This is a genomic window from Spirillospora sp. NPDC048819, from assembly GCF_040650055.1.
In the GTDB taxonomy this organism is placed as follows: domain Bacteria; phylum Actinomycetota; class Actinomycetes; order Streptosporangiales; family Streptosporangiaceae; genus Spirillospora.
Map to the genome: position 1 here is coordinate 55,456 of NZ_JBEZGN010000010.1, position 54,447 is coordinate 109,902.

General features: G+C 71.5%; 58 protein-coding genes (2 of these 58 cut by a window edge). 31 read left to right on the plus strand and 27 right to left on the minus strand.

Going from position 1 to position 54,447, the window contains the following annotated elements:
* Positions 1–357, minus strand: partial view of a hypothetical protein gene (locus AB0C35_RS16230; protein WP_358455842.1) — the 5' end (the start) only. 783 nt of this gene lie to the left of the window's left edge; the window shows 357 of its 1,140 coding nt (coding positions 1–357); it begins with the start codon at positions 355–357; its stop codon lies off the left edge, out of view.
* A gap of 59 nt (positions 358–416) precedes the next feature.
* Positions 417–1,019: a DJ-1/PfpI family protein gene (locus AB0C35_RS16235; RefSeq protein ID WP_358455845.1), complete on the minus strand. Its 603-nt coding sequence runs from the start codon at positions 1,017–1,019 to the stop codon at positions 417–419.
* Between the two features lie 381 nt (positions 1,020–1,400).
* On the opposite strand from AB0C35_RS16235, the gene AB0C35_RS16240 reads away from it, so the two are divergent.
* The gene (locus AB0C35_RS16240) at positions 1,401–1,562 is read left to right on the plus strand and encodes a hypothetical protein (RefSeq protein ID WP_358455847.1); all 162 of its coding nucleotides are present in this window, start codon (positions 1,401–1,403) and stop codon (positions 1,560–1,562) included.
* On the opposite strand, the gene AB0C35_RS16245 is transcribed toward AB0C35_RS16240, so the two are convergent.
* On the minus strand, positions 1,546–2,046 hold the full coding sequence (locus AB0C35_RS16245; RefSeq protein WP_358455849.1) for an ATP-binding protein: 501 nt from the start codon (positions 2,044–2,046) through the stop codon (positions 1,546–1,548). The genes AB0C35_RS16240 and AB0C35_RS16245 overlap by 17 nt on opposite strands.
* A gap of 331 nt (positions 2,047–2,377) precedes the next feature.
* On the opposite strand from AB0C35_RS16245, the gene AB0C35_RS16250 reads away from it, so the two are divergent.
* The 5 genes from AB0C35_RS16250 (at position 2,378) to AB0C35_RS16270 (ending at position 5,706) form a co-directional block, all read left to right on the plus strand.
* On the plus strand, positions 2,378–2,902 hold the full coding sequence (locus AB0C35_RS16250; protein WP_358455852.1) for a hypothetical protein: 525 nt from the start codon (positions 2,378–2,380) through the stop codon (positions 2,900–2,902).
* Positions 2,875–3,774 carry a HAMP domain-containing sensor histidine kinase gene (locus AB0C35_RS16255; protein WP_358455855.1) on the plus strand — a complete coding sequence of 300 codons (900 nt, stop codon included), beginning with the start codon at positions 2,875–2,877 and terminating at the stop codon, positions 3,772–3,774. The genes AB0C35_RS16250 and AB0C35_RS16255 overlap by 28 nt, the downstream gene beginning before the upstream one ends.
* Before the next feature lie 106 nt (positions 3,775–3,880).
* A complete protein-coding gene (locus AB0C35_RS16260; protein WP_358455858.1) occupies positions 3,881–4,747 on the plus strand; it encodes an arylamine N-acetyltransferase in 867 nt (288 codons plus the stop codon).
* 109 nt (positions 4,748–4,856) lie between these two features.
* Positions 4,857–5,408, plus strand: a complete 552-nt coding sequence (locus AB0C35_RS16265; protein WP_358455861.1) for a hemerythrin domain-containing protein — start codon at positions 4,857–4,859, stop codon at positions 5,406–5,408.
* Positions 5,409–5,469: 61 nt separating this feature from the next.
* A complete protein-coding gene (locus AB0C35_RS16270; protein WP_358455864.1) occupies positions 5,470–5,706 on the plus strand; it encodes a hypothetical protein in 237 nt (78 codons plus the stop codon).
* 1 nt (position 5,707) lies between these two features.
* Here AB0C35_RS16270 and AB0C35_RS16275 read toward each other — a convergent pair whose 3' ends face one another.
* The gene (locus AB0C35_RS16275; RefSeq protein WP_358455867.1) at positions 5,708–6,481 is read right to left on the minus strand and encodes an MgtC/SapB family protein; all 774 of its coding nucleotides are present in this window, start codon (positions 6,479–6,481) and stop codon (positions 5,708–5,710) included.
* A 188-nt stretch (positions 6,482–6,669) separates the two neighbouring features.
* The gene (locus tag AB0C35_RS16280; protein WP_358455870.1) at positions 6,670–7,026 is read right to left on the minus strand and encodes a DUF3140 domain-containing protein; all 357 of its coding nucleotides are present in this window, start codon (positions 7,024–7,026) and stop codon (positions 6,670–6,672) included.
* Between the two features lie 150 nt (positions 7,027–7,176).
* Between AB0C35_RS16280 and AB0C35_RS16285 the strand changes: the two genes are divergently transcribed.
* Together AB0C35_RS16285 and AB0C35_RS16290 are read left to right on the plus strand one after the other, a co-directional pair.
* The gene (locus tag AB0C35_RS16285) at positions 7,177–8,010 is read left to right on the plus strand and encodes a phosphoribosylaminoimidazolesuccinocarboxamide synthase (protein WP_358455873.1); all 834 of its coding nucleotides are present in this window, start codon (positions 7,177–7,179) and stop codon (positions 8,008–8,010) included.
* Between the two features lie 9 nt (positions 8,011–8,019).
* The gene (locus AB0C35_RS16290; protein WP_358455876.1) at positions 8,020–8,385 is read left to right on the plus strand and encodes an Mth938-like domain-containing protein; all 366 of its coding nucleotides are present in this window, start codon (positions 8,020–8,022) and stop codon (positions 8,383–8,385) included.
* Positions 8,386–8,416: 31 nt separating this feature from the next.
* Here AB0C35_RS16290 and AB0C35_RS16295 read toward each other — a convergent pair whose 3' ends face one another.
* The 4 genes from AB0C35_RS16295 to AB0C35_RS16310 all read right to left on the minus strand — a co-directional run bounded on the left by AB0C35_RS16295 (position 8,417) and on the right by AB0C35_RS16310 (position 11,114).
* Positions 8,417–8,806, minus strand: coding sequence for a YccF domain-containing protein (locus tag AB0C35_RS16295; protein ID WP_358455879.1), 390 nt, complete (start codon positions 8,804–8,806; stop codon positions 8,417–8,419).
* Between the two features lie 93 nt (positions 8,807–8,899).
* The gene (gene trxA, locus AB0C35_RS16300; protein WP_358455882.1) at positions 8,900–9,214 is read right to left on the minus strand and encodes a thioredoxin; all 315 of its coding nucleotides are present in this window, start codon (positions 9,212–9,214) and stop codon (positions 8,900–8,902) included.
* Positions 9,096–9,635 (minus strand): MerR family transcriptional regulator, encoded by a 540-nt coding sequence (locus AB0C35_RS16305; protein WP_358455885.1) that lies wholly within the window; start codon positions 9,633–9,635, stop codon positions 9,096–9,098. The genes trxA and AB0C35_RS16305 overlap by 119 nt, the downstream gene beginning before the upstream one ends.
* 117 nt (positions 9,636–9,752) lie before the next feature.
* Positions 9,753–11,114: a glycosyl hydrolase family 18 protein gene (locus tag AB0C35_RS16310; RefSeq protein WP_358455888.1), complete on the minus strand. Its 1,362-nt coding sequence runs from the start codon at positions 11,112–11,114 to the stop codon at positions 9,753–9,755.
* Positions 11,115–11,410: 296 nt separating this feature from the next.
* On the opposite strand from AB0C35_RS16310, the gene AB0C35_RS16315 reads away from it, so the two are divergent.
* On the plus strand, positions 11,411–12,355 hold the full coding sequence (locus AB0C35_RS16315) for a DUF5996 family protein (protein ID WP_358455890.1): 945 nt from the start codon (positions 11,411–11,413) through the stop codon (positions 12,353–12,355).
* Between the two features lie 85 nt (positions 12,356–12,440).
* Positions 12,441–12,746: a hypothetical protein gene (locus tag AB0C35_RS16320; RefSeq protein WP_358455893.1), complete on the plus strand. Its 306-nt coding sequence runs from the start codon at positions 12,441–12,443 to the stop codon at positions 12,744–12,746.
* 31 nt (positions 12,747–12,777) lie between these two features.
* On the opposite strand, the gene AB0C35_RS16325 is transcribed toward AB0C35_RS16320, so the two are convergent.
* Positions 12,778–13,803: a nitronate monooxygenase gene (locus tag AB0C35_RS16325; protein WP_358455895.1), complete on the minus strand. Its 1,026-nt coding sequence runs from the start codon at positions 13,801–13,803 to the stop codon at positions 12,778–12,780.
* A 37-nt stretch (positions 13,804–13,840) separates the two neighbouring features.
* On the opposite strand from AB0C35_RS16325, the gene AB0C35_RS16330 reads away from it, so the two are divergent.
* A complete protein-coding gene (locus AB0C35_RS16330) occupies positions 13,841–14,749 on the plus strand; it encodes an NAD(P)-dependent oxidoreductase (RefSeq protein ID WP_358455898.1) in 909 nt (302 codons plus the stop codon).
* Between the two features lie 10 nt (positions 14,750–14,759).
* Here the strand turns inward: AB0C35_RS16330 and AB0C35_RS16335 are convergent, their stop codons facing one another.
* The 3 genes from AB0C35_RS16335 to AB0C35_RS16345 form a co-directional block, all read right to left on the minus strand.
* Complete coding sequence (locus tag AB0C35_RS16335; protein ID WP_358455901.1) at positions 14,760–15,854, minus strand: NAD(P)-dependent alcohol dehydrogenase; 1,095 nt, start codon at positions 15,852–15,854, stop codon at positions 14,760–14,762.
* A gap of 10 nt (positions 15,855–15,864) precedes the next feature.
* On the minus strand, positions 15,865–17,112 hold the full coding sequence (locus AB0C35_RS16340) for a cytochrome P450 (RefSeq protein WP_358455904.1): 1,248 nt from the start codon (positions 17,110–17,112) through the stop codon (positions 15,865–15,867).
* Positions 17,113–17,230: 118 nt separating this feature from the next.
* Entirely contained in the window at positions 17,231–19,066 is a 1,836-nt protein-coding gene (locus AB0C35_RS16345) for an acyl-CoA dehydrogenase family protein (RefSeq protein ID WP_358455907.1), read from the minus strand.
* A gap of 91 nt (positions 19,067–19,157) precedes the next feature.
* On the opposite strand from AB0C35_RS16345, the gene AB0C35_RS16350 reads away from it, so the two are divergent.
* The 3 genes from AB0C35_RS16350 to AB0C35_RS16360 all read left to right on the plus strand — a co-directional run bounded on the left by AB0C35_RS16350 (position 19,158) and on the right by AB0C35_RS16360 (position 21,977).
* Positions 19,158–19,889 (plus strand): PaaX family transcriptional regulator C-terminal domain-containing protein, encoded by a 732-nt coding sequence (locus AB0C35_RS16350; RefSeq protein WP_358455910.1) that lies wholly within the window; start codon positions 19,158–19,160, stop codon positions 19,887–19,889.
* 62 nt (positions 19,890–19,951) lie between these two features.
* Positions 19,952–21,364: a hypothetical protein gene (locus tag AB0C35_RS16355; protein WP_358455913.1), complete on the plus strand. Its 1,413-nt coding sequence runs from the start codon at positions 19,952–19,954 to the stop codon at positions 21,362–21,364.
* The gene (locus AB0C35_RS16360) at positions 21,339–21,977 is read left to right on the plus strand and encodes a pentapeptide repeat-containing protein (protein WP_358455916.1); all 639 of its coding nucleotides are present in this window, start codon (positions 21,339–21,341) and stop codon (positions 21,975–21,977) included. The genes AB0C35_RS16355 and AB0C35_RS16360 overlap by 26 nt, the downstream gene beginning before the upstream one ends.
* 287 nt (positions 21,978–22,264) lie before the next feature.
* Here the strand turns inward: AB0C35_RS16360 and AB0C35_RS16365 are convergent, their stop codons facing one another.
* Complete coding sequence (locus tag AB0C35_RS16365; RefSeq protein ID WP_358455919.1) at positions 22,265–22,933, minus strand: lysophospholipid acyltransferase family protein; 669 nt, start codon at positions 22,931–22,933, stop codon at positions 22,265–22,267.
* Positions 22,934–23,086: 153 nt separating this feature from the next.
* On the opposite strand from AB0C35_RS16365, the gene AB0C35_RS16370 reads away from it, so the two are divergent.
* From AB0C35_RS16370 to cutA, 11 genes are all read left to right on the plus strand, one after another.
* A complete protein-coding gene (locus AB0C35_RS16370; RefSeq protein WP_358455922.1) occupies positions 23,087–24,067 on the plus strand; it encodes a hypothetical protein in 981 nt (326 codons plus the stop codon).
* Positions 24,068–24,153: 86 nt separating this feature from the next.
* Positions 24,154–24,819: a helix-turn-helix domain-containing protein gene (locus tag AB0C35_RS16375; RefSeq protein ID WP_358456278.1), complete on the plus strand. Its 666-nt coding sequence runs from the start codon at positions 24,154–24,156 to the stop codon at positions 24,817–24,819.
* Positions 24,820–24,840: 21 nt separating this feature from the next.
* Complete coding sequence (locus AB0C35_RS16380) at positions 24,841–25,500, plus strand: response regulator transcription factor (RefSeq protein ID WP_358455924.1); 660 nt, start codon at positions 24,841–24,843, stop codon at positions 25,498–25,500.
* A gap of 147 nt (positions 25,501–25,647) precedes the next feature.
* On the plus strand, positions 25,648–28,317 hold the full coding sequence (locus tag AB0C35_RS16385; protein ID WP_358455927.1) for an AAA family ATPase: 2,670 nt from the start codon (positions 25,648–25,650) through the stop codon (positions 28,315–28,317).
* A gap of 267 nt (positions 28,318–28,584) precedes the next feature.
* Complete coding sequence (locus AB0C35_RS16390; protein ID WP_358455929.1) at positions 28,585–30,477, plus strand: histidine kinase; 1,893 nt, start codon at positions 28,585–28,587, stop codon at positions 30,475–30,477.
* A gap of 10 nt (positions 30,478–30,487) precedes the next feature.
* Complete coding sequence (locus AB0C35_RS16395; protein WP_358455932.1) at positions 30,488–31,405, plus strand: ferritin-like domain-containing protein; 918 nt, start codon at positions 30,488–30,490, stop codon at positions 31,403–31,405.
* 19 nt (positions 31,406–31,424) lie between these two features.
* Complete coding sequence (locus AB0C35_RS16400) at positions 31,425–33,716, plus strand: HAD-IB family hydrolase (protein WP_358455934.1); 2,292 nt, start codon at positions 31,425–31,427, stop codon at positions 33,714–33,716.
* Positions 33,713–34,972: a zinc-binding dehydrogenase gene (locus tag AB0C35_RS16405; RefSeq protein WP_358455937.1), complete on the plus strand. Its 1,260-nt coding sequence runs from the start codon at positions 33,713–33,715 to the stop codon at positions 34,970–34,972. The genes AB0C35_RS16400 and AB0C35_RS16405 overlap by 4 nt, the downstream gene beginning before the upstream one ends.
* The gene (locus AB0C35_RS16410) at positions 34,969–36,546 is read left to right on the plus strand and encodes a lactate racemase domain-containing protein (RefSeq protein WP_358455939.1); all 1,578 of its coding nucleotides are present in this window, start codon (positions 34,969–34,971) and stop codon (positions 36,544–36,546) included. The genes AB0C35_RS16405 and AB0C35_RS16410 overlap by 4 nt, the downstream gene beginning before the upstream one ends.
* Positions 36,543–37,466 carry a lysophospholipid acyltransferase family protein gene (locus AB0C35_RS16415; RefSeq protein WP_358455942.1) on the plus strand — a complete coding sequence of 308 codons (924 nt, stop codon included), beginning with the start codon at positions 36,543–36,545 and terminating at the stop codon, positions 37,464–37,466. Before AB0C35_RS16410 ends, AB0C35_RS16415 begins: the two co-directional genes overlap by 4 nt.
* Positions 37,467–37,555: 89 nt before the next feature.
* The gene (gene cutA / locus AB0C35_RS16420; RefSeq protein ID WP_358455945.1) at positions 37,556–37,888 is read left to right on the plus strand and encodes a divalent-cation tolerance protein CutA; all 333 of its coding nucleotides are present in this window, start codon (positions 37,556–37,558) and stop codon (positions 37,886–37,888) included.
* Here cutA and AB0C35_RS16425 read toward each other — a convergent pair.
* Positions 37,860–39,107: a helix-turn-helix transcriptional regulator gene (locus tag AB0C35_RS16425; RefSeq protein ID WP_358455948.1), complete on the minus strand. Its 1,248-nt coding sequence runs from the start codon at positions 39,105–39,107 to the stop codon at positions 37,860–37,862. The two genes, cutA and AB0C35_RS16425, sit on opposite strands and share 29 nt — an antisense overlap.
* A gap of 119 nt (positions 39,108–39,226) precedes the next feature.
* Here AB0C35_RS16425 and AB0C35_RS16430 point away from each other — a divergent pair, with 119 nt between their 5' ends.
* From AB0C35_RS16430 to AB0C35_RS16440, 3 genes are read left to right on the plus strand one after another with little or no spacing between them, the layout of a single operon-like run.
* Complete coding sequence (locus tag AB0C35_RS16430; RefSeq protein WP_358455950.1) at positions 39,227–39,976, plus strand: hypothetical protein; 750 nt, start codon at positions 39,227–39,229, stop codon at positions 39,974–39,976.
* Complete coding sequence (locus tag AB0C35_RS16435) at positions 39,966–40,922, plus strand: aminoglycoside phosphotransferase family protein (protein ID WP_358455953.1); 957 nt, start codon at positions 39,966–39,968, stop codon at positions 40,920–40,922. Before AB0C35_RS16430 ends, AB0C35_RS16435 begins: the two co-directional genes overlap by 11 nt.
* A complete protein-coding gene (locus AB0C35_RS16440; RefSeq protein WP_358455955.1) occupies positions 40,907–41,362 on the plus strand; it encodes a hypothetical protein in 456 nt (151 codons plus the stop codon). The genes AB0C35_RS16435 and AB0C35_RS16440 overlap by 16 nt, the downstream gene beginning before the upstream one ends.
* Positions 41,363–41,462: 100 nt before the next feature.
* On the opposite strand, the gene AB0C35_RS16445 is transcribed toward AB0C35_RS16440, so the two are convergent.
* Together AB0C35_RS16445 and AB0C35_RS16450 are read right to left on the minus strand one after the other, a co-directional pair.
* The gene (locus tag AB0C35_RS16445) at positions 41,463–41,657 is read right to left on the minus strand and encodes a DUF397 domain-containing protein (protein WP_358455957.1); all 195 of its coding nucleotides are present in this window, start codon (positions 41,655–41,657) and stop codon (positions 41,463–41,465) included.
* Positions 41,654–42,466 (minus strand): helix-turn-helix transcriptional regulator, encoded by an 813-nt coding sequence (locus AB0C35_RS16450; RefSeq protein WP_358455960.1) that lies wholly within the window; start codon positions 42,464–42,466, stop codon positions 41,654–41,656. Before AB0C35_RS16450 ends, AB0C35_RS16445 begins: the two co-directional genes overlap by 4 nt.
* A gap of 103 nt (positions 42,467–42,569) precedes the next feature.
* Here AB0C35_RS16450 and AB0C35_RS16455 point away from each other — a divergent pair, with 103 nt between their 5' ends.
* On the plus strand, positions 42,570–42,995 hold the full coding sequence (locus AB0C35_RS16455; protein ID WP_358455963.1) for an ATP-binding protein: 426 nt from the start codon (positions 42,570–42,572) through the stop codon (positions 42,993–42,995).
* Between the two features lie 52 nt (positions 42,996–43,047).
* Here AB0C35_RS16455 and AB0C35_RS16460 read toward each other — a convergent pair whose 3' ends face one another.
* The 5 genes from AB0C35_RS16460 to AB0C35_RS16480 all read right to left on the minus strand — a co-directional run bounded on the left by AB0C35_RS16460 (position 43,048) and on the right by AB0C35_RS16480 (position 46,381).
* Positions 43,048–43,782, minus strand: coding sequence for a LarC family nickel insertion protein (locus tag AB0C35_RS16460; RefSeq protein WP_358455965.1), 735 nt, complete (start codon positions 43,780–43,782; stop codon positions 43,048–43,050).
* Positions 43,779–44,399: a nickel pincer cofactor biosynthesis protein LarB gene (larB, locus tag AB0C35_RS16465; RefSeq protein WP_358455967.1), complete on the minus strand. Its 621-nt coding sequence runs from the start codon at positions 44,397–44,399 to the stop codon at positions 43,779–43,781. The genes AB0C35_RS16460 and larB overlap by 4 nt, the downstream gene beginning before the upstream one ends.
* Positions 44,396–45,064, minus strand: coding sequence for an AIR carboxylase family protein (locus AB0C35_RS16470; protein WP_358455970.1), 669 nt, complete (start codon positions 45,062–45,064; stop codon positions 44,396–44,398). The genes larB and AB0C35_RS16470 overlap by 4 nt, the downstream gene beginning before the upstream one ends.
* Positions 45,061–45,918 carry an ATP-dependent sacrificial sulfur transferase LarE gene (gene larE, locus AB0C35_RS16475; RefSeq protein WP_358455972.1) on the minus strand — a complete coding sequence of 286 codons (858 nt, stop codon included), beginning with the start codon at positions 45,916–45,918 and terminating at the stop codon, positions 45,061–45,063. Before larE ends, AB0C35_RS16470 begins: the two co-directional genes overlap by 4 nt.
* Positions 45,919–46,087: 169 nt before the next feature.
* Positions 46,088–46,381: a hypothetical protein gene (locus AB0C35_RS16480; RefSeq protein WP_358455975.1), complete on the minus strand. Its 294-nt coding sequence runs from the start codon at positions 46,379–46,381 to the stop codon at positions 46,088–46,090.
* Positions 46,382–46,566: 185 nt separating this feature from the next.
* Here AB0C35_RS16480 and AB0C35_RS16485 point away from each other — a divergent pair, with 185 nt between their 5' ends.
* On the plus strand, positions 46,567–48,000 hold the full coding sequence (locus tag AB0C35_RS16485) for an acyltransferase (protein WP_358455978.1): 1,434 nt from the start codon (positions 46,567–46,569) through the stop codon (positions 47,998–48,000).
* Positions 48,001–48,097: 97 nt separating this feature from the next.
* Here the strand turns inward: AB0C35_RS16485 and AB0C35_RS16490 are convergent, their stop codons facing one another.
* From AB0C35_RS16490 to AB0C35_RS16500, 3 genes are all read right to left on the minus strand, one after another.
* Entirely contained in the window at positions 48,098–48,256 is a 159-nt protein-coding gene (locus tag AB0C35_RS16490; RefSeq protein ID WP_358455979.1) for a hypothetical protein, read from the minus strand.
* A 76-nt stretch (positions 48,257–48,332) separates the two neighbouring features.
* A complete protein-coding gene (locus AB0C35_RS16495; RefSeq protein ID WP_358455982.1) occupies positions 48,333–49,523 on the minus strand; it encodes an MFS transporter in 1,191 nt (396 codons plus the stop codon).
* Positions 49,524–49,556: 33 nt separating this feature from the next.
* Positions 49,557–50,486 carry an EamA family transporter gene (locus AB0C35_RS16500; protein ID WP_358455984.1) on the minus strand — a complete coding sequence of 310 codons (930 nt, stop codon included), beginning with the start codon at positions 50,484–50,486 and terminating at the stop codon, positions 49,557–49,559.
* Positions 50,487–50,589: 103 nt separating this feature from the next.
* Between AB0C35_RS16500 and AB0C35_RS16505 the strand changes: the two genes are divergently transcribed.
* The gene (locus tag AB0C35_RS16505) at positions 50,590–51,093 is read left to right on the plus strand and encodes a MarR family transcriptional regulator (RefSeq protein WP_358455987.1); all 504 of its coding nucleotides are present in this window, start codon (positions 50,590–50,592) and stop codon (positions 51,091–51,093) included.
* A gap of 61 nt (positions 51,094–51,154) precedes the next feature.
* On the opposite strand, the gene AB0C35_RS16510 is transcribed toward AB0C35_RS16505, so the two are convergent.
* Both AB0C35_RS16510 and AB0C35_RS16515 read right to left on the minus strand, forming a co-directional pair.
* Positions 51,155–52,150, minus strand: coding sequence for a ribonucleotide-diphosphate reductase subunit beta (locus AB0C35_RS16510; RefSeq protein WP_358455989.1), 996 nt, complete (start codon positions 52,148–52,150; stop codon positions 51,155–51,157).
* Between the two features lie 38 nt (positions 52,151–52,188).
* Positions 52,189–54,447, minus strand: partial view of a ribonucleoside-diphosphate reductase subunit alpha gene (locus AB0C35_RS16515; RefSeq protein ID WP_358455991.1) — the 3' portion only. It continues 93 nt past the right edge of the window; only the last 2,259 of its 2,352 coding nucleotides appear in the window; its start codon lies beyond the right edge, outside the window; its stop codon occupies positions 52,189–52,191.

A 54,447-nucleotide genomic window follows, 5' to 3' on the forward strand; every position in this document is an offset into this window, starting at 1 on the left:
CCGCGCCTCGCCCAGCGTGCGTTCGAGGCTGCGGCGGCTCCGCAGCGCGCCGACCTGCTGGAGGTACTCGTCCAGGCACCGCCGCAGGACGGCGGGGTCGAGGTCGCACGACGCCCACCCGCCGACGTCCCGCACGTGGACGGTCGCCCCGTCGAAGTCGAGCCGGTGGTAGCGGTAGAGCTCCTGCCACGGCTCGAACCGGTCACCGCGCAGCCGTCCCTGGGCGCGGACGATCGCCGGGATGTCCTCGCCCAGGTCGTTGAGGAGGAAGTCGCGCAGCGGGGCGTGCAGGGGATCGGTCTCCACCGCCACCCGCACCCCGTCGCTGCGGAACCGCACCGGGAGCGATATCGCCACCCGGGTGATTATGCCGATAAGCGAAGATCATCACCGGTTTGGCGGAATGTTCGTTCCGATCACACCGGTTCGTCGGCAAGGTACGGCGGGGCGGGCTCGTACTGGATGTAACGACGTACCGACCGTGCGTGGTCACGACCGTGGATGCGCCCGATCAGCCAGAGAGCCATGTCGATGCCCGCCGAGACGCCCTGGCTCGTTACGAGATTGCCGTCCACGACGTAGCGCGCGTCCCGGACGACGGTCACGTCACCGCGCGCCTCCAGGGTGTCCTCCGATGCCCAGTGGGTCGCGACCCTCCGGCCCTTGGCGGGACCTGCGGCGTGCAGCAGAAGCGAGCCGGTGCACACGCTCGTCACCCAATCGGCCTGCTCGGCGACCTTCGCTATCCATCCCGTGACAGACGAGTTGGACAGTTGCGTCTCCCTAGCACCGCGTCCACCGGGAACTAGAAGCACATCCAGCTTCGGGTGGTCGTCCAAGACGTGGTCCGGCACGACCCGCAGCCCCTTGGCACAGCGCACAGGCTCTGGCCGCTCGGCGACCAGTACCGCCTTGTCGTCTTCCTCGCGCAGCATCGCCGATGCCGTGAACACCTCCCACGGACCGACGAAGTCCAGTTCCTCCGCGTCCTCGAAGACCAGCAACCCGTACGTCGTCATGCGTACTCCCCCTGCCTCTGCAACGGTCTCCGTGACCGGACCCCGGCGGTCGTGTGCCGACGCGCATTCCCCAGGTTCCTCGCGACCGGGTCATGGCGTCAACGTCGCCCGCCCCACGCCGGCACGCCATCGGCGGTCACCATTCATCCGCCGGAATTAATGGTTGACACCATCGAAGAGCTGTGGCTAACTCTTACCCATGAAGCTTTGATACTTCTCCGGTTGAGCCGCCCGCCGGCAACGTCCCCGGGCCCGCTCCCGTCACTCGGCACCACCGTCGCACCCGCATCACACCGGCTGTGACCTGTGCCACCTTGCCGCACATCCCTTTTCGTCGGCCTTTCACGGCCGAATTCAAACGTGCCCGGAGGTCATCACTTCATGCGTGCCATAAACAACCCCGAAGCCAATCCCTTCACCAAGTCCAAGAAGAAGGGCAAGCGGAAGAACCCCGACTTCAGGTCGGCGAATTTCGCGAACAACGCCGGCAACCGGCGCAACGCCCGGCAGATGCCCACCCGGCAGCTCAACCGGGGCCGCTGAGCGGCGCCCGACCCCGGCTCCGGCCCCGGCCCTCGGCGGCCGGGGCCGGGAACTCCGCCCACACCACCGTCCGGGCGCCCTCGACCCGGAACCCCCAGCGGGACGCGAGCGCCTCCACGATCCGCATCCCCCGCCCGGTCTCCGCGCCCACCTCTTCCTTGACGTGCGGCCTTCCCCCCGCCGCCCCGTCATCGGTGACCTCCAGCCGGTACACCCCGCCCCCGGCCGACAGGACGAGCGTCACCTCCCCGCCCTCCAGGCCCGACGCGGTGTGCGTGATCGCGTTCGCGACCGTCTCGCTCGCCACCGTGACCATGTCCTCCAGCAGCATGTCGCCAGGCAGCGTGTCGTCCGGTACCGGGCCGTCCGGTCCGGGGCGGCCGCCCGCGACCTCGCGGACGAAACCCCTGGCGCACCCGACGGACCGCCGCACCCCCGGCAGCGTGATCTCACCGAGCACCACGCGGCCCCGCGCCTCGCCCACAGCCTCGCCTCCCCGTCGCCGGGAACGGCCGGCCGCGAGGCCCGCTTTTCCGACGCCGCCCCGACCAGCGGCTCGCAACCCGTCCTCGACGCCCACCGAGACGGCTCCCTTCGCGTCCGGAAAGTCGCCCCGTCACCCTCGCTGTACGGCCCGGAACCCGGCTACCGTTCACGTCCCGCCGAACGTTTCCCCAGATCGCGACGCCCGGCCACGGCGCGGACGGCGCGTCCGCCACGCCGGGTGCCGCAGGGCCCGGTGAGACATATCGCCTACCCTGGGCTAAGGATGGTCACTCCGTGTATCCGGCCGTCCGGGATTCGGGGGATCGGCTGTGACTACGGAGAGGCGGGAACAGGTCGGCCGTGGGACGGCCCGCCTGCTCTTCTCGGTGCGGGGGCGGGCGACGGTCGTCACCGTGGCGGTGTCGGCGCTGATCCTCAGCCTGGTGTTCGTCCTGCTGATGGTGCTCGCGCGGGACTGGACGGAGAACAAGGTCTGGCAGACGTCGGAGAGCACCGTCCAGCGGATCGTGTACGACATCGTCCAGGAGAAGGACGGCCAGATCCTCGACCGCCGGCCGGGCGAGACGTCCATGGTGCAGATCGTGAGCCCGGAGGGCCGGGTCCTGGAGGCCACCCCCGCGCTCCGCGGGCGCCCTGCCCTCGGCAGGCCGGAGATGGCGCAGGGCAAGCTGCTCATCGACGGCAGAAGATGCCCGGACTTCCTGGACGAGTGCGTGTGGGTCTTCGGCCTGCGGGTGCGGGACTCGCGGTGGGGGCCGGGCGTGATGGTCATCGCGGCGACGCCGCTGCCGAGCCTGCTGAAGGTGTGGGTGCTGCCGCTGTCATCGCGCTGATCGCGGCGGGGCTCCTCGTCCTGATCGCCTGGTGGACGTGGTACACGATCGGGCGGGTGTTCGTCCCGGTCGACCAGATCCGGGCGGGGATGGCGGCGTTCACCGCCAGGGGCCTCGGCCACCGGGTGCCCGTCCCGCAGACGGGCGGCGAGATCCAGTCGCTCGCCGAGACCGTGAACACCACGCTCGAACAGCTGGAGGAGGCGAGGGTCCGGGAGCGCCGCTTCGTCTCGGACGCCTCGCACGATCTGCGGAACCCGATCGCCGGGCTGCAGATGCAGTTGGAAGGCGCGTTGGAGGAGCCGGACGACTGGGACTGGAAACCGATGGTCCGCTCCGCGCTGCGGGACGCGCAGCGGCTGAACGACATCGTCATCGACCTGCTGGAGCTGTCCAGGCTCGACTCCCGCTCGCCGGTCCCGGTGGAGGTGATCGACCTCGCCGACCTCGCCCGCCGTGAGGTCGAGCGTCGCCACTCCCGCGTCCCGATCGGGACGCACCTGGAGCGCGACGTGACCGTCCGGGCGAACCCGGTGCGGCTGAACCGGGTACTCAACAACCTGCTGAGCAACTCCGAACGGCACGCCGAGTCGGGCATCGAGGTGACCGTCGCACGGGACGGCGCCGACGCCGTCCTCGAAGTACTGGACGACGGAGCCGGCGTCCCGGAGGAGTCACGGGAGCGGGTCTTCGAACGGTTCGCCCGGCTTTCGGCCTCGCGCACCCGCGACCCGGAGGGCACCGGCCTCGGCCTGCCCATCGCCCGCGAGATCGCCGAGACCTACGGCGGCTCCCTCGGCATCGCCGACAGCCCCCGCGGCGCCCGCTTCGTCCTCCGCCTGCCGCTCGCCGCCCGGAGCACCGCCACGTAGCCGTGCGCCTGAAGGGCCGCTGGAAGCCACCCGGGACGAACGGGAGGATTCAGGCGTATTCCGGTGTTGGCACCGGCATGAGCGCTGCCCGAGGCGAGAGGAAATCATGACCGAGGATCTCGGATACGGGTGGCAGGGCGACCTCATCGACCTGCCCGCCTATCTGAAGCGGATCGGCCACGACGGCGACCTGGCCCCCACGGACGCGACGCTGCGCGCCCTGCACCGCGCCCACACCACGACCATCCCGTTCGAGAACCTGGAGATCATGCTCGGCCGGCCGGTCGAGCTGTCCCTGGACGCCGTCCAGGCGAAGCTCGTGGAACGTCCGCGCGGCGGCTACTGCTTCGAGCACAACCGGCTGTTCGCGGCGGTCCTGGAGAGGCTGGGATACGAGGTCACCGCGCTGTCCGGGCGGGTGACGCTGGGGGCGCGCGGCACCCGCCCGCCCACGCACGCGCTGCTGCACGTCCGTCCGCCGGGCGGGTCGCGCGACGAGCCCGCCTGGCTGTGCGACGTCGGTTTCGGCGCCGGGCCGCTGGAGCCGCTGCGGCTCCGCGACGGCGAGGAGGTCGAGCAGGACGGCTGGGGCTTCCGGCTCCGCAAAGGACGAACCGTCACGACGTGGAGCCCGAGCACGCTCGGCTGGGAACTGCACCAGCGCGGCCCGGACGGATGGGTCCAGCGCCACGCGTTCGCCATGAACGAGACGTTCCGCATCGACTTCGACGTGCTCAACCACTACGTCTCGACCAGCCCGCGTTCGCCGTTCACGACCCGTCCGTTCACGCAGAAGTTCTCGTCCGACGTCCACCACGTGCTGGACGGGACGACCATGACCACCACCCGCCCGGACGGCACGACCGAGACCCGCGCGTTCACCCCCGAGGAACTGCCCGAGGCCCTGGCGACCTACTTCGACATCGTGCTGGACGCCGAGGACGTACCCCGCCTCATCGCGTTCCTGCGCTGAACGCCCCGCCACGGGACAGGGCGAGAAGGCCCGTGCCGATGGTTGAAGCCTGCCCTCCGGGTACCGCCAGCCAGGGGACCCCCCGGCTAGGACCACTAGGAGGATGACCATGGCACACCATGACGAGAACGTCGTCGACCTGCTGCTTTCACAGCACGACGAGATCCGCGGCCTCGCGGCGACCGTGGAGAAGAGCACCGGCGAGACCCGCAGGACCGCGTTCGACCGGCTCCGCGAACTGCTCGCCGTCCACGAGACCGCGGAGGAAGAGGTCGTCCACCCGTTCGCCCGCCGCAGCATCGACGACGGCTCCCACATCGTGGACGAGCGGCTGGAGGAGGAGAACGAGGCCAAGGGCGTCCTGTCGCGGCTGGAGAAGCTCGACCCCGACTCGGTGGACTTCGAGGAGTTGTTCTCCGACTTCCACAAGGACCTGGAGGCGCACGCCTCGCACGAGGAGAAGGAAGAGTTCCCGCGCCTGCGCCGCGAGGCCACCGACGAGCAGATGCGCGGCATGGCCAAGGCCGTCCGCGCCGCCGAGGCGGTCGCCCCGACGCACCCCCACCAGGGCGTCGAGTCGCCCGCCAAGAACATCATGACCGGTCCCATTGCGGCCGTCGCCGACCGCGTCCGCGACGCCATCGGCAAGCGCCGCCACTGAACACGACCGCGGCGGCCCGCCCGGGAGCGGGCCGCCCGGCCGCCACGACGAAGGAGGGGCGATGAGCGAAACCGGAAACCACTGGCCTGAAGACCACGGGCCCGAAGACCGCGGGCGCAAGAACGACCAGGACAAACCGCTCGCCGACCGCCGCGCCGAAGCGAACGCCCCCCAGGAGGAGGACCACGACTTCGGGGACGAGCACACCCCCGGCCCCACCGACCCGCCGATCGCCGAGGCCGAGACCCCCGGCGGCGAGGACGAGGGCTACAGCTCCCAGACGGAGATCCCCAAGTAGGTCACTCGCGGTCGTCGCCGAGGTCGGAGCCGACCGTGACCCCGACGATGTCCGGCAGCTCGCTCAGGCTGGCGATGAGGTCCGGGGCCGACCCGGTGCCCTCCAGGACCAGCGTCACCGCCGCGATCCCGGGACGGCGCCGATCCTCCTCCCGCCGGTCCCGGCGCTCATCCCGCCCCCGGTCGGAGTCGTCCGGCAGGTACTCCCGCTCGACGTTGACCTCGCTCACCACGAAACCGCGCTGGGTGCACTCCATGAGGGCCCGCCGCAGCGCGCCCCGGCCGTCCCGGTAGACCAGACGGATCCGCACCCTGTCCGCCGGACGGAACCGGTCCAGCGGCAGCCTCTTCGTCAGCGCGCTCAACCCGTACACGACGAGGAAGTGCATGGCCGTGACCGCCACCGCCAGGACGGGCAGCCCGCCGCCGGCCGCCATGCCGACCGCGGCCGTCACCCACACGACCGCCGCCGTCGTCAGGCCGCGCACCGCGTCCCGCCGGACGAAGATCAGCCCGCCGCCGATGAACCCGATACCGGACACGATCTGCGCCGCCACCCGCGACGGGTCGAGCGACGCCACCCCCGGCACGTCCTGAAACCCGTACTTGCTGACCAGCATGAACAGCGCCGCGCCGACGCCCACGAGGGTGTGGGTCCGCAGCCCGGCGCTCTTGTTGCGCAGCCCGCGCTCCAGGCCGATAGCCGCCGACAGCACCATGGCCAGGAGCAACTGCCCGATCTCCACGATCCCCTGACCCGGAGAAAGCTCGATCACCTTCTGCCCCTACCCTCCCGCCACGTCCCGCAAGCCGCCGCACACGAAGGCCGTCCCGGGCGCCCCCGGGACGGCCTCCGCTCTCCCCCTGGTCAGCCGGGATGCGGCGGCTGCTGGTCGGACGGGGTTCCGCCGCCCTCACCGCCGCCGATCTCGGGCTGCTGCGGGTTCGGCATGGTCCACGCCTCCTATGCGCTGGACGGGTCGGGACGAAGCGGATCGTGCCCCACGCTCATGAGCGCGTGACGCCACTCCTCCTCCCGTTCCGCATTCGGCGGACGGTTCTCCAGCCGGTCCTCCACGTAGTCCACGACCTCCTGCATCACCTCGGCGTCGCCCTCGGTCAGGTCGACCTTCCGCTTGCGCAGCACGTCCACCACGCGGGCGCCGAGTTCGGACACCCCCGGGCTCGGACCCGCCGGGAAGGCCTCCTCCCCCGAGGCGTCGGTGAGCAGCCACGTCCGCAGCTCGTCGGAGGTCATGTTGACGAGCCGGTGGAAGTCCTCCCAGGCCAGCTCCGCCTCAGCCGGAATGCGATCGTTCATCGGTAGCTCCCTGTCGGCCGTTCACGCCCGCCCTACCCGCGTCCCGCCGCCCCATTCACCTCGCCGCGGGCGCCCCGGGCCTTTTGTGCCAGACTCCTGCGGGCAGGACCTCCGAGGTCGGCCGGACGGATCGCGAGCAGAGGGAGCACCATGGAACTCGTCCACTCGGGCAAGGTCAGGGACGTCTATGCGGACGGGGACGAACTGATCCTCGTCGCGTCCGACCGGGTGAGCGTGTACGACGTCGTCCTGCCGACGCGGATCCCCGACAAGGGGAAGATCCTCACGCGGCTCTCCCTCTGGTGGTTCGAGCAGCTCGCCGACATCATCCCGAACCACATCGTGTCCGCGGCCGACGTGCCGGACGAGTGGGAGGGACGCGCCGTCCGCTGCCGCCGCCTCACCATGCTCCCCGTCGAGTGGATCGCCCGCGGCTACCTCGCCGGCCTGGGCCTCAAGGAGTACGAGAAGAGCGGCACGGTCTCCGGGATCCCGCTGCCGGACGGCCTGGTCGAGGCGTCCCGGCTGCCCGAGCCGATCTTCACCCCGACCACCAAGGCCACCGAGGGCCACGACGAGTTCATCACCTACGACGACGTCGTGAACGAGATCGGCGACGACACCGCCACCCGCCTCCGCGACGTCACGCTGGAGATCTACAGGCGCGGCGCCGCCATCGCCGCCGAACGCGGCATCATCATCGCCGACACCAAACTGGAGTTCGGACGCGCCGCCGACGGCACCCTCACCCTCGGCGACGAGGTCCTGACCTCCGACTCCTCACGTTTCTGGCCGGCCGACCAGTGGAAGCCCGGCCGCCCCCAGCACGCGTTGGACAAGCAGTTCGTCCGCGACTGGAGCAGCACCCTCGACTGGGACCGCACCCCACCCGGCCCCGCCATCCCCCAGGAAGTGGTGGACGCCACCCGCGCCCGCTACATCGACGTCTACGAACGCCTAACCGGCACCCCCTGGACCTCCTGAGGAGCCCCAATGGCCGCATCCCCACAGATCACCCACATCTCATGGGGCCGGATGGAGGTCGAGGGCCTCGCCCCCGGGAAGGACTTCAAGCTGTATCCGGGCGGCGGCCGTCCCTGGGACTGGTCCGAGCACGGCACCCGCCACTCCCCGGGGATCCAGCCGGCCGACGTCCAGGAACTCCTCGACCACGGCAGCATGGTGATCGTGCTCAGCCGCGGCATGGAGCTGCGCCTGCAGACCATGCCCGAGACCTTGAGTCTCCTCGAAGCCAACGGAATCGAAGTGCACATACAGGAGACGACCGCGGCCGTAACGCTCTACAACACCCTCGCCCAGACCACTGCCGTCGGCGGCCTCTTCCACTCGACCTGCTGATGCCCGCCCACTCCCGTCGAGGACGGGGGCCTTAGAAGGTTGAGCGGTCGGTGGTGGGGACGATTTCGCGGCCCAGGGGGACCAGCGAGACCGGGATCAGCTTGAAGTTGGCGATGCCGAACGGGATGCCGATGATCGTGACGCAGAGCACGACGCCGGTGACCAGGTGGCCGAGGGCGAGCCACCATCCGGCGACGATGATCCAGATGACGTTTCCGACGACCGAGCCCGCGCCAGCGTCCCTTCTCGGGACGGTCGTCCGGCCGAAGGGCCACAGCGCGAACCCGGCGATGCGGAACGAGGCGATGCCGAACGGGATCGTGATGATGAGGATGCAGCAGATGATCCCGGCGATCACATAGCTCACCGCCAGCCAGAACCCCGCCAGCACCAGCCACAGGACGTTCAACAGCGTGCGCACAGAAGCCTCCCGACGGCAGCATAGATCGTTTCCCCGGCGGACGTACGCCGGACGAGCCGTCGGTGGGCCAAGCGGCCTGGTGGTGGCCTTGGGTCAGAAAAGGCCGTCGAGGTCGGCGAGGAGGCGGCGTTTGGGCTTCGCGCCGACGATCTGCCGGACGACTTCGCCGTCGCGGTAGAGGTTGAGGGTGGGGAAGCCCATGACGCCGTACCGCGCCACGATCTCCGGGTGGTCGTCGCCGTTGAGCTTGGCCACCGTCAGCCGGTCGCCGTGCTCCGCCTCGATCTCCTCAAGGATCGGCGCGATCATTTTGCAGGGGGGACACCAGTCCGCCCAGAATTCGACCAGTACCGGGGTGCCGGCGCGGAGAACCCGCTCGTCGAAGTTCTCTGTCGTGAGGGTGAGCATTCGTCGCCTCCGGGAAGTCCGCTGACGGGGCGGAAGGGTCCTTGGAAAGGACGCAGCCTGGGCAAGCGCTGGGCGCGGCCACGCGCGCCAACTCGCCGGCCACTTCGGCGCGCCGCCTGATGAGGGTGCGGATCTCGGCGTCGATCTCGGTGAGCTTGCGCTGGTAGACCGCGACCGATTCCGGGCACGCGGCGCCGTCCTCGTGTCCCGCGCGCAGGCAGTCGACGAACGGGCGGGTGTCGTCCAGTGTGAAACCGGACGCGAGCAGCGAGCGGATCTCCTTGACGAGCCGCACGTCCGTCTCCTCGTACTGCCGGTAGCCGTTGGCGGCGCGGCGCGCCGGCAGCAGCCCCTGCTCCTCGTAGTAGCGCAGCGTGCGCGTGCTCACCCCCGCCCGCGCCGCCAGTTCCCCGATCCGCATCCGGGCCCCTCCTCGCCTTGTGGCCGGTTCCGACGCTATCCCTTGACACCGGCGTGAAGGTCAAGCCCGGTTCGCGGGACGGGCCCGGCGGGAAGCCGCCGGGCCCGTCCCGGAACGTCAGCGGCCCTGGAGGGCGCGGACGTTGTCGCCGAACGTCCAGCCCTTCGACCCGTCCCAGTTGATGGACCAGGTCATCAGGCCCTTCAACTGGCCGTTGTAGTGGTTCCAGGCTTGGGCGACCAGGCCCGTCGACATGTGTCCGCCGCCGGCGCCCGGTTGCGCGGGCAGGCCCGGCACCTGCTTGTCGTAGGGCACCCGGATGGTGGTGCCCTGGATGACGAGGCCGTTGTTCAGGCAGTCGGTCTGCGCGACGAAGCCCTCGACCGTCCCGGCGGAGTAGGAGTCGCCGGAGCAGCCGTACATGCTGCCGTTGTAGTACTGCATGTTGAGCCACCACAGCCGGCCGTTGTCCGCGTACTTCTTGACGATCGGGAGGTAGGCGCCCCAGATCGAGCCGTAGACGACGCTGCCGCCGGTGACGTAGGCGGTCTCGGGCGCCATCGTCAGCCCGAAGTTGGACGGCATCCGCGCGAGCACGCCGTCGATGATGCGGATCAGGTTTGCCTGCGACGCGGACAGCTGATTGATGTCACCGCTGCCCGTCAGGCCCGTCTCAATGTCGATGTCGATGCCGTCGAAGTTGTACCTCTTCAGGATCGGCACGACCGTCTCGACGAACCGGTCCGCGACGGCGGTGGAGCTGAGGTCGATGCCCGCGGTCGCGCCGCCGATCGACATCAGGATGGTGGCGCCGGCCGCCTTGGCGGCGCACATCTCCGCCGGGGTGGCGACCTTCACCGTCCTGTCCATGCCGTCCTCCCACAGGACGGTGCCGTCCGAGCGGATGACGGGGAACGCCGCGTTGATCACGTTGTAGCCGTGCTGCCTGATGACCGGGTTGTCGATCGGCGTCCAGCCGAACGGGGGGTGGACGCCGTTGGACGCACCGTCCCAGTTCTCCCAGTAGCCCTGCAGCACCTTGCCGGCGGGCTTCGACTTCACCGGGCAGGTCTCGTCGCCGGTGGGCGGCGTCGTCGGCGGGGTGGTCGGGGGCGTCGTGGGCGGTGTAGTCGGGGGCGTCGTGGGGGGTTCGGAGCCGTCGCAGGCGCCCAGGTCGCGCCACAGGGTCGGGGTGGCCGCCGGGTTCCAGCCGGTGCCCGGGTACGCGGTGTGGGCGACGATGGCCTCGTAGCCTCGGCCGCTGTAGGCGACCTCGTCACCGACCGCGTAGCTGTTGCCCTCCGCCCAGGCGGGGAAGGTGCAGGCGACCAGCGACGCGGGCTGGGCGGACGACGGCGCGCTGAACACGACCAGCGCGCCGAGCGACAGGACGACCGCCAGGACGGCCGAGGTCACGGCGGCGACGGCCGCGGACCACCGCCCCTGCTTGACGTGCACGCGCTTGTGCTTCAGTTTCACGGGACTCCTCAGCAGAACGGGACACAGAGGAGCCGGCGCAGAGCCATACAAGTCCCGCGAACGGGACTCTCCCAGGCGCAAGGCGCATAACCGGCGTGGACGCCAGTAGCAGAGTAACCGCGGCACCCCGTCACGGGAAGCCCACCGTGACCGGCCCCGGGCCCGCGCGGGGTGGCAAAGCTGACGACCTGCTGATTCCGTGGCAATTCGTTACGTCCGCGGTGTCTACCGATGTCACGGACTGGGCAATGTCCCAGGACGACGGCAATGTCGATCTTGACGGGGGAGGCAGCGCGATGACCGAGCAGAAGGCGCGGACCGGCACCTGGCCGCGGCTGCGCGTCGCGGACTGGACGGACACCCGCGACACACTGCACATGTGGACGCAGATCGTCGGCAAGGTCCGGCTGGCGCACGCGCCTCTGCTCAACCACTGGTGGCAGGTCGCGCTGTACGTCAGCCCGCGCGGGTTCACCACTTCCGCGGTCCCGTACGGGGACGGGGCCTTCGACATCGAGTTCGACTTCATCGACCACGTGCTGCGCATCCGCAGCAGCGACGGCCCGTCCCGCCAAGTGGCCTTGGAACCGAAATCAGTGGCCGACTTCTATGGCGAGACCATGGGCGCCTTGGACGACCTGGGGATCACGGCGCGGTTCCAGCCTCGTCCCAACGAGGTGGAACCGTCCATCCCGTTCGCCGAAGACCACCACCACGCCTCCTACGACGCCGAGGCCGCGCACCTGTTCTGGCGGCAACTTCTGCAGGCCGACCGGGTCATGGGCGAGTTCCGGTCCCGGTTCGTCGGCAAGGTCAGCCCGGTGCACCTGTTCTGGGGTGCGATGGACCTGGCCTGCACGCGGTTCTCCGGACGGCCCGCACCGCCCCATCCGGGCGGCGCGCCCAACTGCGGGGACTGGGTGATGGTGGAGGGCTACTCGCGCGAGCTGTCCAGTTGCGGGTTCTGGCCGGGCGGCCACGAGGAGGGCGCCTTCTACGCCTACGCCTATCCCGAGCCGTCCGGCTTCGCCGACTACCCGGTGCTCCCGGACGGCGCGTACTACAGCCGCCAGAACGGCCAGTTCCTGCTGCCGTACGAGGCCGTGGCGGACGCCGGCGACCCGGACGCCGCGCTGATGGAGTTCCTCGACTCGACCTACGCGGCGGCCGCGACGCTCGGTGACTGGGACCGCGAGGCCTTGGAGGACGACCCGCACCGCTGGGCGGGCCACCGCTGGTAGCACCGGCGGCCGGGCCTCAGCGCGGGATAAGGGTGGCGACGAGCTGAGCGGCCTGGCCCCCGCCGATCTCGCGGCGCTGAACCGGATGCGCGATCTTGTGGGGCGGCCGCATGGGACGCTCGGCCGGGTCAACGGTTACCTGCGGGGTGCGCTGCGGCGGCTGTACCGGCAGCGGAACATCGTCCTGCACGGCGGCTCGACCAGGTCGGTGGCGCTGCGCGCGTCACTGCGCACCGCCGGTCCGCTGGTCGGTGCCGCGTTGGACCGAATCGCGCACGGATACGTGTCCGGTGACGTACCACCGCTCGACCTCGCCGGCCGCGCCCAGCTCGCATTGAGGATCGTCGAAGACCCCGATGGCTGGCGCCTTCACGAGCTGCTGGAAGCCTGACGAAGCCCCGGCCTTCTTGGTGATCTGTGTTCTAGCGTCCGGTGAGGTGGGTGACGAGCTGGGCGGCGGGGAGGTCGGTGGCCGACCGGTAGGACTCGCCGGCCCAGAGGTTGACGCCGTCCGGGTCGCCCTGGGCGATGGACGCCTTGCGCAGGGGTGAGGTCACGTAGTGGACGTCGGGGTAGGCGGCCGGTGCGTGCGCCGAGTGTTCGGTGAGGAACCGGTTGACGAGGCCGCGGGCGGGACGTCCGCTGAACGCCCGGGTCATCGCGGTGGAGGTGAAGCGGGGGTCGGCCAGCGCCGCCTTGTGGACGGGGTTCGCGCCGCTCTCCGGGCAGCGGACGAATGCCGTTCCGAGCTGGGCGGCGACGGCGCCGAGGTCCAGGATTCCGGCGACGTCGGAGGCGGTGGCGAGGCCGCCGGCGGCGATCAGCGGCTGCGCGGTGATGGCCCGGACGTCCCGGAGCAGGGTTCGCAGCGGCACGGGCTCACCGGCGGTGTTGGTGAACGAGCCGCGGTGCCCGCCGGCCTCGGATCCCTGGAGGCAGAGCGCGTCGGCGGCGGACGCCCGGCGGGCTTCGCCGGCGGTGGTCACGGTGACGATGACGACGGTGCCGCGCTTCTGGAAGGCGTCGATGACGTCCGGGCCGGGGCAGCCGAAGGTGAAGCTCACGTAGGGCGGCGGGTCGTCCAGCAGGTCGGCGACCTTGGCGTCGTAGCCGTCGTCGCGGGCGGACGGGGTGCCCGGGGAGACGCCGAGGCGTTCGGCTTCGGGGGCGAGGCGGTCGCGGTAGGCGGTGACGGCCGCCGGGTCGATCTCGTCCAGCGACGGCATGAAGACGTTCATGCCGAACGGGCGGGAGGTGAGCCGCCGTGTCGCGGTGATGTCCGCGCGCATGGCCTCGACGGTCTTGTAGCCGGCGGCGAGGAAGCCGAGGCCGCCCGCGTCCGATACCGCGGCGGCCAGCTCCGGAGTCGAGGGTCCGCCCGCCATCGGCGCCTGGACGATCGGGATTTCCGGCCACACGATGCTCATCCTCGTCTCCGCATGCGCCATGATCGGCACGATAGCCCGGTGGACGGAAGGGGGCGGCATGCGGGTGCTGCTGCACTACGACATGGACCACGAAGAGTCCGGCCTGGACATCGTGAGCTGTTCGGAGCAGGACGACGAGCGGTTCGCGGAGCTGCTGCCGGACACCGAGGTCATCTGGCACGTGCTGCGTCCCCTCACGGCCGCCGACATGGACCGTGCGCCGAAGCTGAGGCTGATCCAGAAGCTCGGTACCGGGGTCAACACGATCGATCTGGACGCCGCCCGGGAACGCGGGGTCGCGGTGGCCAACATGCCCGGTCAGAACGCGCAGGCCGTCGCGGAGACGAGCCTGCTGCTGGCGCTGGCGACGCTGCGGAGGATCGTCCCGTTCGACGCGCGGACGCGCCGCGGTGAGGGCTGGCCCGCCGACCGTTCCCTGGTCGGCGGTGAGCTTGCGGGACGGACGGTCGGGCTCCTCGGCGGCGGCCAGATCGCGAACCTGCTGCGGGGGATGCTGGAGGCGATCGGCGCGACCGTCCTCTACACGTCCCGGAGCCCGCGCCCCGGCGACCCCGCCTGGCGGGAGCTGGACGACCTGCTGAGGTCGAGCGACATCGTGTCGGTGCACGTCCCGCTGACCGACGAGACCCACCATCTGCTGGACGCGGAGCGGCTGGCGCTGCTGCCGGCGGGCGCGATCGTGGTGAACACGGCGCGCGGCGCGGTCATCGACGAGGCGGCGCTGGTGTCGGCGCTGAAGTCGGGGCATCTGGGCGGCGCCGGGCTCGACGTCTTCGAGGAGGAGCCGGTGGGCGCCGGCAACCCGCTGCTCGCCCTCGGCAACGTCGTCGTGATGCCGCACGTGGCGTGGCTGACCGGCGAGACATGGGACCGGTACTTCGCGGTCGCGGCGGAGAACTGCCGCCGCCTCGTCCGAGGCGACGGCCTCCTCCACCGCGTCGTCTAGGGAGCGTCGTTCAGGGGACGAGCACCGGCTTGACGACCTTGCCGGACTGGGCGTCCGCCTCCGCCTGGTTGATCTGGTCGAGCGGGTAGGACGTGATCAGCCGGTCGAACGGGAACCGGCCCTGCCGCCACAGCTCGATCATCTTCGGGATGAAGGTCTGCGGGACGGCGTCGCCCTCGATGATGCCCTTGACCGTCCGGCCCATCAGCAGGAGGTTCGCGTCCAGTGTGTACTCGGCGGCGCCGACGCCGACGAGGCCGCAGACGCCGGTGGTGCGCAGCGACGCGACGGCCGTCGCGACGACCTCGGGGACGGCGGTGGTGTCGAACGAGTACTGGACGCCCTCGCCGCCGGAGATCGCCCGGATCTGCCCGGCGATGTCGTCGTCCGCGCCGTTCAGCACGTGGGTGGCGCCCAGTTCGCGGGCCAGGTCGAGCCGCGACTCGTGCAGGTCGACGGCGACGATCGTGGTGGCGCCCGCGACGCGCGCGGCCATCACGGCGGACAGGCCGACCGCGCCCGCCCCGAACACCGCGATGGAGTCTCCGGCGCCGACGCCGAGCGAGATCAGCACGGACGCGGCGCCGGTCTGGACGCCGCAGCCGAGCGGCCCGAGCTGTTCGAGCGGCACGTCCCGGGTCACCGGCACGACGTTGCGGACGGTCCCGAGCGCGTGGCTCGCGAACGACGACTGCCCGAACCAGCGGGTGTGGACGGCCTCGCCGTCGCCGGTCGTCGCGCGCGGCGTCCCGTCCAGCGGCACGGCGAGCATGTTGAGCGCCATCATCTGCGGGCAGGCGCCGGGGAACGCGCCGCGGCAGTTGTCGCACACCCCGCACGAGTCGAACGACATGACCACGTGGTCGCCTTCGGTGAACCCGGTGACGCCCGGGCCGGCGGCCTCGACGACGCCGGAGCCCTCGTGGCCGAGGACGACGGGCTTGGCGACCAGGTCTCCCGGTATCCGCCCGAGCAGGTCGGTGTGGCACATGCCGGCGCCCGCGATCCGCACGAGGACCTCGCCGGGCCCGGGATCGGCCAGGTCGAGCGATTCGATCGTGTAGGGGGCGTCTGCGGCGCGCAGCACCGCGGCGTTGATCTGCACCAAGGCTTCCTTAATCCAGGGAGTAGCGGACCGGCAGGCGCTTGAGGCCGCCGACGAACGTGGTGGCGGTGTTCTCCGGCGCCCCGGCGAGCCCGATCGAGCCGAGGCGCGGCAGCAGTTCCTCGAAGAACGCGCGGACCTCGATGCGGGCCAGCGCCGCACCCAGGCAGTAGTGGACGCCGAACCCGAACGCCAGGTGCTTGTTCGGGTCCCGTCCGGCGTCGAAGCGGAACGGGTCGTCGAAGACGTCCTCGTCCCGGTTCGCGGACGGGTACGACAGCAGCACCGCGTCGCCTTCGCGGATCGTGACGCCGCGCAGGTCGTAGTCCTCGGCGGCGGTGCGCATGAACTCCTTGACGGGCGTGACCCAGCGGATCATCTCGTCCACGGCGAACGGCATCAGCTCGGGCTTCTCGCGGAGCCGGTCGAGCTGGTCCTGGTTCTCGATGAGGGCGTGCAGGCCACCGGAGATCGTCGCGCTGGTCGTGTCGTGCCCGGCGGTCGCGACGATGACGTAGTAGGAGGCGGTGTCGAAGTCGTTCAGCGGCTCGCCGTCGATGCGTGCGTTCGCGATCGCGGACGCGAGGTCGTCCGTGGGGTTCTTGCGGCGCGCCTCCGTCAGCTCCTGGAAGTAGGCGAAGAAGTCGAGGAGGACCTGGAGCTTCTCCTCGTTGGACGCGCCGCGCTGGAACTCGTCGTCATCGCCGCCGAACAGCTCCTGCGTGAGCTTCAGCATGCGGTCGAAGTCGCTCTCGGGCAGGCCGAGCAGCGACAGGATCACATACAGCGGGAAATGGACGGCGACCTCCTGCGCGAAGTCGCATTCGCCGCCGAGGTCGACCATCCGGTCGACGTACCGCTTCGCCAGCTCCTTCACGCGCGGTTCGAGGGCCCGCATGGCGCGCGGCCGGAACCAGTCGGCGCCGATCGCCCGGATGACCCGGTGGTCGGGGTCGTCCATGTGGATCAGCGTGCGCAGCGCGATCCCCTGCTCCGCCCGCTCCCGGTTCAATTGATCGAACTCGGCGGTCGCGAGCAGCGGGCGCGGCGCGTTGAGGAACAGCTGATGGTTGCGCTCGACTTCGAGGACGTCCTCGTGCTTCGTGATCGCCCAGAACGGGTTGTAGCCGGGCGCGTCCACGAAATGCACCGGCGATTCGCGGCGCAGCAGCGCGAGCGACTCGTGCAGGCGGCGGTCGTCGGCGTAGGCCTTCGGGTCGGCGAGGGCGAGGCCCGCCTCGTTCACGGTCAGCGTCATTGCTCGACTCCTCCGTCACGCGCTTCTGGCAACGGGGCACGCGCTCAGGGCGACGGGCCGTCCCCAGAAACCTACGGGGCCGAATCTCGTTCGGTCAACGCTTCCCGCCGCGCGCCGCCTACTCGCGACCGTCGATGAACGCGCCGTCCGACAGGTCCTTGAAGCGTTCGAGATCCTCGGCCGGGGCGTCGATCCCGCGCAGCGGACCGGCGTCGGCGAGGCGGCTGCGAGCGTAGAGCCGCGCGACGAGCGCCTTGCGGTCGCCGCCGGAGTCCGCGCGCTCCCACCCGGCCTGCTCCAGCAGCAGCGCCGCCGCGTACACGTCGGCCATGTACTGGGCCAGCGGGTAGAGCCTCGCCTCTGCGACGGTCCTGTCCAGCCCGCGCCACTTCTCGATGGCCTGCCGCAGGTGCCCGATGCGCTCACCGACCAGATCGGCGGTGGCGTCGTCGCCCTCGGGGGCCCGCCGGACGGCCTCGGTGAGCCGGTCGAGGAACGGCTCGTGCGCGTCCTGCCGCTCGACGGCCCGGCGCACGTCCAGGCACAGGATGTTGTCGCCGCCCTCCCAGATCGGGTTGACCTGCGCGTCCCGGAGGATCCGCGCCACCGGCCACTGCTCGATGTAGCCGTTCCCGCCGTGCACCTCGATGGCGTCGCTCGCGGCCGTCACGCCCAGCCTCGCCGCCCTCAGCTTGATCAGCGCCGCGCCGATCCGCAGCCGCGGACGTCCCAGATACCCGTCGAACACGAGCGCCTGGACGGCCTCGGTCTCCACGATCAGCTCGGCGAGCTTGCGCCGCATCAGCGGCTGCTCGGCCAGCGGGGCACCGAACGCCTCCCGCGCCCGCGCATAGCAGAGCGACTCGACCAGCGCCCTCCGCGCGCACCCCAGGCCCATCATCGAGATGCCGAGGCGGGCGCCGTTCGTCAGCTCCATCATCCGGGCGAGGCCCTTGCCGTCGCCGCCCGCGCCGGCGCTCGACGACGGGGCCAGCAGGAACGCCTCCGCGTCGGTGAACTCGATCTCCCCCGACGCCACCGACCGCGTGCCGAGCTTGTCCTTGAGCCGCCGGATCCGGACCCCGTTGCGCGACCCGTCCCGCCGCTCCTTGAGGACGAGGAACGGCGCGATCCCCCGCACTCCGTCGGCGGCGCCCTCGGGCTTGGCCAGCACCACGAACGCCGAACCGTTCGCATTGGACGCGAACCACTTGAACCCGTTGAGCCGCCACGCGTCCCCCGCTGTGTCTTCTGCGCCTGCGAGCTCTCGGCCTGAACGGCGGCGGCCTTCGTCCCTCAGTCCACCCCCGTCTCTGGACGCCGTCGACTCCAGCGCGCCCAGGTCGGAGCCGCCCGAACGCTCGGTGAGCATCTGCGCGGCCTCACCGGACATCTCCCCGGCCGCGAACAGTTCCCGCACCCGCGCCTTCACGTCCTCGGGCGCGAACATCTCCGTCAGGCCCACGACCATGTCGCCGCCGGTGCCCAGCGCGCACGCCATGCCGATGTCGGCCTGATCCAGCAGGTAGCTCCAGGCCACGCCCATCGGCGCGGGGTCGACGCCGTTCCGCTTCGCCTCCGCGACGAAGTCGGGCCGCGTGAAGGACGTCGCCACGATGTCGTTCCGCGCCGCCTCGAACGACGGCGGCATGACGACCTCGCTGACGTCGCGCCCCCACCGGTCGTACTTCTCCAGCCGCGGCGGGTTCCGGTCGGTCTCCTCGGCCCGCTCCGCGACCGGCCCGCCCATGAGCGCGCCCATCCCCCGCAGCCTCGGCTCGGCCCAGCCGAACCCGTCCCCCAGATGCCGGCGCATCAGGAACCGCAGCGTGGGGTCGCAGTCGTACCAGTTGAGGCCCGCGGCCCCCTGATACCGCTCCGTCGCGTACCGGCGGGCCTTCTCCGCGCCGCCGAACGGGAGCCGGTCGAACGGCTCGATCAGATAGGACGCCATACCCCGGACATTACACTTCTTCATCACACGATGGAAGACTGTAATCTCGGCCGAGCGGCCCCCGCCGGCCCCGGTAAGGTCGCAACCAGACATGGACAACCTGGAGATCCGCCCGCTCACCGCGCGTTCGGTGGTGCTGAGCACCCTGCTGGGCGTCCACCCGCCCCGGCTCCCCGCCCGCTACCTCGTCCGCGTCGGCGACCTGTTCGGCATCGCCGAGGGGACGATCCGGGTCGCGCTCTCCCGCATGGTGGCCTCGGGCGACCTCGTCCAGTCCGGCGGCACCTACGCCCTCACCGAACGCCTCCTCGAACGCCAGGCCCGCCAGGACGAGAGCCGCCTCCCCCCGACCGTCCCCTGGGACGGCACCTGGGAGATCGCCGTCATCACCGCCGAACGCCGTCCCGCCGCCGACCGCGCCGCCCTCCGCCAGGCCATGTCCGCGCTCCGCCTCGCCGAACTCCGCGAAGGCACCTGGCTGCGCCCCGCCAACCTGACCCGCCCCCGCCCCGGCACCGTCGTCCGCCAGTGCACCTTCCTCTCCGGCCGCCCCGAAGAGGACCCCGCCGCCCTGGCCGCCACCCTCTGGGACCTCGAAACCTGGGCGGCCAAGGCACGCACCCTCCACACCGCCCTGACCGAGGCCACCACGATCGCCGAACGCTTCACCCTCGCCGCCGCCGTCCTGCGCCACCTCCTGAACGACCCGCTCCTCCCCCCGCCCCTCCTCCCACCCGACTGGCCGGGCCCAGACCTCCGCACCCACTACGAGGCCTTCGAAACCGACTTCGAACACCTCCTCACCAACCACGTCCTCACCTAACACTGGCCCCACCCGCCCACGACCCCTAATCTGACACCCTGTCGGACGAAGGGTCGACAGCGATGACGCGGGCAGAACAGGCAGCCGCGCTCTTACAGCGCGTCAAACAGTTGGCCGAAGAGCACGGCCCGGCCCTCAAACGCGCCCACACGCTCCTCGTCAACGGTGCCCTGGTCGGCCCCGCCGCCGACCGCCTCCACCAGACCCTGGTCCGCGAGCACAACGACGTCCGCTCCGCCTTCTACACGGCGTTCGATGCCGTCCAGCGCCTCGCGGCCGAGGCCGGCCCGCCCCGCGTCCGCGAGCCGTACATTCCAGGCCCGCCCCGCGCTCTCCCAAGCTCACCCGCAATACGCAGCGGCTCCCCAGAAGAACTCGACCGCCTCAGCGCGGAACTGACCTACGCCGCCAACACGTGGGACGACTCCGCCCAGGCCTTGTCCGAGATCCTCGCCAACCTCGCCCTGGGCACCGCCCCCGCCACCACCATCGCGCGCGCCGCGAGCCAACTCGCACACCAGCGAGCCCAAGTCCGCCGAAGCCGCGACGAACTCCTCAAGACCGCCGAACAGAACGCCGCCCGGCCTTCCGACACCGGCGGCTTCTTCGACGACGGCTGGAACGCCTACGCTCACCACTACCTCCCCGGCCTGGGAGAGGGCCTCAAGGACCTCGGTCTCAGCGCCCTTGCCGGCAACCCCGTCACCGCCCCGGTCTACATCGCCGCCAACCCCGGGAGTTGGCTGCAACGAGGCCCCGTCGGCCAGGCCAGGGGCCTGATCGAAGGAGTCCGGCACCCCGTCGCCTTCGCCAAGGCGGTCGTCAACTGGGAGGAATGGAAACGCGACCCGGCCCGCGCCTTCGGCGAGGCGGTCCCCACCATTGTCATCACCGCCGCCACGCTGGGCACGGGCGCAGGCTCCGGCGCCGCCGCCCGCATGGCGGGAGGCGTCCGCCGCATCGGCACGAAGAAGCCCGTCGAACCGGTGGGTCCGCGTCCGGCGCTCACAGCCGCGGAGAAACAGACGCTCGAAAAGCACCTGAACGACCTGAAGGCGCAGCATCCGGAGAAGTATGCCGAGGCGGCAAAGGATCCGGATCACAACTTCAAGGCCACCAAGGGCTCCCGGGACGAGGCCAGAATTTCCCTGGATCTCATGAAGAAGGGCATATTCGACGAAAACTATACGAGACCGAGCGGCCCGCAGCAGGGAGACTTCATCGACAAGGGAATTCACTGGGACATCAAGGGCATCCATTCAGACTGGCCACCGCACGTCCCGGCGCACGTCCGATCCAGGCCCTTCCCGAACGCGTACAATGAGGCGGACTTCCGACGCACCGTGCGCAAGCAGCTCGAGATGGGAAGAGGCGTCATCCTCGACACGAGGAACGCCGACCAGAGCGCCATCACAGAAATGAAGCGCATCGTCGATGAGGAGGGGTGGGGTGACAGAATCATCTGGTACCCGTGAGGACCCGTGGGAACCTCGGACGTGGCCGGGCGACGCCGAGGCGGCCGCCTCCCTTCGAGAGTGGCTCGAAAACCCGGGTTCCACCCTCTACGCGCTGGACATGGACTTCCGCGGAGCGGACCTCGGCGGCGGAGACTTCACCGAGTCCTGGTTGAGCGGGTCGGATTTCTCGGACGCCGACCTGCGCGGCGCCATCCTGTGGCGGGCTCATTGCGAAGAGGCAAGGTTCACCGGAGCAAACCTTCAAGGCATCGACCTGATCAAGGCGCACCTGCGAAAGGCCGATTTCTCTGGCGCCTGTATGGCCGGCGCACGCCTCGGGCGGGCGGAATGCATAAGAACATCGTTCAGCAACGCCGATCTCAGGCGCGCGGACATTGGCGACGCCATGTTCATCGGCGGCCTGCTGGACGGCGCCGACCTGCGCGACTCGGCGGTGGCGCAAACAGCTTTCGACGGCACCGTTATCACGGACGCAAAAGTGGCCGGCATGCGTGGAACCGTGATCGGGAGCGTCATGATCGTCGAGAACGGCGAGGAAACCAGGCTCGACGGAACTCGGCTGGAGCAGTGGTTCAGGCGAAATGGCGCAGAAGTCTCCGTGCTGAACTGACCGTCGTCCCGGCCGGGCCCAACCACGTCCTCGCGTGAGCCCCTCCGGTACCTCCTGTGCGGGTGAGGCACTCTGGGGGTCTTGAAGCGACCAAGGGGCGATGTGCGCGTGCGTGAGGGGGAGCTGGTACTTCGGCCGGACCTCCGGGCGGGCTGGTCGTCCTGGCCTTCATGGCGGTGGCCACCGTCTGCATTGTCGCCGCGATCCTCATCGGCGACGCCCTGGCGGTGTTCGCCCCGGTCGTGGGCGCGACGGCGTCCTGACCCTCCGCACCGGAATCCCTGGGGTCACTCCTCGTCGGCGCGGGGGTTGTAGGTGCCGACCCGTTCGCGGTCTGAGAGTTTGCAGATGGCGTCCATGACCTCGTCGGTGATGACGCGGCGGGCCCGGCCGGGCGGGAGGTCGCGGTAGCGGGTGAAGTCCATCGGCTCCCCGATGCGGATCGTGGGACGGACGCTGAGCCGCGGGCGCCACGTGCCGAGCGGGATGATGCGGTCGGTCTCCCCGATGGCCACCGGGATGACCTTGGCGCCGGAGGCCATGGCCAGCCAGGCGACGCCCGTGCGGCCCCGGTAGATGCGGCCGTCCGGGGAACGGCTGCCCTCCGGGTAGATGGCGACGCCGCCGCCCGCGTCCAGGACGGTCGCGATCTGCTCCAGCGCGCGGACGGCGGCACGGGTGGGGCCCCGCCTCACCGGGACGTTCCCCAGCGCGAAGAGGCCCCACCGGATCAGCCGTCCGAACCGGCCGGGCAGTTCGAAGTACTCCGACCTCGCCAGGTAGACGAGGCGGCGGTGGACGACCGGCGACAGGGCGAAGCTGTCGGCGAACGACAGGTGGTTGCTCGCCAGGATGAACGGGCCCTCGGCCGGGATGTTGGCCTTGCCCTCCACTTTGGGGCGCAGCAGAAGCAGCAGCACGGTCCCGGCCGTGCGCGAGAAGACGCTGTAGATCACGCGGCCTCCTGCAAGTCGGTAGCGAGACCGAATCTAAGAAGCCTCCGGCCCAGGCGAATCCGCCATGTGACGGGCGTCATGCGTCCGGGCTCTGGAAACTAATCGAACGAGCGATTATTTTTGCCTTGGAAGACGACGAGCCAGGAGGCAGAGATGCATGAGAGAGGTAAGCCCATCGCCGTGATGGTGGTGGTGGCGCTGCTGGGGATGGTGTTCGCCGGGTCCTTCCTGGGTGCCCTGCACCATCTGGAGCCGCACGGGGTTCCCGTCGCGGTGGTCGGCCAGGAGAACGCGGTGGACCGGCTCGGCACGATGATGGACAAGCGCGCGGACGGCGCGTTCGACCTCACCGCGTACGGGAGCGAAGAGGAGGCCCGCGGGGCGCTGCTCGACCGGGACGTGGACGCGGTCTTCGTGCCCGGGCAGGGCGGGGCCGCACTGGTCATCGCGGGCGCGAACGGGAAGATCGAGAACGCGGTGCTGACGCAGGCGTTCCACGGGGTCGGGCAGGCCACCGGGCAGCCGGTCACGGTCGAGGACGTCGCGCCGCTGCCGGCCGACGACGGCAACGGGGTGTCGTCGATCTTCTTCGTGATCACGACGGTCATCCCCGCGGTGATCCTGGCGGTCGCGCTCGCGTTCGCGGTGCCGGCGGCCGGCGCCGGGCAGCGGATCGGGCTGCTGGCCGCGGGCTCGGTCGTGCTGGGCGGGGTCAACGCCTGGGTCGCCGCGGGGCTGACCGGCGCGCTCGTCGGGGCGCCCTGGGCGCTGTGGGGCCTCGGCAGCCTGCTGGTGTTCGCGGTGAGCGCGTTCACGGCCGGGGCGCTGCGCGTCGGGGGCCCGCCCGCGGCCGGGCTGACCGTGCTGCTGTTCGTGCCGATCGGCGTCCCGGCGAGCGGCGGTCCGATCGGGCCGCTGTTCATTCCCGAGTGGTACGCGGCGTTCGGCGAGTGGCTGCCGGTGTCGGCCGCGATCAACGCGGTGCGCAACACCGTCTACTTCGACGGCAGCGCGCTCGGCGGGCCGCTGCTCGTGCTCACGCTGTGGGTGGTGGCCGGGCTCGCGCTCGTCCTGGTGCCCAAGAAGGTGCGGGAGCGCAGCCACGCGGCCGCCCCGGAACCGGCGGCCTCGTGAAGAACCATCAGGGACGGGTCCACCGGGACGTCCGGTGGACCCGTCGGGCACGCTTCTCCCATGAGACGAGGAGGTAAACGGTGTCGATGAAGTCGGGGGGCCCGGTGCGCCGGCGTCCCGGACGCCCGCCCAAGACGCAGGCCGGGGACACCAAGTCGGCCCTGGTCGAGGCGGCGCTGCGGCTCTTCGCGCAGAAGGGGTACGCGGGCACCTCGATCCGCGCGATCGCCCGGGAGGTCGGGCTCAGCGAGAGCGTGCTCTACGCACATTTCGCCAGCAAGCAGGACATCTTCGAGGCGGCCGTGGCCCAGCTCGGGCCGCAGGGCCTGGTGGCCGGGCGGGAGAGCCTGGACCCCGAGCTGGTCGACGGCGACCCTGCCGCCGCCATCCGCGCGCTGGTCGCGCACGTCCTCGACGCCTGGGACTCGCCGAGCGGACGGCTGTTCATCAGCCTGATGGTCCGGGACGGGCTCGTCCACAGCGCCGACATGGGCCACACGATCACGCAGTCGATGTCGGAGATGGCGCCGCTCTTCCAGCACTGGATCGACACCGGCCTGATCCCGCCCGATCTCGGCCGTCCCGCCGATCTGGCCTGGGCGCTGTTCGGGCCCATCGGCCAAGCGCGGTTACTGTGGTTGCACGCCGATGCGGCGCCCGACCAACGGCAGGAGGCCAGGGAAAGGGCGCTGCGACACACCGAACTGTTCATCAGGGCGGTCTTCCGCGAGCGGAAGTCCCCGGACGGGTGACCGTAGAGGACGTGATCAGCGATGGCGAGCCTGGACGGTGACTTCTCCCGGGGACCGGTGGAGACGGTGCCCGGGGCGATCCGGATCCTGCTGGCCGAGGACGTCGCGCTCCTGCGCGGCGCGCTGACCGGCCTGCTGGACCTGGAGCCCGACCTTGAGGTCGTGGCGGAGATCGAGACCGGCGACGCGATCGTCCAGGCGGCGCTGCGGCACAGGCCGGACGTGGCGGTCCTGGACGTCGACCTGCCCGGCGTGGACGGCGTCACCGCGGCCGCGGAGCTTCACGAGAAGCTGCCGGAGTGCCGGGTGCTCATCCTGACCGGGCTCGGACGCCCCGGCGATCTGCGGCGGGCGCTGGACGCGCACGCGAACGGCTTCGTCCTCAAGGACGTGCCTCCCGCGGAGCTGGCCGCGGCGATCCGCCGGGTCGCGGCGGGCGAGCAGGTGGTCGACCCGCAGCTCGCGCTGGTGGCGCTGCGGCAGCCCGAGAGCCCGCTGACGCCCCGGGAGGCGCAGGTGCTGCGGCTGGCGGCCGAGGGCGCGGACGTGGACGACATCGCGCTGGCGCTCAGCCTGACGGTCGGCACCGTCCGCAACTATCTGGCGAGCTGCATCACCAAGCTGAACGCGCGCAACCGGATCGACGCGGTGCGCATCGCGGGCGAGTTCGGCTGGGTCTGAGGCCCACCGGATGTGGCCGGATGTGGCCGTGCCCGGTGGGTGTGGCGCCCATGTGAGAAACGCATGGCCGCACCCCCGGGCGATTCACATGCGGATCGGTGAACGGCGCACTGGGCAGGGCGAATGCGCGATGACACGCTCCAAAGCATGGGGCACTCGCTGTACGGGCGCGCGGCCGAGGTCGCCGAGATCGACCGTCTCGTGGGACGTGCGCGGGACGGTGCGGGCGGCGGCGTCCTGGTTCTGCGCGGTGAGGCCGGGATAGGGAAGACCGCGCTGCTCGACCGCGCCGAGGCGGGCGCGAAGGGGATGCGCGTCCTGCGCGGCGGCGGGATCGAGGGGGAGGCCGACGTTCCGTTCGCGGCCCTGCATCTGCTGCTCGGCGACGCCGCGTTCGAGGATCTGCCCGCTCCGCAGGCGGAGGCGCTGAAGGCCGCGCTCGGGCTCGCCCGGCCGCGGCCGCAGGAGCGGCTTCTCGTCGGGCTGGCGCTGCTGACGCTGCTCGGCGGCCCGGCGGCGGACACGCCGGTGCTGTGCCTGGTCGACGATGCGCAGTGGCTCGACCGGGAGTCGGCGGACGCGCTGCTGTTCGCCGCCCGCCGGGTCGCCGCCCGCGACGTCGTCTTCCTCATCGCGGTGCGGGACGACACAGGCGCGTGGCCCCGGACGGGCCTCCCCGAACTCCGCCTGACCGGCCTCGGCGCCGACGACGCGCGGCTCCTGCTGGACGAGCGGGCGCCGCGCATCCCGGCGGAGCGGCGTGACCGCGTCGTCGGGCAGGCGCGCGGCAACCCCCTCGCCCTGATCGAGTTCGCCGCCGCCGGGTCGGGGCGGCTCGCCCACGTCCCGGCGGAGTTCGAACGGGCCGTCCGCGACCTGCCCGAACCGGCCCGGGTGCTCCTGGCCATCGTGGCCGCCGACGACACCGGTGAGCCGGGTGTGGCGGTCCAGGCGGCGCGGCGGCTGGGCGTGCCGTTCGACGCGCTGGAACCGGCGGAGGACGCGGGGCTGGTGGACGTGACCCGCACCGAGATCGGTTTCCGGCATCCGCTGGCCCGCGCCGCCGCGTACCAGGGCGTCCCGGTCACCCGGCGGATCGCCGTCCACCACGCGCTCGCCGAGGTGCACGCGCGGGCGGGCGACGCGGGCCGGCGGGTCCGGCATCTGGCCGCCGCCGCGCTCGGGACCGACGACACGGTCGCCGCGCAGCTGGAGTCGGCGGCGGGCGACATCCGGGACCGGGGCGGCCCGTCCGTCGCGGCCTTCGCCTACGAGCGCGCCGCCCGCCTCGCCGGGGAACCGGAGGTGCGCGCCCGGCGGCTGGTGGCGGCGGCGGAGGCGGAACTGGCCGGCGGACGCCCCGAACGCGCCCGGACGCTCGCCGACGAGGCCGCCCGGGCGGACCGCACCGAGGAGACGCGGGCGCGCGTCGACCTCGTGCGGGCCGGGATCGAGCTGGAGCACGGCACGCCGCAGGCCGCCGGGCGGCTGCTGCTGGACCGGGCCCGGAGCTGCGACGATCCGGAGATCCGCGCGCGGATGCTCGAAGAGGCCGTGTTCCACGCCTGGTCCTGCGGCGACCGGGAGACGGCCGTCGAGGCGAGGGGCCTGCACACCGGCGCGTCGGTCCTGGGCCGGGCGCTGTCGGCGCTGCTGGACGACGACGTCGCGTCCGCCCGGAAGCTCCTCGGCGACGCGGGCGGCGAGCCCGACGAGCGGCTGCGGCTGCTCGGCGCCGAGGCCGCCCTGCTGGTCGGCGACGACGCGGCCGCCACCGAGATGTCGGCGCAGCTCGCCGCCCGGTGCCGCGAACGGGGGCTGCTCGCCCTCGTGCCGCGCGCGCTCGCCGTCCAGGCGTGGGCTCGGCTCTTCCACGGCGCGCACGACGACGCCCGGACGCTGACCTGCGAAGCGCTGGAGATCGCGGAGGACGCGGGGCAGCGCCGGCAGGCCGCCGCGCTGCGGTCCGTCCGGGCGCGGCAGGCGGCGATCGAGGGGGACGAGGTCCGCTGCCGCGCGCTGGCCGCCGACGGGCGGGTCGGTGACGCGCTCGGCCTGCTCGCCCTCGGTCTGGGCCGTCCCGACGACGCGTTCGAACATCTCCAGGACGCGCATCCCGGCTCGGCGGCGCACGCCCCGCCGGTGATCCTCGCGCTCGCCGACACGGTGGAGGCCGCCGTCGCGTCGGGCCGTCCCGACGCGGGCCGCGAGCCGATGGAGCGGCTGGCGGCGTTCGCCCGCGACGCCGGGCAGCCGTGGGCGGACGGTGTCGCCTCACGCTGCCGGGCACTCCTCACGACCGCGCAGCCCGCGACCATGGGTTCGACGACCACGCAGCCCGCAACCACGGGGGACGGCGAGGTCGAGCGGCATTTCGCGCTCGCGCTCGCGTCCCACCGGCGGGGCGGGCGGCCGTTCGAACGCGCGCGGACGGAGCTGCTGTACGGGGAGTGGCTGCGCCGGTCGCGGCGCCGCGCGCAGGCGCGGGCGCGGCTCAGCGCGGCACTGGAGATCTTCGAGCGGCTGGGCGCGGTCCCGTGGGCGGAGCGGGCCCGCGGGGAGCTGCGCGCCGCCGGGCAGGGCGTGCGGGCGGACGGGGACGACCTGCCGGGGCGGCTGACCGCGCAGGAGATGCAGGTCGTCCGGCTGGCGATGACGGGCGCGACGAACCGGCAGATCGCGGCGCGGCTGCGGCTGAGCCACCGCACGGTCGCCTACCACCTGTACAAGGCGTTCCCGAAGCTCGGTGTCGCGTCCCGCGCCGAGCTGCACCGGTACGTCCCGGCCGCCGAAACCGGCGCGGACCGCCCCGCCTGACACGCCCCGCCGACACGCCGGGCCTGACACGCCGGCCGGCACCGCCTGACGGCCCCTGGCGTCCCCGCCACAAAAATATTCAGTCGCTTATTTCTCTTGATCGTACGGCCCCGGCGTTTCATCATCCGAAGAGACGGCGTTGGGGGGCCGGTGGACGTGGCGCGACGGGACGGATCCGCTCGGCGACGAGACAAGCCGGCGGGGCCACCACCTGCTTCAGGGGGCCTCGCGGGCCGGACGCCCCTGTTCGCACGCGTCATCACCGGCATGTACCTGGTGCTGATGCTGCAGACCCGGCTGCTGAAGCAGGCCGAGACCGGCCCGTCGCACATGCTGGTGTCCGCCACCATCGTGATCACCGGCATCTTCGGGGTGCAGTGGCTGCTGGTCCTGTACGGCCCGCGCTCGCAGCAGCCCCGCCGGTGGGTGATCGTGACGCATCTGGTGGTGCAGTCTGCGCTGGCGCTGCTGCCGCTGCTGGTGTTCGGCACGCACTGGTATCCCATCGTGGGCGGATTCCTCGCAGGCGCGATGCTGCTTCTGCTGCGTCCGCCGCTGTCGTGGTTCATGGTGGGGCTCGTCGCGGCGGCGGAGGGCCTGCTGCGGTACTCCCAGGGCTGGTCACCGCAGGACGTGTCGTTCTGCGTGATGGCGACGATGAACGTCGGGCTGTCGATGTACGCGCTCACGCGGCTGTCCGGGTTCGTCCGGGAACTGCACTCCACCCGGGCGCAGTTCGCGGCGGCCGCGGCGGCGCGGGAGCGGCTGGAGGCGGCGGGCAGCCTTCGCGCGGTGCTGGGCGCGGCGCTCACGCGGGTCGAGATGGTGAGCCGGCGCGCCCGTGAGCGGCTGCCGCTCGACTCGGCCGCGGCCCGCGCCGACCTGGAGGAGGTGGCCCGCACCGCGCGGCGGGCGGCGACGGACGTCCGGTCGATCGTCGGCGCGCTGCAGGGCCCGTCCCCCAGGCGCCACCGTCCGGGACGCGTGACGCAGTCGCGCCTGGCCTGGACGATCCTGGTGTTCGTGACCGTCGGCTTCGGCTGGCAGCAGGTCATGTACGTCCACACGGGGACGGACGGTTCGTGGCGGGCGACCGGCGCGGCGGCGGCCGTCGCGATCGCGATCTCGGTGCTGCAGCTCCGGCACTCCTCGACCGTGCTGCGCGGGCGGCGTCCGAGGGCCGGGGCGTGGACGCTGTCCGCGCAGGTCCTGCTGATCTTCGTGCCGTACGCGCTGCTCGGCCCGGAGTGGGCGACGATGGCGTGCCTGGCGACCGGGTCGGTGCTGCTGGTGTCGCGCGGGCGGTGGGCGTGGATCCTGTTCTCGCTGACCATCGCCCTGTGGTGCGTCCCGGCGCTGTGGGCCTCATACGGGACGCTGTTCTACCTCTACACGTGCGCGGTCTCGGTGCAGATCGGCGTCGTCGTGTACGCGCTGTACCGGCTCCCGCAACTGGCCCGGGAGGTCGATGTCGCCCGGGAGCGGCTGGCGCGGATGGCGGCGCTGCACGAGCGGCTGCGCATCTCCCGGGACGTCCACGATCTGCTCGGCCTCGGGCTGTCGACGATCACGGTCAAGGCGGAGCTGGCGCGGCGGCTGGTCACCACCGATCCGGTACGGGCGGCGGCCGAGCTGGGCGAGCTCGCCGACCTCGCCGAACGGTCGCGGGCGGACGCCCGCGCGGTCGCCGAGGAGGACAGGGCCCTGTCGCTGCGGGACGAGGCGGTGTCGGCCCGTGCCGCGCTGACCGCCGCGGGCGCCGAGGTCCGCCTGAAGCTGCCCGGCCCGCGGGACCTGCCGCCGTCCTCCCCGGTGGACGGTGCGCTGGCCGCCGTGCTGCGCGAATCCGTCACCAACGTCCTGCGGCACGCACATCCGGAGCGCTGCGACATCACGGTCACCGTCCAGCAGGGGATCGTGCGGCTCACGGTCGGCAACGACGGCGTCATCCCGCCGTCGTACACCGGGTCCGACCCCGGCACGGGCAAGGGCCTGTCGAACCTGACGGTCCGGACCGGCGCGCTCGGCGGCTCCCTCTCAGCCGGAACGGACGGAAAGGGCGGGTTCACGCTCGTCGCGGAGATCCCCCTCAACGCGGGCGGGGGGACGGTGGAAGAGCCCCGTCACATGACGGATTCGCCGCTTCCCTTCCGTGCCTAGCGTTCCGGGCATGACGCTGGATTTCGACCTTGACCGCTATGTGCGCAACTCCAAGGCGGTCGATTTGTCAGGCGTGGCGTGGGACGACATCGCGTCCTACCCCGTTTCGGGCGAAGAGGCCCGCTGCCTGACCTTCATGATGGACATCGAGACGCACACGGTGATGTACGCGCGGGACCTGCTCGCCACGCGGGCGGCGTTCGACCCGGAGATCACGGCTTTCATGAGCTGCTGGATCTACGAGGAGTTCTGGCACGGTGAGGCGTTCTCCCGGTTCCTGGGCGAGGCGGGTTTCACGCTGGCGCCGGACCGGGAGAAGGTGCACGCCGGGTCGCCGTATCCGACGAAGACGGCCCGCAACGAGCGGATCCGCCGCGCGCTCGGCCGCGGCGTCTACACCGGCCACCTCGTCTCGATGCTCGGCTCGGCGCTCACCAAGGAGTTCATCGCCATCCAGATGACGTGGGGCGCGATGAACGAGCTCAGCGCCATCAACAGCTACCAGGCGATGATCGAGAAGACCGAGAACCCGGTGCTGCGCGACATCCTGCGGCGCATCATCAAGGACGAGCGCCGCCATTTCGCGTTCTACCGGGCACAGGCGCGGCTCCGGCTGGAGCGGAGCGCGCGGGCGCGGCGCCTCGCACGGTGGGCCATGGAACGGCTGTGGGCCCCGGTGGGGACGGGCCTGCGCCCGCAGGAGGAGAGCGACTTCTCCCTCGTGTGGCTGTTCGGCGACGGCGAGGGGCTCGACCGGATGCGCCGCATCGACGCCACCATCGCCGGGCTGCCCGGATTCGCCGACGCGACCCTCGCGGAGGACGCGAGGCGCCGCTCGCTGGAGCGCCTGCCGCCCCACCGCATTCCCCAACTGGCCTCCGACTGGGCGCTTGCCCATGCCGGCGTACACAGGGAGCACGCAGCATGAGCGATCACAAGGAGCCGGCATGATCAATGGCCTGGCCGGGCGAACCGTTCTGCTCACCGGTGTCACCGGGTTCATCGGGCAGGCACTCCTGGAGCGCCTGCTGTCCGGATATCCCGACACCCGGATCGTCGCGCTGCTGCGGGGGCGGCCCGGCGTCACCGCGGACCAGCGGCTCGACGAAGTGCTCGCGAAACCGGTGTTCGCGCCGTGGCGGGAGCGGACCGGCGAGGACGCCGCCCGCGAGATCGTGCGGGAACGGGTCCGGGTCGTCGCGGCCGACATCACCGAGTCCGTGCCGGAGCTGCCGGACGACGTGGACGTGGTCATCCACGGCGCGTCCATCGTGTCGTTCGACCCGCCGATCGACGAGGCGTTCGCGACCAACGTCGTCGGCACGATCAACCTGTACGAGTCCGCGAAGCGCGCCGGGGAGCGGTCCGGGAAGTCCCCGCACATCGTGCACGTCTCCACCGCCTACGTCGCGGGGTCCCGCAAGGGCGTCGTCCCGGAGACCACCCTGGACCACGCCGTCGACTGGGCCACCGAACTGGAGTACGCCGTCGACGCGCGCCGGTCCGTCGAACGCCACTCCCGGCGGCCCGAGGTCCTCGGGCGGCTGCGCGCCGCCGCGCTCGGCGAGCAGGGCAAGGCCGGCCCGACCGCCGTCGCCGCCGACACCGAGCGCCGCCGCCGCGAAGAGGTCGACAGCCGGCTGACCGACTACGGGCGGGAACGGGCCCGCAGCCTCGGCTGGCCGGACGTGTACACCTTCACCAAGGCCCTCGGGGAACGCGCCGCCGAGGACACGGCCGCCGGCCTGCCGCTGTCGATCGTCCGGCCCGCGATCGTGGAGAGCGCGCTGCGGCACCCGTACCCCGGCTGGATCGACGGGTTCAAGATGGCCGACCCGCTGATCCTCGCCTACGGGCAGGGGATGCTGCGGGCGCTCGCCGGCATCCCGGACGGGATCGTCGACATCATCCCGGTCGACCTGGTGGTGAACGCGCTGCTCGGCGCCGCCGCGGCCGTCCCGGAGCCGGGCAGCCCCGCCTACTACCACGTCGGGTCCGGCGCCCGGAACCCGCTGACGCTGCAGCGGCTGGTCGAGCTCGTCCAGGGCTACTTCACCGAGCATCCGCTGCCCGGCAACGACGGGCGCGGCGCGATCCGTCCCCGCGAGGTGGCGCTGCTCAGCGACGGCCGCGCCGAGAAGATGCTCGGCACCGCGGAACGCGCGATGGACATCGCCGAACGGGCCCTGCTGATGCTGCCCAGCGGCGACCGCACCCGCGGCTGGCAGCGCAACCTGTACAAGCAGGGCCGCGAGGTGCGGATGCTGCGCCGCTACCGCGACCTGTACGGGGCCTACGGCGCCGCCGAGGTCGTGTACGCCGACTCCGGCACCGTCGCGCTCGACCGCTCGCTGCCGGACGGCGAGGGCTGCGACTCGGCGGTCATCGACTGGGCGCACTACCTCGGCGAGGTGCACTGCCCCGCCGTGACGGCCGCGTTCCGCCTCGCGCCGCCGCACCATCCGGAGCCGCGCCCGGCGCTGACGTCGGGACGCCCGGCCCCGCCCGCGGTGCGGTTCGAGGAGCGGCGCGACGTCGCGGCCGTGTTCGACCTCGACGGCACGATCGTCGCGTCCGACGTGGTGGAGGCGCACCTGTGGGCGCGGCTGCTGGACGTGCCCGTCCGGTCCTGGGCGGGGACGCTGCTGCCCGTCCTGCGGGCCGCGCCCCGCTACCTGCGCACCGAGCACCGCGACCGCGGCGAGTTCCTGCGCGAGTTCGTCCGCCGCTACGAGGGCGCGAACGAGGCGCAGCTGCGGGCGCTGGCGCGGCAGCGGCTCGGGGACGTGCTGCTGCGGCGGGCCTGGCCGCAGGCGATCCGCCGGATCCGCGGGCACCGCGCCGCCGGGCACCGCACGGTGCTGCTCACCGGGACCGTGGACGTCTTCGTCGAGCCGCTCCGCACCCTCTTCGACGACGTGCTCGCCGCCGAACTCCGCGTCGTCGACGGGCACTACACGGGGCATTTCGAACGGCCCCCGCTCATCGGGGAGGCGCGCGCCGCGTGGCTGCGGGCGTGGGCCCGCGACGAGGGCGTCGACCTGGCCGGGAGCTGGGCGTACGGGGACCACTACTCCGACCGGCCCGTCCTGGAGCAGGTCGGCAACCCCGTCGCCGTCAACCCCGACCCCCGGCTGTACCGGCACGCCAAACGGCAGCGCTGGTCGATCGCGGACTGGGACGGCGACTCCGGAGCCGTCTCCACCCTCCTCGACGCCGCTTTGGAGGAGGCCCGATGATTCTGGCGTTGGAATACCATCGCTCACCCGCCCGGTATCTCGCGGCGGCGCGGCTGCCCGGGCGGCTCCGCCCGGCGGCCGTCCCCTCCCTCGCGCCGCTGCGGCTGTCGCACCGGCAGCCGCCCGGCAAGCCCGGACCCGGCTGGGTGCGGCTGCGGACCGTCCTGTCGGGGATCTGCGGGTCCGACCTGGCGATGGCGGCGGGGAAGGTGTCCCCGTACCTGGGGCCGCTGACGTCGATGCCGTTCGTCCCGGGCCACGAGGTCGTCGCCGAACTCCTCGACGACGCCGGCGACATGCCCGCCGGGACGCGCGTGGTCATCGACCCGGTGCTGCCGTGCCGGGCGCGCGGAACCGGCCCGTGCGAACCCTGCGCGAGCGGCCACGCGAACAGATGCGACCACGTCAACGCCGGGCGGATCTCGTCGGGGCTGCAGACGGGGTTCTGCGCCGACACGGGCGGCGGCTGGTCCGAACGCCTCGTCGCGCACACCAGCCAGCTGCACCGGGTGCCGGAGTCGCTGCCGTCCGAACGGGCCGTGCTGTCGGAGCCGCTCGCGTGCGCGGTGCGGTCCGTCCGCCGCATCGACGTCCCGCGCGGCACGTCGATCGTCGTGGTCGGCGCCGGGACGGTCGGGCTGCTGACCGTCCTCGCGCTCCGCGAACTGACGCCCGCCGGGCCGATCACCGTCATCGCCCGGCACGCGGGTCAGCGGCGGCGGGCGCGGGCGCTCGGCGCGACGGAGACGATCGACCCGTCGGCGGCGCTGCGCGGGCTGCGGCGCATCACCGGCGGCTCCCTCGTCCGCCCCGAACTCGGCCCCGGGTACCTGCTCGGCGGCGCCGACATCGTCGTCGAATGCACCGGCGGCGAGGGCCTCGACACCGCGCTGCGCCTCGTCCGGGCGGGCGGGACGGTGCTGCTGTCCGGCATGCCGTCCAAGCCGACGGACCTGACGCCCGCCTGGTTCCGGGAACTGAACATCGTCGGCTCCTACGCCAGCCGCGGCGCGGACGACTTCCAGGCCGCGATCGACCTGGCCTCCCACGACGCCCTCGACGGCTTCGTCGACAGCGTCTACCCCCTCACCCGCTGGCGGGACGCGCTGTCGCACGCGCTCTCCGCCGGCCGCTCGGGCAGCGTCAAGATCGCGTTCGCCCCGCAGAACGGCGCGGGACCGCAGAACGGCGCCGCGGCCGCCGCGCTGAACGGCGACAGCACCGACCATCTCGATCGCGAAGGAGCCGTTGAATGAGCAGACCGGGACTCGTGCTGGAGGTGGACGAGCGGACGCCCCCGATCCTGGTGCACGAGGGAGAGGGGTTCCGGCTGGAGCGGTTCCCGCTCGGCACCCGCGTGATCTACCCGCCGGACTCCCTGCCCGGCCTCCGCGACGTGACCGGCCGGATCCGGGACGCGCTGCTGCACCCGCTCGGCAGCGAGCCGCTGCCCGAGCTGCTGCACTCCGGCATGCGGCTGACGATCGTGTTCGACGACCTGTCGCTGCCGCTGCCGCCGATGCGGGCGCCCGACGTCCGGCAGCGGGTGATCGAGCAGGTGCTGGAGATGGCCGCGTCCGCCGGCGTGGACGACGTCGAGCTGATCGCCGGGAACGCCCTGCACCGCCGGATGACGCCCGCGGAGATCAAGCACATCGTCGGCGAGCGCGTGTTCGACTCGTTCTGGCCGGACAAGCTCCGCAACCACGACGCCGAAGACCCCGAGGACCTCAAGTCGCTCGGGCAGACCCGGCACGGCGAGGACGTCGAGATCAACCGGCGGGCCGCCGAGAGCGACCTCATCGTGTACGTGAACATCAACCTGGTGGCGATGAACGGCGGCGCGAAGTCCGTCGCGGTCGGGCTCGCCTCGTACAAGAGCCTGCGCCACCACCACAACGTCCACACGCTGCGGCACTCCCGCTCGTTCAACGACCCGCCGAACTCGGCGATGCACCACTCCTATGACCGGATGCACGCGCTGCTGTCGGAGTCGGTGCGGGTCTTCCACGTCGAGTGCACCCTCAACAACGACCAGTTCCCGTCGCCGTTCGAGTTCCTGAACAAGCGCGAGTGGGAGTGGACGCTGAAGGACCAGGCGAAGTTCCTCGCCGCCAAACGCGCCAACGACGTGGCCCCGGCCGGGGCGCGGCACCGCGTGTGGCAGGGGATGCGGGCGCCGTACGGGGTCACCGGCGTGACCGCGGGCGCCACCGACGTCGTCCACGAGCGGACCCTCGCCGCCGTCCACCGCCAGCAGCTCACCGAGGTGCACGGCCAGTCGGACGTGCTGATGCTGGGCCTGCCGTACCTGTGCCCCTACAACGTCAACTCGGTGATGAACCCGATCCTCGTGTACAGCCTGGGGCTCGGCTACTACTTCAACATGTACCGGAACAAGCCGCTGGTACGCGAGGGCGGCGCCCTCATCATGTACCACCCGATGAAGTCGGAGTTCCATCCGCTGCACCACCCCTCCTACATCGACTTCTACGAGGAGGTGCTGACGCAGACGACGGACCCCGCGACGATCGAGACGAAGTTCGAGGAGCAGTACGCCACCGACCCCTGGTACGTCCACCTGTACCGGAACTCGTACGCCTACCACGGCGTCCACCCGTTCTACATGTGGTACTGGGGTGCGCACGCCCGCGCCCACCTGGGCGACGTCATCTGCGTGGGCGCCGACCGGCGGGTCGCGGCCCGGCTCGGGTTCCGCGCGGCCAGCACCCTCGCCGACGCCCTGGAGATGGCGGGCGAGACCGTCGGCCGCAGCCCCAGCCTCACGTACCTGCACACACCACCGATGACGTTGGCGGACGTCCGATGAGCGGGGGCCGGATGAAGCTGGTGGAGGAGATCCGGCTGCTGCGCCGCGGACGCGACTGGCGCGGCCGCGCCCCCGCACCGCGATCCGCGCAGCCGTGGTCGGAGGGGCCGCGGACGCGGCCGTTTCCCACCGAATGGGCGCGGACGCCCCTCGCCGCGGCCGCCCGCACGGTCGCGTTCGACGGCGTGCTCAGAACCGTCACGTGGAGCCAGACCAGACCCGAGATCCACGGCCTGGACCTCCTCGAAGGGCTGAAGGGCCCGGCCGTGTTCGTCGCCAACCATGCCAGCCACCTCGACACGCCGCTCATCCTCGGGTCGCTGCCCGTCGAGGTGCGCCGCCGCGTCGCGGTCGCGGCGGCGGCCGACTACTTCTTCGACGCCCGCTGGCGGGCCGTCGCCACCGCCCTCACCTTCAACGCGTTCCCGATCGAGCGGCGCGGCGTCGAACGGTCCCTCGACCTCGCGTCCGAACTCATCCAGGACGGGTGGAGCCTGCTCATCTACCCGGAGGGGACCCGGTCGCCGGACGGCTGGGCCCGCCGGTTCCGGATGGGCGCCGCGCTGATGTGCCGCGAGCACGGCATACCGGCCGTGCCGCTGGTGCTGCGCGGCACGTACCAGGCGATGCCGCGCGGCGGGTTCTGGCCGAAGCGCGGCCGCCCGGTCGTGTCCGTGCGGTACGGCCGGCCGCTCACCCCCGAACCGGACGAGTCGACGGGCACGTTCAACGGCCGCCTGGAGGACGAGGTCGGCCGCCTGTGGGTCGAGCACGACGAGGGCTGGTGGGCGTCCCTGCACTCCCCCGACCGCCGCCGCGCCCCGCGCGGGCCGGAGGCGTCGGAGTGGCGCCGCAAGTGGGAGTCCACGCGGCCGAGGCCGCCGTCGACCCGCCACCACCGCATCTGGCGCCGCCGCTGAAGGCCGACTCCGGGAGCAGGTGAGTACGCCATGGCCCTCAGAGGCGTGAGTGGCTGTGCAAATGAGGCGTGAGTCGTATGGTGCGCTACATGACAGAATCTCGAGCGCTGCTGGTGTTCACCGCTGCGCCTGACCGCGAGGCGGGGATGAAGTTGCTCAAGTCGGCCGTCGCGGCCCACCTCGCTGCGTCCGGCCAGGTCGTGGGCCCGGCCGGGACCGCCTTCTGGCATCTCGGTGAACTCGGTACGGGCGAGGAATGGCAGTTGACCCTGCGCACCACGAGCGAGCGCTACGCCGAGTTGGAGGCGCACCTGCTGGAGCATCATCCGTGGGATAACCCGGAGATCATGTATTTGACCGTCGGGGGCGGATCACAGGCTTGTCTGGAGTGGCTCAAGCGGGAGACGCGCACATCGTCCTAGCTTGCTCCAGCACGTCGGCCACGGCGGGTTCGGTCGCGTGCCGACGTAGCCGTACGGCCACCGCCCGGATTCGCTCGCGAGGGCGAGGGGAGGCGACGTCGGAGCCGAGGGCGATCGCGTGAGACAGCGTGCGTGCAGCCCGGTCCACTTCGCGGGCGTCGACGTGAGCATCGGCCAGCCATGACAGGTAGAGGCTCTCGTCGCGGGCGTGGGTGTCGTCGAATCGAGCCATGGCCCATTCCAATGCGGGAACCGCTCGGTCGGGCCGACGCAAGATCGCCCAACACCGGCCGGTCATGATCTGCAATTCCACGCCGTCCACCCAGCGCGCCCAGTCGGGGGCGTCGTCATTGTTCCCGGCGAGGGCTTCTCGAGCGGTGTCGAGTGCAATCTCGACTTGTCGAGTCTGGGCGCGCCCGGCCATGGCATGGGCCCAGGCCGCGCGCTCGTGCAGGAGCGCCTTCACCGCCCCGGGCGTCCGCGGGTCCGCGAGTCGGCAGGCCGCATCGGCCTCCGCCGTACCGCGCTGCCCAGCCGTGACGCGCTGGTATGACATGAGTGCCAGGGCGTTCCCCATCAGTGCGGTGTTGCAGGTCTCCGCCGCCGCAGTCATGCTGTCGCGAAACAGCGATCGGGCGGCTGGCATCTGGCCGCCGTCCAGTGCCGCCCATCCAGCCTGCTGTGCCTGCTCGGCCAGGATGTTCAGCAATCCTCGTCCGGTGGCCTCGGTGTAGGTGGCGGCGTCCAGCAGATCCCGGGTCGCCGCCAACTCCGAGGCATATACGCGGTAGGTGTCGGCGCCGCCCAGCACGTCATCCAAACGCCTGAGCCGTGCCGTTCGGCGTTGCAACCGCTCCAGGACGTCCACCCCTACCCGGGGTCGGGGCGCATCCCATGGGGTGACCGCCAGCCCAAAGGCCGCCGTGACTCCCAAGAATTGCCTGCGTTCCACGGGATCATCCTCCACATCGGCCGAGTCGAAGAGCTGGCACCGGGGGATGCCGAGCGACTCGGCGAGCGCCCGCTGGTAGCGACGTCCAACTCCGGCGCGGCCGCGTTCCCAGCGCTTGACGTAGTCGATGATCGTGGCGATGTCCGTGGTCAGCTCATCCGCCATGACCCCAGCGATGCGTTCAGCGAGGTCCCGTTGCGTCCAGCCTCGCGCCTGACGTTCGGCTTTCAGCCGCGCACCGACTTTGACCTTTTCCGATGGCGTCATGTGTGCACCTGACGTGTCGTCGTGCACCCATGATGCCCCCCAGGCGCCCCCCATTGTGCCCCTGCCGCTCCCGGTCTCGCTGGGATTCGCTATCGGTGACCGACTCAAAGGAGGAGCCGATGACCGTCACACCGCTGGCCCCCTCAATGATCGAGGTGGAGTTCCCAATACCCTTCCACCCCGGCTGGGACAAGATCACCGGCGTCACCGTGACCGGCAGGAACATGCGAATCGACATCGACGCATACTTCTTTCGGTACGAGAACCCGTCCTGGCTGGTGTGCGACTGGGCCGGGGTGCGGGACGAGCTGCTGAACGCCACCGAGACCCAGGACACCGCGGTCGAGCAGCTGGCCCTCAACTACGTCAAGACCCACGGCCGGACCACCGACGACCCCGCCGAGGTGCTCGCCATCGCCTGGGAGGCCACCGCCTATCTGTTCCGGGACGAGCACCTGTCCGAGCCCGGCCTCATCAAGCTCGGTGTCCAGGCCCGGCACCTGCGGATGCTTCGCGAGGTCGGCACCCTGATGGCCCTCAACCGGGTCGAGCTGAGCGGGAAGGTCAGCAACGTCGGGCCCGCCTGGATGTTCCCGATCGCCTGCAAGGTCATCTTCGGCCTGACCGAGGCCGAAGCCCAGCTCGTGGACGAGCTCTACCACGGGACGTGGTTCGACGAGCGGCGCCGGGTGGAGGCGGTCAAGGCCAACGCCGCTCTGGGCGGCAAGCTCGTCCACGGCTGCCAGTCCCAGGTGGACATGCGCGGCGGTGCGGTCGTGCCGTTCGGCGTGGACCTCGCCGAGTTCCGGCGCGAGCTGCGACACTTCGGTGATGACTGGATCGAGCAGGTCGAAGCCTGTGGCCGGTAACTACACCGGACTGGAGGGGGCGGACCCGCTGTCCGCCCCCTCCCAGGTCCTTTCCGCGCTTGTGCTATCTGCGGGCATCGCCGCCCGGCCCGTCGCCCGCGAGCCGCTCCGCGTCTGGGAACTATCGGCGGTCGAACGCATCCATTTGGACAACGGAGCGACCGTCGTCCTGAAGACCGCCGACCCGCCGTTCACACGCGAAGCCGAGGTCATCGAGCACGCCGCCCGGCATGGCGCGCCAGTCCTCGCGCTCCTGGCCGTCAACCATGACCCCCTCGGCCGTTTGGCGATGCTCATGGAAGACCTCGGCGAGATGCCCGAGGAAGACGCGCCTCTGGACGTCGGAGCACAAGCCGCCGTCCGCGTCCACGCCTGCCCGCCGATGAACGGGCTGCCGCTGCTGGACGCCGCCGCCCTAGCCGCACTCCCTGGCCAGGCCCTCACCTCCGTCCAGCAACTACGGGACGCCGACCGCTGGACGACCGCCACCGATGTCCAAGCCCTGCTGGAACAACTCGCCGAACTCGGGGAGCAGCGCGCCCGGGGAGCCGATATCCCGCCGTTTGGGCTGTGTCACAGCGAATTCCACCCCACCTCCCTGCACACCGGCCCACGGGGTGTGACGGTCCTGGACTGGGCGCGGGCCTTCAACGGGCCCGGCCTGCTGGACCTGGCGTCCTGGGAGGACACCCCCAAACCCCTCGACATCCAAGCCCTCGCCGCAATGATCCGCGCCTACGTCGCCGCAGGCGGAACCGACAGCGCCCTGGCAGATCGGGGCGGCTTGCCGGCCGAGGGGTGGGCGGGCGGCTGGCACCGAGTCTGGATCAGCGAGTGGTACCTGGAGCAAAGCGTCCGCTGGATCCCCGACGCCGCCCGCGACACCGCCACGCAGCGGACCGTGCGGCGGCACCTGCAAGAGGCGGTGCGATGCCTGACCGGTTGACCAACGTCCACCCCTACGAACGGCTCACCCTGCCCAACGGGAGCCAGGCCGACATCGACCTGGAGATGATCCCGCTGATGCGGGCGCTGTGGGCGATGGGCCTGAAGACCGTAGCGAGCTGCCAGAATCTCGGCGAGTCCATTACCGCCGAACCCGAGGGGGCCGGGCAAGGACGCCGCCACGCCGCCTACCTCACCGGCCAGGCATGGCTGAGAATGCCCACCCAGGACGCCCAGACCATGCTCGGCCACCTGGCCCAAAGCCCGGTCTTCGCCGATCGGTTCGGACGCTGGACACACCCCGACGCATGGGAGAACTACGTCTACCTCCTGCCCGGCCGGGATGATGACGGCGTCGTCCAACTGTCCTCATGCGCGCAGATTCATTTCCCCGCGCCGCAGATCCTTGAAGTAGTAGACGCCCTGCCCCCCGTTCCCTAGCTCGTGCACAAGCGCCCCGGCGCCTTCCTCATGTGGCGCCCGGGGCGTGCCGCGTCCTGATCGGCGACTGAGGGCCACGCCACAAGTCCGGCCGTGTTCATCAGGCCCGGTCGAACGCCCCTTCCTTGATCGCCTGCAACAGGCTCCCGAACTGGACCCGGTTCACGACAAGCCGCCCGCAGTCCGGACTCTTGGAGTCTCTGACTCCGACTCCCTCGGGCAACACGGCCACCTCGACACATGCCTCATCGGTCGCGCTTCCGCTGCGGGTGCTCTTGCGCCAGTGGATCGTCATGAGAAACCTTCCATGATCTCAACGACCAGGGCGCGGGAAGCGTCCTCGCTCAACGCCTTCGCCCCGATCATCTCGAAATCTACGGCGAGCTCCCGCACTTCAACAGGATCTTGGACCAATCGCCCACCATGGAACGCGCCGATGTAGGCGACGTCAGACTCGCGGCTCATGACCTGGAACGGCCCGTTGAGGCCGATATGCGCGCCAACCTTGCGGGGGACGATGCGGGTGATCACATCTGATCGCTCCCCCAGATCAAGAAGATGCTGGAGCTGCGCTTTCATCACATCGAAGCCACCCACTGGACGATCTATCGCGTCCTCATCCAGCAGGACCAGCAGGACGGGCGGATTCGGGCGCTCGAAGATCGCGTCCTGCCGAGCGAGGCGCGCCGCCAGCGCACGGTCGACGTCTTTGACGCCCGCCACGGTAAGGAACGCTCGGGCGTAGTCATCTGTCTGCAATGGGACGGGTATGACCTGCCCCTGGTAGATCCGGATGATTTCGGCCTTCGATTCGTACTCGGTGTACTGCCGGAACCAATCCGGATCATGGGATGTGTTCGCGAAGAAGATCAGCAACTCGAACATATGCGGGGTGTTGTACCGCGCATCGAGCTTCCTGGCCTGGTCATCGCCGAGCTTGAGCCTGCCCGCCTCGATGTTGGAAACAGTCGAACGAGCAGCGTTAATGATCTCGCCACACTGGGCCAGTGAGAGACCGTGTTTCTCGCGCTCAAAGCGCAGGGCATATGCCAGAAAGTGCCAGAGCGAGATCTTGGGGTCGAGGGGATCTCTGACGCGGGCCACGCAACCTCCCGTGTTTCCGGTTTTCGGAGATACACAAGAAGATAGCTCCAGTTGCCCAATCCTTGGAGGAGAAACAAAGAAACAGCACCCGAGAGGCTCGACCATGATCGCAACCCCCGACTGCCTGCTGATCCCCATGCTGGCGTCAAAGGCTGCCCCCGGCCTGGCTCGCACGCTGACGCGATCGCGACTCAGCAAATGGGGTTATGTGCATATTTTGGACGATGCATTCCTGATCGCCTCGGAATTGATCACCAACGCCGTGGTGGCCACGCCCGGCAAGGAGATCCGCTACCAGTGCAGCCGAGACGCGCACGGCGTCCTCATCGCCGTGTGGGACGGGAGCCCGACCCGCCCCCGAGTGTGCCCCCAGATCGACATGACGCTCAACACGCTCGATGTCTCCGAAGACCACTGGGACGACAACGGCGGCCGGGGCCTCCCGATCATCGCGGCCCTCGCCACCAAGTGCGGCCACACCCCCGACCCAACCGGCGGCAAGTGGGTCTGGGCCACCCTCAAAACCTGATCTCACCGCACCGGCCAGGACGGAGAGCAGGCGATGTCACGGGCCTGGTGAGTCAACTTGGGGGGACTTCGCCGAGGACGACCTGGGTCACGTTGGGGAAGTCGCCGAAGATCTTCGTCCCCGCACCGAACCCGTTCCCGGTGACGGTCATCGCGGGCATCGGGCCGAACGCGTCGGCGAGGGTGACCAGCAGCGCCGTACCGGTCGGGGTGGCCATCTCGGCGTCGATGTCGTGTCCCTGGATGGGCGCGCGGGCGCGGGCCAGCAGCTCGACGACCGCCGGGCCCGGGTTAGGTATCAGGCCATGTCGGCACCGGATGAATCCCCGCCCGACGGGGACCGGCGCGGCCCGCACCTCGTCCACACCGAGCGTCTCCAGGGCGGCGCACGTCCCGACGATGTCGACGATCGCGTCGTGGCCGCCGACCTCGTGGAAGTGCACGTCCTCCGGGGGCGTTCCGTGCACCGCCCCCTCGGCTTCGGCGAGCGTCCGGAACACCGCGAGCGCCCGGTCCCGGACCCGGCCCGGCAGGGGCGCGGCCCCGACGAGGTCTTCGATGACGGCGTGCGTCCGGGACACAGCGTCGTCCTCGACGCCGACGACCGCGCGGGTGGCGGCGAGCCCGCGCCGCGACACCTGCTCGGTGTCCAGGGACCAGCCGGGGACGTCCAGGCCCTTGAGCATGGCGCGCACCTCGTCCAGGTCGGCGCCCGCGTCGAGCAGCGAACCGAGGGCCATGTCGCCGGCGACCCCGGCGAAGCAGTTGAAATAGGCGACCGTCTTCACGTCAGCAACCTCCGCGCTAGCACTGCGGCCCCGAGGCCGTCGTCGATTCCGGTGACGGCCAGGCCCGGTGCGCCCGAGGTCAGCAGTGCCGCCAGGGCCGCGAGTCCGCCTTCGGAACTGCCGTAGCCGACGCTGGTCGGCACCGCCACCACCGGGCGGGACGACAACCGCGCCACCACCGAGGGCAGCGCGCCGTCCATGCCCGCGACGACGATGAGGAGCCGCGCCAGGTCGAGTTCGTCCCGCACGGCGAGCAGGCGGTGCAGCCCCGCCACGCCGACGTCGGCCGTCAGCGTGGCGGGCAGGCCGAACGTGGTCGCCGCGACCATCGCCTCCTCCGCCACCGGCAGGTCGGCCGTCCCCGCCGACACGACCGCGACCGGCAGCGGCGTCCGGGAACAGGGTCGGGAACGCGGGCGGGTCAGCACCACCAGCCCGGACCGCCGATGGTGGACGGCGTCGGGCGCGGCCTCGCGCGCCGCCTCGTACTGATCCCGCGACGCCCGCCGCAGGAACGCGGCCTCGGCATCGCGGGCGAGCAGTTCCTTGACGCGCTCGCGCACCTGGTCCGGGTCGAGGTCACCGGCGTCGGCGGCGGCGACGATCGGACGGCTCACACGTCCCCCCGCGTGTTGTGGAGGTGGGCGGCGTATCCGGCGCCGTACCCGTTGTCGATGTTGACCACGACGACGCCGGGCGAACAGGCGTTCAACGCGGACAGCAGCGCCGCCCGCCCCGGCAGCTCGCCGCTCGCCGACGTCGGAAGCGCGATGACCATGCGGCCGACCAGTCCGGACACGAGTGTCGGCAGGGCCCCACCCGTCCCGTCGGCGACGATGAACACCTCGGGTCCGTCCTGCTCGCGAAGCCACTCGGGCAAGGCGGCGGGGTCGTGCACGGGCGCGTCGTAGCGCCGCATCACCCGGCTCCCCATCGCCTCCGCGACCAGCGCCGCCTCCTCGGCGGCGGGCTCGTCCTCGGGCCGCCCGCACACGACCTCGACCCGTCCTGTGCCGCGCCGCGCGACCGGAGACAGCACGGCCAGCCGGGCCCGCTCGTGCACCACCGTCCCGGCGAACGCCGTCCGCAGCGCCAGCAGGGTCTCGGCCGACGCGCGGGTCGCGAGCACATTCGTCGCACCCGCCCGCATCAGGCTTTCGGCGATCGCGACGACCTCCGGCGTCGTCTTGCCCTCGCAGAACACCGCCTCCGGATGGCCGCGTCGCCGCCCCCGTCCGATGTCTACCCGCGCGAAGCCCAGCTCATCGACCTCGGCGGTCATGTGGCGGCCGCCCGCACGCGGGGAAGGCCGAGCACGGCGTTGTGGCTGCCCTGCCGGTACGGTTCGAGATCCAGCGTCACGTAGCGGAAACCGGCGTCCTTCAGCAGGGCGACGATCTCGGACGCCCGCTCGGCCGCACGCCCGATGTCCGGTGCCTCCACCTCGATCCGCGCCAGGTCGCCGCCCTGGTCGCGAACCCGGAACCGTCCGCCGAACCCGGCCCGCCGCAGCGCGTCCTCGGCGTCCTCGACCCGCCGCAGCGCCTCCCGCGTGACCGGCACCCCGTAGGCGAGACGCGACGACAGGCACGCCGAGGCCGGCTTGTCGGACGTGGGCAGCCCCAGCCCGCGAGCGGCCATCCGGACGTCGGCCTTGCTGAGCCCCGCGTCCACCATGGGGAACCGCGCCCCCATCCGGCGGGCGGCGCTCTGACCGGGCCGGTGGTCGCCGAGGTCGTCGGTGTTCACACCGAGCAGGACGGGCCAGTCCCCCGCCTCCGCGGCCACCGCGTTCAGGACCGAGACCAGGGCCTCCTTGCAGAACCGGCAGCGGTCGCCGCGGTTGGCCGCGTACCGCTCGTCGTCCATCTCGTCGGTCGTCACCACCCGGTGCCGCATCCCCAGCCGCGCGGCCTGCGCGCGCGCGTCCGCCAGCTCGGTCCGAGCCAGTGACGGCGAGTCGGCGGTCACCGCGACGGCCCGCTCCCCCAGCTCCCGATGCGCGAGGTAGGCCAGCAGCGAACTGTCCACACCGCCCGAGTAGGCGACCACGGCGCCCGGCAGCGAGGCCAGCGCCCTACGCAGGGCCGTGACCTTCGGCGTGTCCGGGGGCCGCGAAACGGGCCTGTCGGCCATGGATTCTCCTTCGGCGTAGTCCTCCGCCTGGTCACGCTAGGCGCGAAGACGCCGCCCCGAATCCGTCATCCGACGGGCGACTTCCCCTTCGGCGAGCCCACAAAGCGAAGGGTCGGCGAAAACGAAGGGCCCGCTCCAGCAGAGGAGCGGGCCCTTCGCGGACGATCGTTCAGTGGCGGCGGCCACCACGGAGCCGGGCCAGCAGGCTGCGGGCCTTCTCCTTGTTGCGCGGGTCGTTCACGAACCGCTCCGCCCGGGCACGCGCCTTCTGCGCCTGGGGACTGCGCGCGGCCTGCTCGGCCTTGGCACGCGCCTTCTGCGCCTGCGGACTGCGCGCGAGCTGCTCGGCCTTGTCCCGCGCCTTCTGCGCCTGCGGGCTCCGCGCGGCCTGCTCCGCCTTGGCCCGGACCTTCTGTCCCTTCGGCCCCCGGACAAACCCCATGATCCGGTCGATCAACGCCATGGTTCCTCCTCCCCCTGCGTTCTGCTGTGCAACGACTACCCAACACCGAAAGTTCAGAGCGCGGACGTGCGCAGGCCCGAAGACGCCGCCCCGAAGCCGGCAGTCGACGGGCGACGCCCACCGCGCACGTCACGCCGCCCGCGGCGTCGGCCACTCGGGATTGGGGGCCTAATCAGGGGAAATCCTTGCGGACGAGAGGCGGTGACCCCATCACCATGTCCGACGGCGCCGCAGGTGATGCCCGGCCGAAGTTCCGCGGACTGCGCAGCCTGGCCGAGCACACGCCGCCGTACCGGGAACGCTGGGCCGACCTGCTCCGCGCGGTGGCGATCCTCCTGGTGGTGACCGGTCATTGGCTGGCCGTGGTGGTGATCTATGACCGCGAGGGCCTGGACGGTGTTCACGCCCTGGAGGTTCTGCCGTGGGCGTACCGGCTTTCGTGGTTCTTCCAAGTCATGCCGGTGTTCTTCCTGGTCGGCGGGTTCGCGAACGCCGCCTCGCTGAGGTCGTCCCGCAGGCGCGGTGTCGGCTGGCGGGACTGGCTGCTGGGCCGGACCGACCGGCTGCTGCGTCCCACCACGGCGTTTCTCGTCGTGATGACGGCGTCGGCCATGGTGGCCCGCGCCGCCGGCGCCGATCCCGGGTCGATCGGACGTGCGGTCTGGCTGGCGCGGATCCCGCTGTGGTTCCTCGCCGCCTACGTCGGCGTCGTCGTCCTCGCGCCCGCGATGCACGCCCTGCACCGGCGATGGGGGTTCGCGGTCCCCGTCCTCCTGGCCGTCCTGGTCGGAGCCGGAGACGTCGCCCGGCTGGGGTTCGCCCTGCCCCACGGCGGCACGGCCAACTTCGTGCTGGTGTGGCTGGCCGTCCACCAGGTCGGGTTCGCCTGGCAGGACGGGCGGCTCCCGACGCGGTGGACGGTGGGCCTGCCATTGTTCGCCGGAGGACTGGGGTGCCTGGCGCTGCTCACCCTGGCCGGTCCCTACCCGGCCAGCATGGTCGCCGTCCCCGGCGCCGAAGTGCAGAACACCTCCCCGCCGACCGCGGCGCTGCTGTCCCTCGCGGCCGCCCAGACCGGGCTGGTGCTGCTGCTGCGCGACCCTGCCGACCGGTGGCTGCGGCGAACCCGCGTCTGGACGGCCGTGGTCGGGGTCAACGCGGTGATCCTGACCGCGTTCCTGTGGCACATGACGGCGGTGGTGGTCGCCGCGGTCGCCCTCTACCCGACGGGGATCTTCCCGCAGCCGCCGATCGGGACCGCCGGGTGGGTCCTGTCCCGGCTTCCCTGGCTGGCCTGCCTGGCGGTCGTCCTCGCCTTCCTGGTGGCGCTCTTCGGCTGGGTCGAGTGGCGCGGCAGGCTGCGGCCCGCCCACCGTGCGGGCTCCCGGGGCGGGACGGACGCACACGCGGGAACGTCCACCGCGTTGACCATCGCGGGGCTGGCAGGGGCGCAGGGCGGCCTTGTCGGCGTCACACTGGCCGGCCCGGAGTTCCACGCCCCGGCAGGTCTCCCGGCGCCGGCGCTGCTGGCCTACCTCGGCGGTGTCCTCGTCCTGCACCTGATACGGCGCCGCGTTCAGGACGGCGGCGCAGGTTCGGCCGCCCCCTCGACCCCATGACGGCGACCGCTCGATCAGGCCCCGGCGTCGGCCACGGCGAAGGCCCGCCCCCACCTATGGGGACGGGCCTGATCGGCGATCGATGCGGGGCCGAGGGTCAGTGGCGGGCGCCACCGCCGCCGCGGAACTTGGTGAGCAGGCGGCGGGCCTTGGCCTGGGTGCGCGGGTCACGGGCCATCCGCTCGGCCCTCGCCCGCGCTTTCTGGCCCTGCGGACTCCGGAGCAACTTCTTGATCCGGTCGACGATGGAAGCCATCTTCTTCCTCCTCGGCCTAGCGGTACCCAGTCAACGCGCGCCCTATCCGGAAAGTTCGGCCTGGGAGGCCGTCCGTTCATGCCTTCCGGGCGGAGCGGACGGCCAGAAAGGTCAGGGCGGTGAGGAGCGCCCCGAACCACAGCACGGCGGTGGTGGACGCGCCGTCGACGACGAGCCCGCCGAACAGGGCCCCGACGGCGATGGCGAGGTTGAACATGACGGTGTTGAGGGCGGTGGCGGGTTCGGCGTGGTCGGGTGCGGCCTTGAAGATCCACATTTGGACGCCGACGGGGACGCCGCCGAAGGCCAGGCCCCACAGGATCAGGAACGCGACGCCGGTGACGTGGGTCGCGCCGGCGAGGGGGAAGAGCGCCAGGACGGCGGTGAGCAGGACGCTGACGGCGACGATGGTGGCGCGGACGTTGCGTCCGGCGGCGGCTCCGGCGACGAAGGTGCCCGCGACGCCGGCGACGCCGAACACCAGCAGCAGCGGGCCGATGAGGTCCTCGTCGATGCCGGAGATCTCCTGGAGGACGGGGCTGACGAAGGTGTAGGCCGCCATGTGGCCGCTGACCAGCAGGAAGGTGGTCAGGGTGGCGGCGCGTACGACGGGGTCGCGGAGCAGCCCGAGCAGGGTGCCGAGCCGGATGGAGCCGGCGGCGGGAATGGCGGGCAGCAGCACGAACAGCGCGGCGAGGGCCAGGAGACCGAGGCCGGCGAGGGTCAGGAACGCGATGCGCCAGTCGGTGAAGCCGCCGATCAGGGTGCCGGCCGGGACACCGAGGACGTTGGCGGCGGTCGCGCCGCCGAAGGCGATCGAGGTGGCGCGGGCTACGTGACCGTCCGGGACGAGCCGGACGGCGATGCCGGCCGCGAGCGCCCAGAACCCGCCGATGCTGATCCCGACGAGGAACCGCGAACCCAGCAGGACCGGGAAGTTGGGGGCCAGGAACGTCAGCACGTTGGCCACCACCATCAGGGTGATCAGGCCGAGGAGGACGACGCGGCGGTCGAGGCGTCCGATCGCCACCGGGACCAGCAGCGCGCTCGCGGCGGCGACGAGGCCGGGCACGGTGACCATCAGGCCCGCGGTGCCCTCGGAGATCCCGAGGTCGGCGCCGACGGAGGTGAGCAGGCCCACGGGCAGTTGTTCGGCCGTCACGACGAGGAACGTCCCGACCGCGACCGCCACGACGGCCAGCCAGCGCTTGAGGGACACGTGCTCGGAGACGGGTTCGGTGGAGGCGGGTGCGTCGATGTGGTTCATGGTCGTCGGCTCCAGGTTCGGCGGGTCGGGGTCTCAGGCGGCCAGGTCGGCCGATGGCGTCCGGGCCGGCGGGGGCTGCACGGCCGGGGAGGGCGGGGTCTTCGCGGGGGCCTGGCCGAGCAGGGTGCCGCCGAAGGCGATGGCCATGCCCAGCAGCTGGAGCGGGGTCAGGGCCTGGCCGAGGGCGGCCCATCCGATGACGGCCGCGGACAACGGGCTCAGCAGGGCGAGGAACGCGACCGAGGTCGCGGGGAGGCGGGAGATGCCGCGGAACCAGACCCAGTAGGCGAGGGCGGTGCCGATGACGCCGAGGTAGAGGTAACCGGTGATGGCTCGGCCGTCGAGTGCGGGCGGTGCGCCTTCCACGAGGAGGGCCACCGGGACGAGCAGCAGGCCGCCGCCGGTGAGCTGCCAGCCGGTGAAGGTCAGCGCCCCCACCCCGTCCGGCCGGCCCCAGCGCTTGGTGAGGACGGTCCCGGCGGCCATGGACGCGGCCCCGGCCAGCCCAGCGACGATCCCGACGGTGTCAAGGGTCACGTCGGCGCGCAGCACCACCAGGCTCACACCCAGCACCCCGGTGAATCCGGCCAGGACTTTCCGGCCGGTGGGCCGTTCGGACAGCAGGGTGGCGGCGAAGGCGAGCGCGAACAGCGGCCCGACCGCGCCCAAGACGGCGGCGACGCCGCCGGGAAGCCGGTAGGCGGCGAGGAAGAGGAGGGGGAAGAACGCGCCGATGTTCAGTGCGCCGAGTATCGCGGACCGCCAGATCCACGCGCCGCGGGGCAGGACCCGGGTGATGGCCAGCAGCGCCAGCCCGGCGGGTAGCGCCCGGAGCAGCGCGGTCAGCAGGGGACGGTCGGGCGGCAGGAACTCGGTGGTGACGGCGTAGGTCGACCCCCAGACGATGGGGGTGAGGGCGGTGAAAGCGACCGTCCCGGAGGCGCCGCCGGCGGTGCTGGACATCTCTTGCCTTCCCGTTGATAATCTCAATACTGAGATAATGTCTCCCATGAGCTTCAACGTCAAGTAGATGAACGTTGAGATTTATTCCGGAGAGGGAGCGGCGATGAGCGACGCGGTGGACCAGGTGCTCGACCAGTGGAGGCGGGAGCGGCCCGACGTGCCCGTCTGGCCCATGGGGATCATCGGCCGGATCGCCCGGCTGTCGCTGCTGCTGGAGCGCGAGCTGAAGGAGTTCTTCGCCGCGCACGGCCTGGAGCGATGGGAGTTCGACGTCCTGGCCACGCTGCGCCGGTCCGGCCCGCCCTACGAGCTGACGGCCGGCGCCCTGAACAAGGCCGCCATGGTGACCTCCGGGGCGATCACCAACCGGATCGACCGGCTGGAGGCCAAGGGCCTCGTCGAACGGGTACGGGACGAGGGCGACCGGCGGTCGGTGCGGGTCAGGCTGACCGAGCGGGGATGGACGTTGATCGAGGACGTCCTCCCCCTGCACGCGGCGAACGAGGCGCGCATCCTGGAGCCGCTCGGCGGCGCGGAGGAACGGGATCGGCTGGCGGCCGCGCTGCGCGGGCTACTGGAATCGCTCGGCGACACGTCCCTGGCGTAGGACGTGCCGCCGGAGCGGTTCGGCGGCCGGCCTTGTCAGAAGGCCTGGTCAGAAGGCCTGGTCAGAAAGCTTCGTCCAGGGCGACGTTGCCCTCGACGCCGATCTGGTACGCCGAAACGCGGCGCTCGAAGAAGTTGGACAGCTCCTGGACGTCCTGAAGCTCCATGAACGCGAACGGGTTCGCGGTGCCGTAGCGGACGGGAAGGCCCAGGCGGGCCAGGCGCTGGTCCGCGACGTATTCGAGGTAGGCGCGCATGTCGTCCGCGCTCATGCCGGGCAGGCCGTCGCCGCACAGGTCATGGGCGAACGCGAGTTCCGCCTGGACGGCCTCTTCCACCATGCGGGTGACCTGGTCGGTCAGGTCGGCGTCGAACAGTTCGGGTTCCTCGGCGCGGACGGTGTCCACCACGGAGAACGCGAACTCCATGTGCATGCTCTCGTCCCGGAAGACCCAGTTGGTTCCGGAGGCGAGACCGTTCAGGAGGCCGCGGGAGCGGAGCCAGTACACGTAGGCGAAGGCGCCGTAGAAGAACAGGCCCTCGATGCACGCGGCGAAGCAGATGAGGTTGAGCAGGAACGCCCGGCGGTCGGCGGCGGTCCTGAGTTCGTCCAGGGAGCCGAGCGAGTCGATCCAGCGGAAGCAGAACTCCGCCTTGGAGCGGATCGACGGGATGTGCTCGATCGCCGCGAACGCCTTGACCCGCTCGTCCTGATCGGGCAGATAGGTGTCCAGGAGGGTCAGGTAGAACTGGACGTGGACGGCCTCCTCGAACAGCTGCCGCGACAGGTAGAGCCGGGCCTCCGGGGCGTTCACATGCTTGTAGAGGTTGAGCACCAGGTTGTTCGCCACGATCGAGTCGCCGGTGGCGAAGAACGCGACCAGGCGGTTGACGAGGTGGACTTCGGCGGGCGTGAGGCGCGCGAGGTCCACCAGGTCGGACGCGAGGTCGACCTCCTCGACCGTCCACGTGTTGCGGATCGCGGCGCGGTAGCGCTCGTAGAAGTCGGGGTAGCGCATGGGCCGCAGGGTCAGGTCCATGCCGGGGTCGAGCAGCATGCTGTTTCCTTCTCTTCGCGTTCCTTCTGTTCGCGCGCTCACTGGCACGCCTCACAGGTCTCGGGGTTCTCCAGAGAGCACGCCGCCGCAGTGGACTGGGTAGCCGTGGTCTGGGTGGCCGTGGTTTGGGTGCCCGTGGTTTGGGTGCCCGTGGTTTGGGTGACGGTCGTCTGCGCGATCCGGGTGGCCGGGCGGGAGCGCAGGTAGTAGGTCGTCTTGAGGCCGCGCCGCCACGCGTAGGCGTACATCGAGGAGAGCTTGCCGATGGTCGGCGTCTCCATGAACAGGTTCAGCGAGTGGGACTGGTCGATGTACGGGGTGCGGGCGGCGGCGAGGTCGATCAGCGCCTTCTGCGGCAGTTCCCAGGCCGTCCGGTACAGGGTCCGCATCTCCTCGGGGAGGCCGGCGATGCCCTGGACGGAGCCGTTCGCCTTCTTGATCGCCTCGCGGACCGGCGGCGTCCAGCGGCCGAGCGACTTCAGGTCGTCCACCAGGTAGCCGTTGATCTGCAGGAACTCCCCGGACAGCGTCTCGCGCTTGAACAGGTTGGACACCTGCGGCTCGATGCACTCGAAGCAGCCCGCGATCGACGCGATCGTCGCGGTCGGCGCGATCGCGATCAGCAGCGAGTTGCGGAGCCCGACCTCGGCGACGCGGGCCCGCAGCCGCTCCCACTCGGCGGGACGCGACGGCGCCGCGTCCGGGAAATGGTCCAGGTGGAGCTGGCCGCGGGCCGTGCGCGTCCGGTCGTAGGCGGGCAGCGGTCCGTGCGCGGCGGCCAGGTCGGCGGACGCACCGTAGGCGGCCAGCGCGATCTCCTCGGAGATGCGCGTCGACAGCTCGCGGGCCTCCGGCGAGTCGAACGGCAGGCGGAGCGTGAAGAACACGTCGGCCAGGCCCATCACGCCCAGGCCGATCGGCCGCCACTTGCCGTTCGCCGCCTCCGCCTCTGGCGTCGGGTAGTAGCCGCGGTCGATGGTGCGGTCCAGGAACCGCACGGCGGTGCGGACGGTGGCGCGGAGCCGCTCCCAGTCCACGCCGGACGGGCCGACGTGCGCGGCGAGGTTCACCGACCCGAGGTTGCACACGGCCGCCTCACCGTCGCTGGTCACCTCCAGGATCTCCGTGCACAGGTTGGAGAGGTGGACGGTCTGGCCCGGTTCGGCGGTCTGGTTGCAGGCGCGGTTGGCGGCGTCCTTGAACGTCATCCAGCCGTTGCCCGTCTCGGCGAGCGTCCGCATCATCCGCCCGTACAGCTTGCGGGCCGGGATCTGCCGGACGTACCGGCCTTCCCTCTCGGCCGCCCGGTACGCCTCGTCGAACGCGTCGCCCCACAGGTCGGCCAGCTCGGGGACCTCCTTCGGGTCGAACAGCGACCATGTCGCGTCGTCCTCGACGCGGCGCATGAACTCGTCCGGGATCCAGTTGGCGAGGTTGAGGTTGTGGGCGCGGCGCGCGTCCTCGCCGGTGTTGTCGCGCAGCTCCAGGAACTCCTCGACGTCGGCGTGCCACGGCTCCAGGTACACGCACGCCGCGCCCTTGCGGCGCCCGCCCTGGTTGACGGCCGCGACGGACGAGTCGAGCGTGCGCAGCCACGGGACGATCCCGTTCGAGTGCCCGTTGGTGCCGCGGATCAGCGAGCCCCGCGACCGGACCTTCGTCCAGGAGATCCCGATGCCTCCCGCGTACTTGCTGAGCCGCGCGACCTGCCCGTACCGCTCGTAGATCGACTCCAGCTCGTCGCGCGGCGAGTCGAGCAGGAAGCAGGACGACAGCTGGGGGCGGCGGGCCGCGGAGTTGAACAGCGTCGGCGAGCTCGGCAGGTACGACAGCGTGCTGAGCAGGCCGTACAGCTCGGCGGCGTCGTCCACGGTGTCGGCGAGGCCGCACGCCACGCGCAGGAGGAAGTGCTGGGGGCGTTCGAGGACGAGCCGTGTCCGCGGATGCCTCAGCAGGTACCGGTCGTAGAGGGTGCGGAGCCCGAAGTACTCGAAGCGGTCGTCGGCCGCCTCGTCGACGAGGGCGTTGAGCGCCGGCGCGTTGGCGGCGGCGAACGCGGCCGGGGCGTCGGCCAGGAGACCCTCCCGGTGTGCGGCGGCGACCGACTCGGCGAACGTGCGGACGCCGGCGGCGGCCGCCTCGTCCCGGATCCGGGTGCCGAGCAGCCGCGCGGCGACCCGGGAGTAGCCGGGTTCGGCGGGCACCAGCGCGGCGGCCTCACCGATCGCGAGGTCCCGCAGCGCCGCCGCGTCCATCCCGCCGGCGGCGCGGACGGCGGCCAGCACCCGTCCCGCCTC

What these genes read in the sequence shown, in the direction of transcription:
- AB0C35_RS16235 (WP_358455845.1), bottom strand. Translation starts at nt 1,019, where the DNA reads ATGACGACGTACGGGTTGCTGGTCTTCGAGGACGCGGAGGAACTGGAC.
- AB0C35_RS16240 (WP_358455847.1), top strand. Translation starts at nt 1,401, where the DNA reads ATGCGTGCCATAAACAACCCCGAAGCCAATCCCTTCACCAAGTCCAAG.
- AB0C35_RS16260 (WP_358455858.1), top strand. Translation starts at nt 3,881, where the DNA reads ATGACCGAGGATCTCGGATACGGGTGGCAGGGCGACCTCATCGACCTG.
- AB0C35_RS16265 (WP_358455861.1), top strand. Translation starts at nt 4,857, where the DNA reads ATGGCACACCATGACGAGAACGTCGTCGACCTGCTGCTTTCACAGCAC.
- AB0C35_RS16270 (WP_358455864.1), top strand. Translation starts at nt 5,470, where the DNA reads ATGAGCGAAACCGGAAACCACTGGCCTGAAGACCACGGGCCCGAAGAC.
- AB0C35_RS16280 (WP_358455870.1), bottom strand. Translation starts at nt 7,026, where the DNA reads ATGAACGATCGCATTCCGGCTGAGGCGGAGCTGGCCTGGGAGGACTTC.
- AB0C35_RS16285 (WP_358455873.1), top strand. Translation starts at nt 7,177, where the DNA reads ATGGAACTCGTCCACTCGGGCAAGGTCAGGGACGTCTATGCGGACGGG.
- AB0C35_RS16290 (WP_358455876.1), top strand. Translation starts at nt 8,020, where the DNA reads ATGGCCGCATCCCCACAGATCACCCACATCTCATGGGGCCGGATGGAG.
- trxA (WP_358455882.1), bottom strand. Translation starts at nt 9,214, where the DNA reads ATGCTCACCCTCACGACAGAGAACTTCGACGAGCGGGTTCTCCGCGCC.
- AB0C35_RS16305 (WP_358455885.1), bottom strand. Translation starts at nt 9,635, where the DNA reads ATGCGGATCGGGGAACTGGCGGCGCGGGCGGGGGTGAGCACGCGCACG.
- AB0C35_RS16315 (WP_358455890.1), top strand. Translation starts at nt 11,411, where the DNA reads ATGACCGAGCAGAAGGCGCGGACCGGCACCTGGCCGCGGCTGCGCGTC.
- AB0C35_RS16320 (WP_358455893.1), top strand. Translation starts at nt 12,441, where the DNA reads ATGCGCGATCTTGTGGGGCGGCCGCATGGGACGCTCGGCCGGGTCAAC.
- AB0C35_RS16325 (WP_358455895.1), bottom strand. Translation starts at nt 13,803, where the DNA reads ATGGCGCATGCGGAGACGAGGATGAGCATCGTGTGGCCGGAAATCCCG.
- AB0C35_RS16330 (WP_358455898.1), top strand. Translation starts at nt 13,841, where the DNA reads ATGCGGGTGCTGCTGCACTACGACATGGACCACGAAGAGTCCGGCCTG.
- AB0C35_RS16340 (WP_358455904.1), bottom strand. Translation starts at nt 17,112, where the DNA reads ATGACGCTGACCGTGAACGAGGCGGGCCTCGCCCTCGCCGACCCGAAG.
- AB0C35_RS16345 (WP_358455907.1), bottom strand. Translation starts at nt 19,066, where the DNA reads ATGGCGTCCTATCTGATCGAGCCGTTCGACCGGCTCCCGTTCGGCGGC.
- AB0C35_RS16350 (WP_358455910.1), top strand. Translation starts at nt 19,158, where the DNA reads ATGGACAACCTGGAGATCCGCCCGCTCACCGCGCGTTCGGTGGTGCTG.
- AB0C35_RS16355 (WP_358455913.1), top strand. Translation starts at nt 19,952, where the DNA reads ATGACGCGGGCAGAACAGGCAGCCGCGCTCTTACAGCGCGTCAAACAG.
- AB0C35_RS16370 (WP_358455922.1), top strand. Translation starts at nt 23,087, where the DNA reads ATGCATGAGAGAGGTAAGCCCATCGCCGTGATGGTGGTGGTGGCGCTG.
- AB0C35_RS16375 (WP_358456278.1), top strand. Translation starts at nt 24,154, where the DNA reads ATGAAGTCGGGGGGCCCGGTGCGCCGGCGTCCCGGACGCCCGCCCAAG.
- AB0C35_RS16380 (WP_358455924.1), top strand. Translation starts at nt 24,841, where the DNA reads ATGGCGAGCCTGGACGGTGACTTCTCCCGGGGACCGGTGGAGACGGTG.
- AB0C35_RS16385 (WP_358455927.1), top strand. Translation starts at nt 25,648, where the DNA reads ATGGGGCACTCGCTGTACGGGCGCGCGGCCGAGGTCGCCGAGATCGAC.
- AB0C35_RS16390 (WP_358455929.1), top strand. Translation starts at nt 28,585, where the DNA reads ATGTACCTGGTGCTGATGCTGCAGACCCGGCTGCTGAAGCAGGCCGAG.
- AB0C35_RS16395 (WP_358455932.1), top strand. Translation starts at nt 30,488, where the DNA reads ATGACGCTGGATTTCGACCTTGACCGCTATGTGCGCAACTCCAAGGCG.
- AB0C35_RS16400 (WP_358455934.1), top strand. Translation starts at nt 31,425, where the DNA reads ATGATCAATGGCCTGGCCGGGCGAACCGTTCTGCTCACCGGTGTCACC.
- AB0C35_RS16405 (WP_358455937.1), top strand. Translation starts at nt 33,713, where the DNA reads ATGATTCTGGCGTTGGAATACCATCGCTCACCCGCCCGGTATCTCGCG.
- AB0C35_RS16410 (WP_358455939.1), top strand. Translation starts at nt 34,969, where the DNA reads ATGAGCAGACCGGGACTCGTGCTGGAGGTGGACGAGCGGACGCCCCCG.
- AB0C35_RS16415 (WP_358455942.1), top strand. Translation starts at nt 36,543, where the DNA reads ATGAGCGGGGGCCGGATGAAGCTGGTGGAGGAGATCCGGCTGCTGCGC.
- cutA (WP_358455945.1), top strand. Translation starts at nt 37,556, where the DNA reads ATGACAGAATCTCGAGCGCTGCTGGTGTTCACCGCTGCGCCTGACCGC.
- AB0C35_RS16425 (WP_358455948.1), bottom strand. Translation starts at nt 39,107, where the DNA reads ATGACGCCATCGGAAAAGGTCAAAGTCGGTGCGCGGCTGAAAGCCGAA.
- AB0C35_RS16430 (WP_358455950.1), top strand. Translation starts at nt 39,227, where the DNA reads ATGACCGTCACACCGCTGGCCCCCTCAATGATCGAGGTGGAGTTCCCA.
- AB0C35_RS16440 (WP_358455955.1), top strand. Translation starts at nt 40,907, where the DNA reads ATGCCTGACCGGTTGACCAACGTCCACCCCTACGAACGGCTCACCCTG.
- AB0C35_RS16445 (WP_358455957.1), bottom strand. Translation starts at nt 41,657, where the DNA reads ATGACGATCCACTGGCGCAAGAGCACCCGCAGCGGAAGCGCGACCGAT.
- AB0C35_RS16455 (WP_358455963.1), top strand. Translation starts at nt 42,570, where the DNA reads ATGATCGCAACCCCCGACTGCCTGCTGATCCCCATGCTGGCGTCAAAG.
- AB0C35_RS16470 (WP_358455970.1), bottom strand. Translation starts at nt 45,064, where the DNA reads ATGACCGCCGAGGTCGATGAGCTGGGCTTCGCGCGGGTAGACATCGGA.
- larE (WP_358455972.1), bottom strand. Translation starts at nt 45,918, where the DNA reads ATGGCCGACAGGCCCGTTTCGCGGCCCCCGGACACGCCGAAGGTCACG.
- AB0C35_RS16480 (WP_358455975.1), bottom strand. Translation starts at nt 46,381, where the DNA reads ATGGCGTTGATCGACCGGATCATGGGGTTTGTCCGGGGGCCGAAGGGA.
- AB0C35_RS16490 (WP_358455979.1), bottom strand. Translation starts at nt 48,256, where the DNA reads ATGGCTTCCATCGTCGACCGGATCAAGAAGTTGCTCCGGAGTCCGCAG.
- AB0C35_RS16495 (WP_358455982.1), bottom strand. Translation starts at nt 49,523, where the DNA reads ATGAACCACATCGACGCACCCGCCTCCACCGAACCCGTCTCCGAGCAC.
- AB0C35_RS16500 (WP_358455984.1), bottom strand. Translation starts at nt 50,486, where the DNA reads ATGTCCAGCACCGCCGGCGGCGCCTCCGGGACGGTCGCTTTCACCGCC.
- AB0C35_RS16505 (WP_358455987.1), top strand. Translation starts at nt 50,590, where the DNA reads ATGAGCGACGCGGTGGACCAGGTGCTCGACCAGTGGAGGCGGGAGCGG.
- AB0C35_RS16510 (WP_358455989.1), bottom strand. Translation starts at nt 52,150, where the DNA reads ATGCTGCTCGACCCCGGCATGGACCTGACCCTGCGGCCCATGCGCTAC.